This is a genomic window from Embleya sp. NPDC020886, assembly GCF_044333915.1.
Lineage (GTDB): Bacteria > Actinomycetota > Actinomycetes > Streptomycetales > Streptomycetaceae > Embleya.
Window position 1 is genome coordinate 57,672 of sequence record NZ_JBIRRX010000015.1, and the last position, 57,547, is coordinate 115,218.

The 57,547-nt window shown below is 70.2% G+C and carries 52 protein-coding genes (1 of these 52 running past the window's edge); 22 read left to right on the top strand and 30 right to left on the bottom strand.

The features are described 5' to 3' along the window. The 3 genes from ACH4U8_RS36810 to ACH4U8_RS36820 all read left to right on the top strand — a co-directional run. A protein-coding gene (locus ACH4U8_RS36810) for an HSP90 family protein (protein WP_360320973.1) crosses the window boundary here: on the top strand, nt 1–397 show its end. It extends 1,439 nt beyond the left edge of the window; 397 of the gene's 1,836 nt are visible here — the last part of the coding sequence; its start codon lies off the left edge, out of view; it ends in the stop codon at nt 395–397. 9 nt (nt 398–406) lie between these two features. Then, nucleotides 407–3,265, top strand: a complete 2,859-nt coding sequence (locus ACH4U8_RS36815; RefSeq protein WP_395782608.1) for a tetratricopeptide repeat protein — start codon at nt 407–409, stop codon at nt 3,263–3,265. A 71-nt stretch (nt 3,266–3,336) separates the two neighbouring features. After that, nucleotides 3,337–4,809: an FtsW/RodA/SpoVE family cell cycle protein gene (locus tag ACH4U8_RS36820; protein ID WP_395782609.1), complete on the top strand. Its 1,473-nt coding sequence runs from the start codon at nt 3,337–3,339 to the stop codon at nt 4,807–4,809. Nucleotides 4,810–4,880: 71 nt separating this feature from the next. On the opposite strand, the gene ACH4U8_RS36825 is transcribed toward ACH4U8_RS36820, so the two are convergent. Beyond that, the gene (locus ACH4U8_RS36825) at nt 4,881–5,333 is read right to left on the bottom strand and encodes a DUF6299 family protein (protein WP_395782610.1); all 453 of its coding nucleotides are present in this window, start codon (nt 5,331–5,333) and stop codon (nt 4,881–4,883) included. Nucleotides 5,334–5,666: 333 nt separating this feature from the next. On the opposite strand from ACH4U8_RS36825, the gene ACH4U8_RS36830 reads away from it, so the two are divergent. After that, nucleotides 5,667–5,957, top strand: a complete 291-nt coding sequence (locus ACH4U8_RS36830) for a hypothetical protein (protein ID WP_360320985.1) — start codon at nt 5,667–5,669, stop codon at nt 5,955–5,957. Continuing rightward, the gene (locus ACH4U8_RS36835) at nt 5,954–6,199 is read left to right on the top strand and encodes a hypothetical protein (RefSeq protein WP_360320988.1); all 246 of its coding nucleotides are present in this window, start codon (nt 5,954–5,956) and stop codon (nt 6,197–6,199) included. Before ACH4U8_RS36830 ends, ACH4U8_RS36835 begins: the two co-directional genes overlap by 4 nt. 102 nt (nt 6,200–6,301) lie before the next feature. Here ACH4U8_RS36835 and ACH4U8_RS36840 read toward each other — a convergent pair whose 3' ends face one another. After that, the gene (locus ACH4U8_RS36840) at nt 6,302–7,462 is read right to left on the bottom strand and encodes an acyl-CoA dehydrogenase (RefSeq protein WP_360320991.1); all 1,161 of its coding nucleotides are present in this window, start codon (nt 7,460–7,462) and stop codon (nt 6,302–6,304) included. Nucleotides 7,463–7,716: 254 nt separating this feature from the next. Between ACH4U8_RS36840 and ACH4U8_RS36845 the strand changes: the two genes are divergently transcribed. Together ACH4U8_RS36845 and ACH4U8_RS36850 are read left to right on the top strand one after the other, a co-directional pair. Continuing rightward, nucleotides 7,717–9,036: a UDP-glucose/GDP-mannose dehydrogenase family protein gene (locus ACH4U8_RS36845; RefSeq protein ID WP_360320994.1), complete on the top strand. Its 1,320-nt coding sequence runs from the start codon at nt 7,717–7,719 to the stop codon at nt 9,034–9,036. A 106-nt stretch (nt 9,037–9,142) separates the two neighbouring features. Continuing rightward, complete coding sequence (locus ACH4U8_RS36850) at nt 9,143–9,568, top strand: CoA-binding protein (protein ID WP_395782611.1); 426 nt, start codon at nt 9,143–9,145, stop codon at nt 9,566–9,568. A 48-nt stretch (nt 9,569–9,616) separates the two neighbouring features. Here the strand turns inward: ACH4U8_RS36850 and purE are convergent, their stop codons facing one another. After that, nucleotides 9,617–10,120, bottom strand: coding sequence for a 5-(carboxyamino)imidazole ribonucleotide mutase (purE, locus tag ACH4U8_RS36855; protein ID WP_360321000.1), 504 nt, complete (start codon nt 10,118–10,120; stop codon nt 9,617–9,619). Then, nucleotides 10,117–11,256 carry a 5-(carboxyamino)imidazole ribonucleotide synthase gene (locus tag ACH4U8_RS36860; protein WP_360321003.1) on the bottom strand — a complete coding sequence of 380 codons (1,140 nt, stop codon included), beginning with the start codon at nt 11,254–11,256 and terminating at the stop codon, nt 10,117–10,119. Before ACH4U8_RS36860 ends, purE begins: the two co-directional genes overlap by 4 nt. 229 nt (nt 11,257–11,485) lie before the next feature. Here ACH4U8_RS36860 and ACH4U8_RS36865 point away from each other — a divergent pair, with 229 nt between their 5' ends. Next, the gene (locus ACH4U8_RS36865; protein ID WP_360321006.1) at nt 11,486–11,983 is read left to right on the top strand and encodes a GtrA family protein; all 498 of its coding nucleotides are present in this window, start codon (nt 11,486–11,488) and stop codon (nt 11,981–11,983) included. After that, nucleotides 11,980–12,561, top strand: coding sequence for a GtrA family protein (locus ACH4U8_RS36870; protein WP_360321009.1), 582 nt, complete (start codon nt 11,980–11,982; stop codon nt 12,559–12,561). The genes ACH4U8_RS36865 and ACH4U8_RS36870 overlap by 4 nt, the downstream gene beginning before the upstream one ends. Before the next feature lie 17 nt (nt 12,562–12,578). On the opposite strand, the gene ACH4U8_RS36875 is transcribed toward ACH4U8_RS36870, so the two are convergent. The 10 genes from ACH4U8_RS36875 to ACH4U8_RS36920 form a co-directional block, all read right to left on the bottom strand. Beyond that, nucleotides 12,579–13,844, bottom strand: a complete 1,266-nt coding sequence (locus tag ACH4U8_RS36875) for an ATP-binding protein (RefSeq protein WP_360321012.1) — start codon at nt 13,842–13,844, stop codon at nt 12,579–12,581. 80 nt (nt 13,845–13,924) lie between these two features. Then, nucleotides 13,925–14,596: a response regulator transcription factor gene (locus tag ACH4U8_RS36880; protein WP_020556678.1), complete on the bottom strand. Its 672-nt coding sequence runs from the start codon at nt 14,594–14,596 to the stop codon at nt 13,925–13,927. Between the two features lie 133 nt (nt 14,597–14,729). Continuing rightward, on the bottom strand, nt 14,730–15,569 hold the full coding sequence (locus tag ACH4U8_RS36885) for a hypothetical protein (RefSeq protein WP_360321015.1): 840 nt from the start codon (nt 15,567–15,569) through the stop codon (nt 14,730–14,732). Between the two features lie 175 nt (nt 15,570–15,744). Then, complete coding sequence (locus tag ACH4U8_RS36890; RefSeq protein ID WP_395782612.1) at nt 15,745–17,040, bottom strand: hypothetical protein; 1,296 nt, start codon at nt 17,038–17,040, stop codon at nt 15,745–15,747. Nucleotides 17,041–17,089: 49 nt separating this feature from the next. Continuing rightward, complete coding sequence (locus ACH4U8_RS36895) at nt 17,090–17,866, bottom strand: hypothetical protein (RefSeq protein ID WP_395782613.1); 777 nt, start codon at nt 17,864–17,866, stop codon at nt 17,090–17,092. Continuing rightward, entirely contained in the window at nt 17,863–19,035 is a 1,173-nt protein-coding gene (locus ACH4U8_RS36900) for a hypothetical protein (protein WP_395782614.1), read from the bottom strand. The genes ACH4U8_RS36895 and ACH4U8_RS36900 overlap by 4 nt, the downstream gene beginning before the upstream one ends. 32 nt (nt 19,036–19,067) lie before the next feature. Then, on the bottom strand, nt 19,068–20,780 hold the full coding sequence (locus ACH4U8_RS36905; RefSeq protein WP_395782615.1) for a WxL protein peptidoglycan domain-containing protein: 1,713 nt from the start codon (nt 20,778–20,780) through the stop codon (nt 19,068–19,070). 285 nt (nt 20,781–21,065) lie between these two features. Further along, nucleotides 21,066–22,661: a hypothetical protein gene (locus tag ACH4U8_RS36910; protein WP_395782616.1), complete on the bottom strand. Its 1,596-nt coding sequence runs from the start codon at nt 22,659–22,661 to the stop codon at nt 21,066–21,068. Nucleotides 22,662–23,003: 342 nt separating this feature from the next. Beyond that, entirely contained in the window at nt 23,004–23,873 is an 870-nt protein-coding gene (locus ACH4U8_RS36915) for a hypothetical protein (RefSeq protein WP_395782617.1), read from the bottom strand. 556 nt (nt 23,874–24,429) lie between these two features. Beyond that, entirely contained in the window at nt 24,430–24,918 is a 489-nt protein-coding gene (locus ACH4U8_RS36920; RefSeq protein ID WP_395782618.1) for a hypothetical protein, read from the bottom strand. 570 nt (nt 24,919–25,488) lie between these two features. Between ACH4U8_RS36920 and ACH4U8_RS36925 the strand changes: the two genes are divergently transcribed. The 4 genes from ACH4U8_RS36925 to ACH4U8_RS36940 all read left to right on the top strand — a co-directional run bounded on the left by ACH4U8_RS36925 (nt 25,489) and on the right by ACH4U8_RS36940 (nt 32,597). After that, nucleotides 25,489–26,736, top strand: coding sequence for a hypothetical protein (locus tag ACH4U8_RS36925; RefSeq protein WP_395782619.1), 1,248 nt, complete (start codon nt 25,489–25,491; stop codon nt 26,734–26,736). A 311-nt stretch (nt 26,737–27,047) separates the two neighbouring features. Beyond that, nucleotides 27,048–28,370 (top strand): WxL domain-containing protein, encoded by a 1,323-nt coding sequence (locus ACH4U8_RS36930; RefSeq protein WP_379991776.1) that lies wholly within the window; start codon nt 27,048–27,050, stop codon nt 28,368–28,370. 386 nt (nt 28,371–28,756) lie between these two features. Next, on the top strand, nt 28,757–31,126 hold the full coding sequence (locus tag ACH4U8_RS36935) for a hypothetical protein (protein WP_395782620.1): 2,370 nt from the start codon (nt 28,757–28,759) through the stop codon (nt 31,124–31,126). A gap of 343 nt (nt 31,127–31,469) precedes the next feature. Further along, nucleotides 31,470–32,597 (top strand): hypothetical protein, encoded by a 1,128-nt coding sequence (locus ACH4U8_RS36940; RefSeq protein WP_395782621.1) that lies wholly within the window; start codon nt 31,470–31,472, stop codon nt 32,595–32,597. Between the two features lie 88 nt (nt 32,598–32,685). Here ACH4U8_RS36940 and ACH4U8_RS36945 read toward each other — a convergent pair whose 3' ends face one another. The 3 genes from ACH4U8_RS36945 to ACH4U8_RS36955 all read right to left on the bottom strand — a co-directional run bounded on the left by ACH4U8_RS36945 (nt 32,686) and on the right by ACH4U8_RS36955 (nt 34,591). Further along, nucleotides 32,686–33,246, bottom strand: a complete 561-nt coding sequence (locus tag ACH4U8_RS36945) for a hypothetical protein (protein ID WP_395782622.1) — start codon at nt 33,244–33,246, stop codon at nt 32,686–32,688. Nucleotides 33,247–33,417: 171 nt separating this feature from the next. After that, complete coding sequence (locus ACH4U8_RS36950; protein WP_360314689.1) at nt 33,418–33,972, bottom strand: hypothetical protein; 555 nt, start codon at nt 33,970–33,972, stop codon at nt 33,418–33,420. 469 nt (nt 33,973–34,441) lie between these two features. Further along, complete coding sequence (locus tag ACH4U8_RS36955) at nt 34,442–34,591, bottom strand: hypothetical protein (protein WP_395782623.1); 150 nt, start codon at nt 34,589–34,591, stop codon at nt 34,442–34,444. 112 nt (nt 34,592–34,703) lie between these two features. On the opposite strand from ACH4U8_RS36955, the gene ACH4U8_RS36960 reads away from it, so the two are divergent. Beyond that, complete coding sequence (locus ACH4U8_RS36960) at nt 34,704–34,973, top strand: hypothetical protein (RefSeq protein ID WP_395782624.1); 270 nt, start codon at nt 34,704–34,706, stop codon at nt 34,971–34,973. A gap of 389 nt (nt 34,974–35,362) precedes the next feature. On the opposite strand, the gene ACH4U8_RS36965 is transcribed toward ACH4U8_RS36960, so the two are convergent. Then, nucleotides 35,363–35,905 carry a hypothetical protein gene (locus tag ACH4U8_RS36965; RefSeq protein ID WP_395782625.1) on the bottom strand — a complete coding sequence of 181 codons (543 nt, stop codon included), beginning with the start codon at nt 35,903–35,905 and terminating at the stop codon, nt 35,363–35,365. Between the two features lie 623 nt (nt 35,906–36,528). Between ACH4U8_RS36965 and ACH4U8_RS36970 the strand changes: the two genes are divergently transcribed. Continuing rightward, nucleotides 36,529–38,211 carry a hypothetical protein gene (locus tag ACH4U8_RS36970; protein WP_395782626.1) on the top strand — a complete coding sequence of 561 codons (1,683 nt, stop codon included), beginning with the start codon at nt 36,529–36,531 and terminating at the stop codon, nt 38,209–38,211. Nucleotides 38,212–38,595: 384 nt separating this feature from the next. Beyond that, nucleotides 38,596–40,191, top strand: coding sequence for a hypothetical protein (locus ACH4U8_RS36975; protein ID WP_395782627.1), 1,596 nt, complete (start codon nt 38,596–38,598; stop codon nt 40,189–40,191). A 101-nt stretch (nt 40,192–40,292) separates the two neighbouring features. Here the strand turns inward: ACH4U8_RS36975 and gltX are convergent, their stop codons facing one another. From gltX to ACH4U8_RS36990, 3 genes are all read right to left on the bottom strand, one after another. Beyond that, nucleotides 40,293–41,663, bottom strand: a complete 1,371-nt coding sequence (gltX, locus tag ACH4U8_RS36980; RefSeq protein WP_360314707.1) for a glutamate--tRNA ligase — start codon at nt 41,661–41,663, stop codon at nt 40,293–40,295. Nucleotides 41,664–41,816: 153 nt separating this feature from the next. Next, nucleotides 41,817–42,224, bottom strand: a complete 408-nt coding sequence (locus ACH4U8_RS36985) for an ATP-binding protein (protein ID WP_360314679.1) — start codon at nt 42,222–42,224, stop codon at nt 41,817–41,819. 146 nt (nt 42,225–42,370) lie between these two features. After that, nucleotides 42,371–42,739, bottom strand: coding sequence for an STAS domain-containing protein (locus tag ACH4U8_RS36990; RefSeq protein WP_379992715.1), 369 nt, complete (start codon nt 42,737–42,739; stop codon nt 42,371–42,373). Nucleotides 42,740–42,891: 152 nt separating this feature from the next. Between ACH4U8_RS36990 and ACH4U8_RS36995 the strand changes: the two genes are divergently transcribed. Beyond that, entirely contained in the window at nt 42,892–43,794 is a 903-nt protein-coding gene (locus ACH4U8_RS36995) for an RNA polymerase sigma factor SigF (protein ID WP_395782628.1), read from the top strand. A gap of 121 nt (nt 43,795–43,915) precedes the next feature. Here ACH4U8_RS36995 and ACH4U8_RS37000 read toward each other — a convergent pair whose 3' ends face one another. Continuing rightward, nucleotides 43,916–44,884, bottom strand: coding sequence for a CoA ester lyase (locus ACH4U8_RS37000; RefSeq protein WP_360314675.1), 969 nt, complete (start codon nt 44,882–44,884; stop codon nt 43,916–43,918). 115 nt (nt 44,885–44,999) lie between these two features. Between ACH4U8_RS37000 and ACH4U8_RS37005 the strand changes: the two genes are divergently transcribed. Next, entirely contained in the window at nt 45,000–45,560 is a 561-nt protein-coding gene (locus tag ACH4U8_RS37005; protein WP_360314673.1) for a hypothetical protein, read from the top strand. Nucleotides 45,561–45,572: 12 nt separating this feature from the next. Here the strand turns inward: ACH4U8_RS37005 and ACH4U8_RS37010 are convergent, their stop codons facing one another. Beyond that, the gene (locus ACH4U8_RS37010) at nt 45,573–46,505 is read right to left on the bottom strand and encodes a hypothetical protein (protein WP_360314671.1); all 933 of its coding nucleotides are present in this window, start codon (nt 46,503–46,505) and stop codon (nt 45,573–45,575) included. 110 nt (nt 46,506–46,615) lie between these two features. Continuing rightward, on the bottom strand, nt 46,616–47,371 hold the full coding sequence (locus ACH4U8_RS37015; protein ID WP_360314669.1) for a hypothetical protein: 756 nt from the start codon (nt 47,369–47,371) through the stop codon (nt 46,616–46,618). A 142-nt stretch (nt 47,372–47,513) separates the two neighbouring features. Here ACH4U8_RS37015 and ACH4U8_RS37020 point away from each other — a divergent pair, with 142 nt between their 5' ends. From ACH4U8_RS37020 to ACH4U8_RS37030, 3 genes are all read left to right on the top strand, one after another. Further along, complete coding sequence (locus ACH4U8_RS37020) at nt 47,514–48,788, top strand: magnesium transporter MgtE N-terminal domain-containing protein (RefSeq protein WP_395782629.1); 1,275 nt, start codon at nt 47,514–47,516, stop codon at nt 48,786–48,788. Continuing rightward, complete coding sequence (locus ACH4U8_RS37025) at nt 48,778–49,362, top strand: DUF1003 domain-containing protein (RefSeq protein WP_360314665.1); 585 nt, start codon at nt 48,778–48,780, stop codon at nt 49,360–49,362. Before ACH4U8_RS37020 ends, ACH4U8_RS37025 begins: the two co-directional genes overlap by 11 nt. Nucleotides 49,363–49,430: 68 nt before the next feature. Next, a complete protein-coding gene (locus tag ACH4U8_RS37030; protein ID WP_395782630.1) occupies nt 49,431–50,012 on the top strand; it encodes a TetR/AcrR family transcriptional regulator in 582 nt (193 codons plus the stop codon). On the opposite strand, the gene ACH4U8_RS37035 is transcribed toward ACH4U8_RS37030, so the two are convergent. From ACH4U8_RS37035 to ACH4U8_RS37045, 3 genes are all read right to left on the bottom strand, one after another. Then, complete coding sequence (locus ACH4U8_RS37035) at nt 49,987–51,225, bottom strand: benzoate/H(+) symporter BenE family transporter (protein WP_395782631.1); 1,239 nt, start codon at nt 51,223–51,225, stop codon at nt 49,987–49,989. The two genes, ACH4U8_RS37030 and ACH4U8_RS37035, sit on opposite strands and share 26 nt — an antisense overlap. Before the next feature lie 19 nt (nt 51,226–51,244). Further along, nucleotides 51,245–51,721, bottom strand: coding sequence for a macro domain-containing protein (locus ACH4U8_RS37040; RefSeq protein WP_395782632.1), 477 nt, complete (start codon nt 51,719–51,721; stop codon nt 51,245–51,247). Between the two features lie 81 nt (nt 51,722–51,802). Further along, nucleotides 51,803–52,687 (bottom strand): amidohydrolase family protein, encoded by an 885-nt coding sequence (locus ACH4U8_RS37045; protein WP_360314657.1) that lies wholly within the window; start codon nt 52,685–52,687, stop codon nt 51,803–51,805. Between the two features lie 74 nt (nt 52,688–52,761). On the opposite strand from ACH4U8_RS37045, the gene ACH4U8_RS37050 reads away from it, so the two are divergent. After that, nucleotides 52,762–53,910 (top strand): Mrp/NBP35 family ATP-binding protein, encoded by a 1,149-nt coding sequence (locus ACH4U8_RS37050; protein WP_379991139.1) that lies wholly within the window; start codon nt 52,762–52,764, stop codon nt 53,908–53,910. 128 nt (nt 53,911–54,038) lie between these two features. Here the strand turns inward: ACH4U8_RS37050 and ACH4U8_RS37055 are convergent, their stop codons facing one another. From ACH4U8_RS37055 to ACH4U8_RS37065, 3 genes are all read right to left on the bottom strand, one after another. After that, the gene (locus tag ACH4U8_RS37055; protein WP_395782633.1) at nt 54,039–54,683 is read right to left on the bottom strand and encodes a hypothetical protein; all 645 of its coding nucleotides are present in this window, start codon (nt 54,681–54,683) and stop codon (nt 54,039–54,041) included. 287 nt (nt 54,684–54,970) lie between these two features. Next, nucleotides 54,971–55,408: a sec-independent translocase gene (locus tag ACH4U8_RS37060; protein ID WP_360314653.1), complete on the bottom strand. Its 438-nt coding sequence runs from the start codon at nt 55,406–55,408 to the stop codon at nt 54,971–54,973. A gap of 164 nt (nt 55,409–55,572) precedes the next feature. Continuing rightward, on the bottom strand, nt 55,573–57,453 hold the full coding sequence (locus tag ACH4U8_RS37065) for a trypsin-like peptidase domain-containing protein (RefSeq protein ID WP_395782634.1): 1,881 nt from the start codon (nt 57,451–57,453) through the stop codon (nt 55,573–55,575). Between the last annotated feature and the right edge of the window lie 94 nt (nt 57,454–57,547).

The window sequence follows — 57,547 nt, forward strand, 5'->3', positions numbered from 1 at the left end:
GGACCCGCTCTCGTGCGACGTGTCGCTGCGCACGTTCCAGCCGGTCACCGTGCCCGCGTTGCTGCTGGACGGGCGGGACGCGCGCGGCGAGCGGGGGCGGGCCGAGGCCGAGCAGGACGCGGCCGGCCGCGGCGACGACCTGTGGTCGGGCATCCTGGGCTCGCTGCGCGGGCAGGGCCCGCGGGCGCAGCTCGTGCTCAACCACCTCAACCCGCTGGTCCGCCGGATCGCCGGCCTCGACGATCCCGAACTGGCCCGGGCCGCGGTCGAAGGACTGTACGGCCAGGCTCTGTTGCTCAGCCACCGACCGCTCACCTCGGCCGAGACCGGCCTACTCGGCCGATCCTTCCTCGGCCTGCTGGAGCGGGCCGTCCACCAGCCGAACCCCGCCGAATAGGAACCCTTGATGGACATCCGTGACGACGCCGGGTTCTTCGCTGCCCTGGACGCGAACGAGGAACTGCCGTACGGAAAGGCGCGTACCGCCCGCGCCGAGGAACTGGTCGTGGTCGCCGAGCGGATGGGCAGCGACGAGAACCTCGCCTGGGCGCTGCTGCGGCTGATCACCGCGTACAACTACGGCGGCGAGTCGCCGCGCACGCCGGTCCCGCTCTCCCGCCTGCTCAAGTTGTGGGACGAGCACCCCGAGGGCTTCGACGAGCAGTTGACCCATCACCTGTTCTGGGATCTCAAGTGGATCACCAGCTCGCTGCTCGCGGTGCCCGAGGTGCCGCTGCCGGCGATCCGCGGCTACCTGGCCGACATGGAACGCCGCTACCGCACCGCCGGGCACAGCCTGCGGCCGGTTCAGCAGAGCCGGTTCTACCTGGCCCGACACATCGGCGCCGACGCGGAGAGCGGCGAGGCGTTCGAGGCGTGGCTGGCCGCCGATCGTGATCGGCTCGCCGACTGCGACGCGTGCGAACGGCGCGAGCAGGCCCGCTGGTTGATCGCCCGGGGCCGGGACGCGGACGCGCTGGAACTGCTCGCGCCCACCCTGGACGGCGCGTTGACCTGCGCCGAGGAGCCACAGGTCTCGCTGGCCGCGTCGATGTTGCCGCTCGTGCGCGAGGGCGACCCGGATCGGGCCCGGGCGCACCACCTGCGCGGCTACCGGTCGGTGCGCGGCAAGGTGAGCACCTACGCGGCGGTCGCCGAGCACATCGAGTTCTGTGCGCTGACCGGCAACGAGGGCCGCGGGATCGAGATCCTCGCCGAGCATCGGGCCTGGCTGGAGCGTCCGCAGAGCGACCCCTCCGACCACGCCGATTTCCTGGCCGGCGTCGCGGTGTTGCTGCGCCGACTGGTCGCGATCGGCGGGCCGGGGTTGGTGGTCTTCGAGGACACCTCGGCGGGCGCGCTGCGCGACACGGTCGAGCGCGAGCTGTTCGAGATCGCGGCCCGCTTCGACGCGCGCAACGGGAACGACGCGGTGAGTTCGCGGGTGCGGCGCCGGTTGGCGGCGGCGCCGGTGGCGAAGTCGCTGCCGTTGGGCCTGCGTTCGGCGCGGGTGGCCGCGTCGGCGCCGGCCGCGCCGCCCGCAGCGACGGTTTCGGCCACCCACGATGTTTCGGAACTGCTGCTTCGTGCACGGGAGTCGGACACCGCGGGGCATCCACGTTCGGGCGCGGCCTGGCGGGACTACGCGGCGGCGGCGGGTGCTCTGGGGCAGGACGTGGACGCGTTCGCGCTCGCCGCGATCACCGAGGACGAGGGCGTCGACCTGGTCGACGAGGGCGAGTTCGCGGCGGGCATCGCGGCGCTGACCCGGGCCGCGGCCGGCTATCGGGCGGCGGACGCGCCGGGGCGGGCGGTGGGCGCCGAGGTGCGGATCGCGATGGCCCGGTTCCGGGCCGAGGAGGCCGACGCGATCGGACTGTTCGACGCGGCTCGGGCCGAGGCCGAGAAGTTCCTGCCGGACGACGCCGCGCCGCTGGCACTGGTGTTGCACCACCGCGCGATCGTGGCGCTGACCACCGGGTCCGACGACGTGCAGGCGGTCCTGACCGAACTGCACGACCTGGGTCGGGACCACGGACTGGCGCACCGCCGGGCGGCGGCGCTGCATCTGCGTGCGGAGCAGGCGCTCCAGGAGGAGCGCACGATTGACGCCGAAGTCGATCTGAGTGCGGCCATCACACTGTGCCGGGAGGCGGAACGGCCCTGGTCGGCCTGCCGACCGCTGTTCCTGCGCAGCCAGGTGCGGATGCAGGCGGGCGACCCGGCGGCGGCCGAGGCGGACATGCGCGCCGCGCTGGAGACGGCGGCGTTCTACGACGAGCCGCAGTTCCCGGTCGGCCACGCGCTGACCATGCTGGCCAACGCGGTCGGCGCGCAGGAACGGCCGGAGGACGCGCTGCCGTTCGCGTTGGAGGCCGCGCACGTGTTCGACGGCGAGGGCGACGCGGAGATGGCGGCGGCCTGCCGCAGGGGCGCCGTGGGCATGCTGTTCGGCCTGGGTCGGGACGCGGAGGCCGCGGCGATCCTGGAGGAGTTGCTGCCGGACATCGAGGCGCACCACGGCCCCGAACACGCGATGCACGAACGTTGGGCACTGGGCATGTGCCTGCGCCGGCTGGGCGATGCCCGGGACGCGGCCAGGCACCTGTCGATGGCCGCCGAGGCCGCCACGAAGGTCGCCGATCGGGCGACCCAGGCGGAGATCGCGGTGGCGGCGGCACACACGCTGGACGACGCGGGGATGGCCGCGCAGGCACAGGCCGCGTTCGGGCGGGCGATCGAACTCCTGCGCGCGGAGGGCGACGTGCGCGAGACGGTGCGGGCGCTGCGGGCGAAGGCGTGGAGCATCGCGGGCAGCACCGATCGGGAGGACCCGTCGGGGGTGGACCGGGCCCTGGCGCTGTTCGGCGAGGCGCTGCGGGAGCTGGCGGGGGTCGAGCCGGGCGCGGGCGCGGATGTGTCCGCGAATGCGGACGACGACGCGGCGGCGATGGTCGCGATCGAGACGGCCGGCACGCAGCACCAACTCGCCCACCTGCTGGCGCGCGCCGACCGGCTGCACCCGGCGTTGACCGCGGCCGACCGGGCCGCGGCGGCGTATGTGCCGCTGTTGCCGCAGGAGCGCGACGGGTATCTGGACGCGGTGCAACTGGGCGCGCGAATAGAGGCGTTCGGTCTGGAGCAGCGGCCGGCGGCGGTGGCTCGACTGGAGGCGGCGCTGAAGGTGTGCGCGGCGAACGAGGTGGCCGACGTCGGCGAACTCACCGACCTGCGTTACGAGGTGGCGAAGAACCGGAAGGACTGAGCGGAACCGGCGCCGCCAACGCCCTCGTCTTTCCTCGGAACGATCACGGTCGGCCGATGGGAGCACGAGAGATGACGGATCGGCCGGCGGACGCGGGGCCCATACCGAATCGGCGCGGCACCGAGCTGACGATGCTCGGCTTCGCGGTGCTGGTGACCGTACTGGCCTATGCCAACGTCGGGCTGGCGGGCGACGGTTCGTTACCCGCGGGCATGGTGGGCTACAGCCTGGGCATCGGTGCGCCGGCCCTGCTCGGGCACCTGGCGATCCGCCGGTTCGCGCCGTACGCCGACCCGCTCCTGCTGCCGCTGGCCACGTTGTTGAACGGCATCGGCATGGTGCTGATCTACCGCATCGGGCTCGATCCGGTACGCGGCCAGAAGAAGGCGTTGCAGACCGCGTCGACCCAGCTCGTGTGGTCGGCGATGGGCATCGCGCTGTTCCTCGGCATCGTCGTGCTGCTCCGGGATCACCGTGTGCTCCAGCGCTACACCTACACCGCGATGGCCCTGTCGCTGGTGCTGCTCGTGTCGCCGATCCCGTTCCCGGCGGTGAACGGGGCCAAGATCTGGGTCGCGCTCGGCCCGTTCTCGTTGCAGCCCGGCGAGTTCACCAAGATCGTGCTCACCGTCTTCTTCGCGGGTTATCTGATGGCCAAACGCGACGCGCTCGCGCTGGCCGGCCGTACGGTGCTGGGGATGCCGCTGCCGCGGGGTCGCGACCTGGGGCCGATCCTGGCCGCGTGGTTGCTGAGCCTGCTGATTCTGGTGTTCGAGCGGGACCTGGGCACCTCGCTGCTGTTCTTCGGGGTGTTCGTCGTACTCCTCTACATCGCGACCGAGCGCACGAGTTGGCTGGTGTTCGGGCTCGTCCTGTCGGCGACCGGCGCGGTGCTGGTCGGTTCGGTGGAACCGCACGTCAAGAGCCGGGTACACGCCTGGCTCGACCCGATGTACTACTACGACCTGCCCAAGCCCGGCCTCACCGACTCCGACCAGGCCGCCCAGGCGCTCTTCGGGTTCGGCAGCGGCGGCATGCTCGGCACCGGCCTCAACCAGGGCCACCCCGGTGAGATCGGCTTCGCCGCCAACAGCGACTTCATCCTGACCTCGGTCGGCGAGGAACTGGGCCTGGCCGGGATGATGGCGATCTTCATGGTGTACGCGCTGCTGATCGAACGCGGCCTGCGCACCGCGTTGGCGGCGCGCGACCCGTTCGGCAAGCTGCTCGCCGCAGGGCTGGCGGTCGTCATGGCGCTCCAGGTCTTCGTGGTCGCCGGCGGCGTCATCGGCCTGATCCCGCTGACCGGCATGACGATGCCGTTCCTGGCCCAGGGCGGCTCGTCGGTGATCACCAACTGGGGGCTGGTCGCGGTCCTGATCGTGATCAGCCACGCGGCCCGCCGCCCCCTGTCGGCGGTGGCCGCGGGCGAGATCTCCCCGACGCAGAACAGCAGGGGCGGCGGTCGGCACAGCGCCCGGACCGAACCCGCCCCCCGCGCACCCGCGGACGGCCCGGAACGGGACACCTCGGCCGGCACCTAAGCCGTTCGACCCCCTTCGGGCGCCGCGGCGTGAGCGCGGCGAGGAGCCCGAAGGGGGAGCGAACGCGGGTCCTAGGCCCGCTGGATCACCACGTCGTGGTCGTCGACCGCGAGGATGGCGGGCAGCACCGGGACCACGCCCTCGCCGTCCTCGAGTTCGAGCAGCGTGGCATCACCGTGCGCGGCGCCGGGGACGAAGCCGATGGCGGACTTCTCGCTGTTGCGCCAGGCGTGGGCCCGACCGTCGCAGGTGGCGATGCTGCCGCCGACCGCGGTGTGGTGGCCGGCCTGGCCGACACTGCCGCCGACCAGCACGACCCCGGCATGGCCCGCGGAGCACTGGTAGGTACCGGAGAGGGTGATCGTGCCATCGGCCGCCACCCACACGGTCGAATCGAGCAAAACCCGGTCGCCCCCGACGTGTACGCTCTCGGCCGCCCGAGCAGCGACGGGAGCGAGAGCGAGCAGCAGACCGGCAATGCCGGCGGACAGGACAGCGGCCGCACGGCCGACAGTGATCATCATGCCGTCGCCAACGACCCGGGACCCCAAAGGTTGCGCCCGGGCGTACGACCGAGCGAACCGGCGACAGCCGTCGTCGTCAAGGCACCACGAGATCCAGCCCGACTCACGAGCAGGCCCGACTTCCCGGCCCGCGCTCCCGCCCCGGAAGCCGCTCCCCGCGACCGGCGAACCCACCTCCCCGCCCCGGCCGACCGCATCGAATCCGGCCCGGCCCACGACCGAAGGACTCCGCGCATGCACTCGGCCGCCCATCCCTCGGGAACCGACACGACCGACCGCGTCCCCGGGGCACACTGGTGGATGGCAACCGGACCGCGCGGACAAGGAGGCGTCATGGCCCAGCACGTATTCAGGACACACATAGCGGGCCGAGAGGTCGCCCTGCCCGGCACGATCGCCGACATCCGCGAGGCCCTCCCGGAGACGGATCGCGCCGACTTCGTGCGGGAGATCGAGTCCGCCTCGGCGGACGAACTCTTCGGCCTGATGGCCAGTTGGGCATTGCGCACGCCCGAAGCACACGACCCGGACGAGGATGCCTTGGTCGAACGACTGAAGACCGGCGACATGACCGGAATGACGTACGCCGACGAGTTGGACGACGCGTACCGGAGCACCGGATGAGCTACCGCATCGCCTACGCCCCGGACGCCGAAGTCGAACGCACACATCTGTCACCGGAGCGCCGCAAACGCTTCGACTCCGGCATGACCGCCATGGCGTCCGCCCCCTACGCGCACGGCTCGGCCGTGGGCGGCGACCGGGACCGCCGCGAGACGACCGTGTCCGGCGTCGCGTTCATCCGCTACATCGTCAGCGCCACCGTCGTCACGGTGACCGTGGTCAAGCTCGTCCCCGCCCCCTGACCTCGAACACCGGGTCCGACGGCATCGACCCGTGGCCTCCCGCGCGTCACGATCCCCCGGCCGAAACGCCCCGGCCGGGGGATCGCCAGGCGCTCGGCGTCGTTACTTCGGCAGGTTCCTCGCCATCACGATCCGCTGGACTTGATTCGTTCCCTCGTAAATCTGGGTGATCTTGGCGTCGCGCATCATCCGCTCCAGCGGGTAGTCGCGCGTGTAGCCGTAGCCGCCGAGGAGTTGCACCGCGTCGACGGTGATCTCCATCGCCGCGTCGGAGGCGAAGCACTTGGCCGCGGCGCCGTGGAAGGTCAGGTCCGCGTCGCCGCGCTCGGACTTGGCCGCCGCCGCGTAGGTGAGCTGCCGGGCCGCCTCCAGCTTCATCGCCATGTCCGCAAGCATGAACTGGATGCCCTGGAAGTCGGCGATCGGCTTGCCGAACTGCTTGCGCTCCCGCACGTAGCCCTTCGCGTAGTCGAGCGCGCCCTGGGCTATACCCAGCGCCTGCGCCGCGATGGTCACGCGTGTGTGGTCGAGCGTCTTCATCGCCGTGGCGAAGCCGGTGCCCTCCGCGCCGATGATCCGGTCGGCCGGGATCCGTACGTTGTCGAGGTAGACCTCGCGCGTCGGCGAGCCCTTGATGCCGAGCTTCTTCTCCGGCGCACCGAACGAGACGCCCTCGTCCGACATCTCCACCACGAAGGCCGAGATGCCCTTGCTGCGCTTGTCCGGGTCGGTCACGGCCATCACCGTGTAGAACTCGGACACGCCCGCGTTGGTGATCCAGCGCTTGACGCCGTTGAGCACCCACGAGTCGCCGTCGCGCACCGCGCGGGTCTTCATCGCGGCGGCGTCCGAACCGGCCTCGGGCTCGGACAGGCAGTACGAGAACATCCCGTCACCACGCGCGACCGCGCCCAGGTAGCGCCGCTTGAGGTCCTCGGAGCCGGACAGGATCAAGGGCATGGTGCCGAGCTTGTTCACCGCCGGGATCAGCGACGAGGACGCGCACACCCGGGCTATCTCCTCGATCACGATCACGGTGGCCAGCGCGTCGGCGCCCGCGCCGCCGTACTCCTCCGGGATGTGCACCGCATGGAGATCGTTGGCGCCGAGCGCGTCCAGCGCTTCCTGTGGGAAGCGGGACTGCTCGTCGACCTCGGCGGCGAACGGGGCGATCTTCGCCTCCGCGAGGGCGCGAACCGACTCGCGGAGCATGTCGTGCTCCTCGGAGACGCGGAAGAGGTCGAAGTCTTTTCGTCCGGCCACGGGTGCCTGCCTCTCGGCTCAAGAGTTGACGCATGAAGAGTTGACACGTGCAGGGTACGTAGCTGTAAGGCTGACGCATTTTATTACCGCTCAGTAACCAGCACTGGCATCCACCCTAATTCAGCCGGGCCCCGATTCGAGCCCGGGGCGGCACGGTCGCGGTTCCCCGACGGCGCCACAACGGGGCCGGATACGATCCATGAGGCCGTATCCGGCTGTATCCCGCCCCACGACGAAGAAGTCAGGTGACGTACGTGGCACCCCGCATCACGGTCATCGGTACCGGCTACCTGGGCGCCACGCACGCGGCGTGCATGGCCGAGCTGGGCTTCGAGGTCCTCGGGATGGACGTGGATCCCGACAAGGTGGCCACCCTCGCGAGCGGCCGGACGCCGTTCTGGGAGCCCGAACTCGAAGAGCTGATGGCCCCGCACGTGGCATCGGGACGGCTTCGCTTCACCACCGACATCGCCGAGCTGGCCGAGTTCGGCGACGTGCACTTCGTGTGCGTGAACACGCCGCAGCGCAAGGGCGAGTTCGCCGCCGACGTGTCCTACGTGGACGCGGCCGTGGACGCGCTCGCCCCGCTGCTGCGCCGCCCGTGCCTGGTCGTCGGCAAGTCCACCGTCCCGGTCGGCACCGCCGAACGGCTGACCACCCGGATCGCCGAGCTGGCACCGGTGGGCGCCGAGGCCGAGCTGGCCTGGAATCCCGAGTTCCTGCGCGAGGGCTTCGCCGTCCAGGACACCCTGCACCCGGACCGGCTGGTGATCGGCGTGCGCTCGCAGCGGGCCGAGGACGCCCTGCGCGAGGTCTACGCGACCCTGCTCGCCGAGGGTGTCCCGCTCGTGGTGACCGACTTCGCCACCTCCGAGCTGGTCAAGACCGCCGCCAACTCGTTCCTGGCCACCAAGATCTCGTTCATCAACGCGATGGCCGAGGTCTGCGAGGCGGCCGGCGCCGACGTCGAGCAGTTGTCCCAGGCGCTCGCCTTCGACCCGCGGATCAACGGCCGCTTCCTCAAGGCCGGCCTCGGCTTCGGCGGTGGCTGCCTGCCCAAGGACATCCGCGCGTTCATGGCCCGAGCGGGTGAACTGGGCGCCGATCAGGCGCTCACCTTCCTGCGCGAGGTGGACGCGATCAACATGCGCCGCCGGTTCCGGATGGTCGACCTGGCCCGCGAACAGTGCGACGGCAGCTTCCTGGGCCGCCGGGTCGCCGTCTTCGGGGCCGCCTTCAAGCCGAACTCGGACGACATCCGCGACTCGCCCGCGCTCAACGTCGCCGCCCAGGTGCAACTCCAGGGCGGCGAGGTGACCGTGTACGACCCCAAGGCGATGGACAACGCGCGAAAGATGTACCCGGGCCTGACCTACGCGGACACCGCCTTCGACGCGGCCCGCGGCGCACACGTGGTGCTGCACCTGACCGAGTGGCCGGAGTTTCGCGAGATGGACCCGGCCGTACTGGGCGAGATCGTCGCGGAACGGCGCGTACTCGACGGGCGCAACGCCCTCGACCCGGTGCGCTGGCGCGGCGCAGGATGGACGTACCGGGCACTCGGTCGCCCCTGAGTAGCCGGCCCGCCCCGGGGGCACACTCACCCGGCCGACGGGCGTCGCGCCGTCCGTCGCTCGGGGGGCACCGCGAGCAGCGAGACAAGACTGCGAGGTCATCAGCATGCCGTACGGCGACGAGCCCACCATCCGACGGATCCTCGACACGAACACCTGGGCGGTGGTGGGCCTCAGCACCAACTCCCACCGCGCCGCGTATGGAGTAGCCGCGTTCCTCCGCCAGTGGGGAAAGCGCGTCGTGCCCGTGCACCCCAAGGCCGAGACCGTGCACGGCGAGCCGGGCTACGCCACGCTCGCCGAGATCCCGTTCCCGGTGGACGTGGTCGACGTGTTCGTCAACTCGGACCAGGCCGGCGAGATCGCCGACCAGGCGGTGAAGATCGGCGCGAAGGCGGTCTGGTTCCAGTTGGACGTGATCGACGAACGGGCCTACCAGCGGGTCCGGGACGCGGGCCTGGACATGGTGATGGACCGCTGTTCGGCGGTGGAACTCCAGCGCATCACCATGACGGGCGCGGGCCGGGCCTGAGCCCGGCGGCCGGGGCCCGAGCACCCGATCGGGCCCCGCCCGGACACGCTAGGAACCGATTCGCTCGCGCAGCTTGCGCCCCTTCTCGGTCGCCTGCGCCTTCAGCTCGACCTGGAACGCGGTCATGCGTTCGAGCAGCACCGGATCGTGCGCCGCCAGCATCCGCACCGCGAGCAGCCCGGCGTTGCGCGCGCCGCCGATCGAGACGGTGGCCACCGGCACGCCGGCCGGCATCTGCACGATCGACAACAACGAGTCCATGCCGTCCAGGTACTTCAGCGGCACCGGTACGCCGATCACCGGCAGCGGGGTGACCGAGGCCAGCATCCCGGGCAGGTGCGCGGCGCCACCCGCGCCCGCGATGATCGCCTTGAGCCCACGTTCGGCCGCGTTCGTGCCGTACTCGATCATCTCCTGCGGCATCCGGTGCGCGGAGACCACGTCGGCCTCGTAGGCGATCCCGAATTCGTCCATGACCTGCGCGGCGAGTTCCATCACCGGCCAGTCCGAGTCGGATCCCATGACGATGCCGACGACGGGCTGCGTGCTCATTCGGTGATGTCCCCTCGGAGATAGTCGGCGGCGTGCCGGGCGCGCTCGCGCACGTCGTCCAGATCGTCGCCGCACACGGTCACGTGCCCGACCTTGCGACCGGGCTTCACGTCCTTGCCGTACATGTGCACCTTGACCCCGGGGTCGCGGGCCATCACGTGCAGGTACGGACGGTACATGTCGGGATAGTCGCCGCCGAGCACGTTGACCATCACGGTCCACGGCGCCCGCGCGCGCGGGTCGCCCAGCGGCAGGTCGAGCACCGCGCGCAGGTGGTTCTCGAACTGCGAGGTGACCGCGCCGTCGATGCTCCAGTGCCCGCTGTTGTGCGGGCGCATGGCCAGCTCGTTGACCAGGATCCGGCCGTCGGGCGTCTCGAACAGTTCGACCGCGAGGTGCCCGGTGACATCCAGCTCGCCCGCGATCGACAGCGCGATCCGCTGCGCGCGGACCGCGAGCTCCTCGGTCAGGTTCGGCGCGGGTGCGATCACCTCGCGACACACGCCGTCCACCTGGATCGACTCGACCACCGGATAGGCCACCGCCTGCCCGTGCGGCGAGCGCACCACGCAGGCCGCCAGTTCGCGGGTGAAGTCGACCTTCTCCTCGGCGAGCACCGGCACCCCGGCCGCGAACGGCACGGCGGCCTCCGCCTCGCCGCGCACGATCCACACGCCCTTGCCGTCGTAGCCGCCGCGTGTGGTCTTGAGCACCACCGGCCAGCCGCCGACCTCGGCCGCGAACGCCGTCACGTCCGCCGGATCGGTCACGATCCGATTGCGCGGGCACGGGACGCCGATCTCGGCCAGCCTGGCCCGCATCACGCCCTTGTCCTGGGCGTGCACGAGGGCCCGCGGGCTCGGCCGCACGGCGACGCCGTCGGCTTCCAGGGCCTCCAGCAGCGCGGTGGGGACCTGTTCGTGGTCGAAGGTGACCACGTCACAGCCCTGCGCGAAGCGGCGCAGGTCGGCGAGATCGTCCTCGCTGCCGAGCACGACGTCGCCCACGACCTGGGCCGCGGATTCGGACGGGGATGCGGCGAACACGCGAAAGCGGGCGCCGAGCGGGATTGCGGCCTGGTGCGTCATGCGGGCGAGCTGGCCGCCGCCGACCATGCCGACGACTGGGAACGTCACGGGGGAAGGGTACCGACCCGAGACACGCGGTCGTGGCGGCGGGGATCGCGGGCAGGCTTCGGACGAGCCGGGCCCGCCGAAACGACGTGTGCCACACGGGACGGGAGATGTTCCGGTAAAGAGTCTGCAACAGGAGGGAGACCGTGCACCGATGCCGAGCAGCCACGACGGCTACCCTCGTCGGGTGAGTGGTCATGCCCGTAGCCCCCGTGGTGCCCAAGGAGCGTCCGTGCCTTCGCCTGTCGGCGCCCCCACCGACCCGTCCGTCGGACCGCCGCCCGGCCGGATGGCGCGCCTGCGTTCGGAGGTCACCCGGTTCCTGGTCGCGGGCGGACTCGCCTACGCGGTGGACGTGCTCGTCTTCAACCTCGGCCTCTCGCTCGGCATGGGCGGGGTCGCGGCGAAGATCGTCTCCTCGATCCCGGCGACCATCGTGGCCTACATCGGCAACCGGTACTGGACCTACCGGCATCGGGACCGCACCGGCGTCGGTCGCGAGTACACCCTCTTCTTCGTGTTCAGCGCCATCGCCGCGGGCATCCAGGCGTCGAGCGTGTTCGTCTCGCACAACCTGATGGGCTACGAGAGCAAGCTCGCCGACAACATCTCGGCGAACATCGTCGGCATGGCTCTCGGCACGCTGTTCCGCTTCTGGGCATTCCGTACGTGGGTGTTCAAGCACAAACGACCCGGCACCCTCCCGGTCGTCGAAGGTGGCATGTCGTGAAGGCGCTCCGGAATTGGTACGACCGAGTCGGACACCTGCTGCACGAGACGCTGAAGTTCGGCGCCGTCGGCGGATTCGGCGTGGTCGTCAACGTGATCGTGTTCAACATCTGCCGTAACCACCTGGGCCTGGCCTCGGTGCGCTCGTCGGTGATCTCGACCGCGCTCGCGATCATGGTGAACTATCTCGGCAACCGCTACTGGGCCTTCCGACACCGGACGTCCGAGGACAGTCGACGCGAGTTCGTGCTGTTCATGGCGTTCAGCGGGGTCGGGATGGCGATCGAGGCGGGCACCGTGGCCATCTCGCACTACTGGCTCGGCCACCCCTCGCTGCTCGCGGACAACGTCGCCAAGTACGCCGTCGGGCTGCCCCTGGGCACGCTGTTCCGCTTCTGGTCCTACCGCACCTGGGTCTTCACCGGCACCCACGAGGTCGACCGCAAGCCGGTCCGGGTCGTCGCGCCGCCGGTCGGCGAGGACGCCGAACCCGACGAGCCGATAGCCCCCGGCGCAGCCCACCTGGACACCGAGGCCGCCCGCCTGGTCGAGGACGAAAGCGAGACGTCCCGGGCCTGAGCGCCCGCCCCGCCCGCTCAGCCGGGCGGTTCCTCCGGATGTGCCGCCAGGAACACCGCGAACACCGGCGGGCGCTGCTGGAGCAGTTCCAGTCGGCCGCCGTCCGCCTCGGCCAGGTCGCGGGCGACCGCGAGGCCCAGGCCGGTCGAGTTGTGGCCGCTGACCGCCCGCTCGAACACCCGCGCACCCAGCTCGTCGGGCACGCCGGTGCCCTCGTCCTCGACCTCGACCACCACCGACGTGCCGGTCGTCCGGGTACGGATGTTCACCCCGCCGGCACCGTGCATGAGGGTGTTCTCGACCAGCGTGGCAAGCACCTGGGACAGCGCGCCCGGGGTGGCCACGGCGGTCAGCCCGCGCTCCCCCTCGACTCGGATACTGCGTCCGGCCTCGCGGAAGTTGGGTCGCCATTCGTCGATCTGCTGCTGGATCACGTCGTCCACCCGGACGGTGACCGCGGACATGTTGCGCGGATCGCGCCCGCCGCTGCCGCGCCGACTGCTGGTCAACAGCCGCTGCACCACGTCGGTGAGCCGCTCGACCTGGGACAGCGCGATCGCGGCCTCCTCCTTGACGATCTCCGGGTCCTCGGTCGCGATGATCTCCTCCAGCCGCATGGACAGCGCGGTGAGCGGAGTGCGGAGCTGGTGGGAGGCGTCCGCGGCGAGCCGGCGCTCGGCGGTGAGCATCCGCGCGATCCGCTCGGCGCTCTGGTCCAGCACCTCGGCGACCCGATCCAGCTCGGGCACGCCGTACCGGCGGTGTCGGGGGCGCGGGTCGCCCGAGCCGAGGCGTTCGGCGGTCTCGGCCAGGTCGGTCAGCGGGCGGGCGAGCCGGCGGGCCTGCCACACCGCGAGGGCGGCGGCCGCGGCGACGGCGAGCAGCGCGACGCCGAGGATCAGCAGGAGGGATTCGCGGATCTTGCCGGTGACCCGCTCGCGCGGTTCGCCGACGGTGACCGAGTCGCCCATCTCGCCGGGCATCTCCTTCTCGAAGACCCGGCCGCTCGGCTTGTCGCCGATCACCAGTGGGGGCTCCCCCTGCAGCCGCACGATCGCGTAGCGATGCGGTTCGATCTGCCGGTGCAGCAGTTCCGCGTTCGAGCGTTCGCCGGAGGCCAGGCGCAGCTCGACGACCTCCAGGATGCGCGCGGCCTCGGCCTTGAGGCTGTCGCCCGCGCTGTTCTCGATCGCGTGGGTCTCCACGAACGCCAGCGGCACGCCGAGTACGGCCACGACGACCAGGACCACGCCGAGCGTGGTGTTGATGAGCCTGCGACGCAAGGTTGGTCCCGTCAGCTTTCCGAGGTCGGCTCGGAGATCGGCTCCGAGATCGGCTCCCGCGAAGTCGGCCCGGCCCGAGGTCAGCTCTTCTCGAAGCGGAAGCCCACACCGCGCACCGTGGTGATGTAGCGGGGATTGCCCGCGTCGTCACCGAGCTTCTTGCGCAGCCACGAGATGTGCATGTCCAGTGTCTTGGTGGAACTCCACCACGTGGTGTCCCACACTTCGCGCATGAGCTGGTCGCGGGTGACCACCCGGCCGGCGTCGCGCACCAGCACCCGGAGCAGGTCGAACTCCTTGGCGGTGAGCTGAAGCTCCTCCTCGCCGATCCAGGCGCGGTGCGAGTCGACGTCGATCCGCACGCCGTGCACCCCCTGACCGACATCGGCGGCGCCGCGGCGAAGCAGCGCCCGCACGCGCGCGAGCAGTTCGGCGAGCCGGAAGGGCTTGGTGACGTAGTCGTCGGCGCCGGCGTCGAGGCCGACCACCGTGTCCACTTCGTCGGCGCGCGCGGTCAGGACCAGAACCGGAAAGCCGTGCCCCTCGGCACGCAGCCGCCGGCACACCTCCAGGCCGTCCATCCCGGGCAGACCGAGGTCGAGAACGAGCAGGTCCACCCCGCTCTGCGCGGCGCACTCGAGAGCGCTTGGACCGTCCTCGCGCACCTCGACCTCGTAGCCCTCTCGGCGCAACGCACGCGCGAGCGGTTCGGAGATGGATGCGTCGTCCTCGGCGAGCAGTACGCGGGTCATGACCTTGATGTTACTGAGCCATCGGCGCGAGGTTGACGAGCTCCGCCCGACAGAGCTGCGGGGGCCGGGAATCGGCGGGATTTTTTCCCTGATCGAGGGACTGCGAACGACCGGGGCACCGGGACCGGCGCGCTCACCACTCGTCGTCCTCGTGTCGACGCCACGAGTACAACATCGTGGCCGCGGCCATCACCAGGATCAGCGCGCCGATCACGATCAGCGCGATCGTCCCGCCGGAGATGTCCCCGTCGTCCTCGCCCCTGCTCAGCGTCCCGATGTCGACCCCGCTCGGCTTGCCCGCTCCCTCGGCGACCCCGCCCGGGCTCGCGGCCGGGCTCTCCGCGCGCTGTGACGCGGTCTCTGCGGACGTCGCGCCCGATGCCGGGGGTTGTCCGGCGCCGGGACTCGCCGCGGTGCCCTGCGGCCCCTCCGGGGCCTTCCCCGCCGCATCGACCTTGAGCGTCGCGGCGGGCGGCGCGGGAGCGGTCGGGAAACACGTGGTGATCTGGTCGCCGAAGATCGCGGTACTGGTGACCATCTTGCCCGGCGCGATCCTGATGTCGCCCCTGGCGTCGAGCGGCACGGTGATCTCGCCCTCGTAGGGCGGCACCACGATCTGTGCGGGCGTGCCCGGGATGTCGACGCGCATCCTGGGCCCCTGGAGCGTGAGTTCACCGCTCGCGCCGCCGGACAGGACGAGTTGGATCGACGGGGTCAACGGGGTGCCCGGAAACGGCAGTGGACTGGTCGCTGGGCTGCCGCCGAGGGTGACCTTGATCTTCACCTTGTCGCCGGGGCGGACCGGATCGCTCGGTGCCTCCAGCGAGATCTGCTGCGGACCGTCCACGGCGGGCTGATCCAGCGGGATGACGCAGTGCACCTGCACGATCAACGGTTCCGCCGCGCCGGCGGGCGGGGCGAGCGCGAGCGCCGAACCGACCGTGCAACCCAGAGCGAGGGCGGCACTCGCCATGCGTGGAGCCCAGACAACCATCGGAGTCGCGTTCCTTCTCATGGGTGGCGGGATACAGCCGAAGGGTCCCCCGGCCGGGTGAGGACCGGCAAGGGGACCCTTCGTTTTCGGATCAGCTCGGTTCGGCCATCGTGGCCGCTACGGCGCCGAGTTGCCGCCGGGTGTGCGCCGAGGGTCAGACCTGGTTGCGGATCCGCCGACGGTAGGGCACGAACAACATCAGCGCGATCGCACCGAGCACGGCGGTGCCGGCCGCCATCGCGAACGCGGTCATGCCGCCGCCGGAGGCGCCGGTGTGCGCGAGGTCGCCGGTGGCTCCGCCGGTGCTGGTGGTGCTGCCACCGTCGCTGCCCACGTTGCCCGTGGGGGTCTGGGTGACGCCGCCGGTCGTGCCGCCGTCGCCCTTCGCCTTGAGGGTGGCCGAGACGGCGGTCTTGTCGGCCTTGCACTTGAGGTTGACCTTGACCACCTGCTCGCCCGGGATCTCCAGGCCGAGGTTGAACGCGCCCGGGGTGAACCCGTAGTCGCCCGCCGCGCCGACGGTGAACTCGCCCGCGAGGGGACCGGCCGCCTTGATCTGGTCGCCCGGCTTGATGCTGACCTTCTTGGCCGCCAGCGTGACGTCGAACGGCTTCTTGTCACCGCCCGTGGTGTCGATGGTCAGGGTCGGGACAACGGTGGCCTCGACCCCTTCCGGCGGCGTGATCGAGGGCGCCGTGCCGAGGATGTCGTCCTTGAACTTCGCCTGGACCGCGACCTTTTCGTTCGGCTTGGCGACGCTGGGCACGATCACCTTGATGGTCGTCTTCAGCGGCAGCGGATCCCCGAACTTCTCGGCGCCGAGGAAGATGTCACAGGTGTAGTCGACCGAGACGTCCTTGCCGTTCGGGGCGCCGGCCGGCGGGTCGCCGCCGCCGTCCTCGCTGATCTTGAGCGTGCCCAGCTCCGGCGCCGTCCCGGTGGGCTTGCACACCGTGACCTGCGAACCGGCGATCTTTACGGTTGTCGTCCACTCCTTCGGCTTGAGCGTGATGTCGCTCTTGAGGTCGGCCGGAATGGCGATCTTGCCGTCGAACTGCGGGAGGGCGACGTCGCCGTCCTTCTCGGCGACCAGCTTCCCACCGCCTTCGAGCTTCACCTCCTTGGTGGTGCCGCCGCCTCCGCCGACCTCGAAGGTCATCGAGAAGGTGAAGTCGTTGTTGAGCTTGGCCGGTGCCTTCTGCCCGGTCGGGCCCATCTTGACGCCGACCGTCGCGACGTTGCCGGGCTTGATCGCGGTCGTGGGCATCACGAGTTCGATCTTCTGGTCGTTCGTGACGTCCTTGCCGCCGGCGAGGATCGGCAGCTTGCAGGTGTCCGGCACGACCACCTCGGCGGCGACCGCAGTTCCGGAGAGGCCGAGCATGCCGCCGGAGGCGATGGCCAGGGCTGCGGCCCCCGCCATCGCGGTACGCGTGATTTGGCGCTTCATCAGGTTGTGCGCTCCCTTCGTCGGGGCGGGACTCACCCCGTCGTGTTGGTCAGCTCAGCGTGAGCGTCAAGGTCGCCGAGTAGCTCTCGGCGGAGGTGTTCCGGTCGGGCAGCCGCAGGGTCAGCTCTGCGCCGACATCGAATTCACCCCCCGTGACGCTCGGTGACGACGATGTCGAGCACAGGGTCGCCGTACGGCTCGACTCGGCCCGGTTTCCGGGCCTGGCCGAGCTGGGATACGGGCCGCGTCCCGGGTGCGGCGTGCAGTACGGATCCCAGACGAGGTTGTGCGCCTCGATCCGGGTTCCGTCCTCCGCCCGGAAGTCGGACATCGCGCCGGTGAGGGTCCACCCGTTGCGCGACCCGCGAAAGTCCTGGACCAGCATCGGATTCAGCGCACCCTTGGCGGTGCCGCTGGTGCGATCCACGGTCAGCCGGCTCTGTCCGGTGTTCGGGGTACTGACGGCCAGGACACCCGGGTTGATGTTGCCGTCCACCCGGTCCGGGGGCCGAGGTTGGTCGATCCTGGTGTCCCAGTCGAGTTCTCCCGCGCCGGACACCGATCCGTCGCCGGCGCTCCCACCCGATCCGGGCGGGTCCGAAACGGTCGAACCGTCGCTCGGCGCGGCGGAGCCGGGATCACCGGTACCGGTGGTGGGCGCGGGCCGGTAGGTACCGCCGCCGCTCGGGCCGGCCTGGTCGGTGACGTTGGTGTGCGAGGGGCCGAACTCGCCGCCGCCCGGCCCGTAATAGAACGCGAGCACGGTGCCGATCACAGCGGTGCCGGCGATCAGCGCGCCGAGGCCCCGGCGGGGTCGGGTGGTCATCGATCGCCTCCCCCGGACTCGCCGGCACGCGGGTGGTCGTCCTCGCCGGGCTCGGAACCCGCGTACAGCGGACCGCCGATCACCATCGTCTCGACCATCGAACGCACCGGGCGCTTGCTCAGGTCCACCGGTGCGGCCGAGGACTGCGGCGGGCGTCTGTTCGCGGTCCGGGAATCCGACTCGCCGTCATCCGCCTTGTCCTCGGCGGACTTTCGGTTCTTGTCGTCCCTGGTCAACCGGGACGGCGGCTCGGCCAGGCCGACTTCGCGCTCGCGCTCGCCGGCCCGGCGGGCCCGCTGTTCGCCGATGAGTTCGACGATGCGCAGGAACAACCGCCAGGCCGCCACCGGCACCACGATCACCAGGAGCGCTCCGAAGATGTAGACGCCCCACGGACGGCCGACCTCCAGGGCCTGTTCGTCCACGATCTGGTTGTCGTACGTCACGCGCCAACTGAAGGTGCCGTGTTGACGGGGGTTCAGTTCCACCGGGAGCGAGATGGTGGTGCGCTTGCCCGGCGGGATGGTGACGTGCGACTCGTAGTTCTCCCAGGTCGGGGCGTAGACACCTTCGTAGAAGCCGATCCGGAAGGTCGGGTTGACGATGGGCTGTTGGCCCATGTTCCCGACCTCGATCCGGAACCGGCGCTGCACCGGCGAGCCGAACCAGGTGAAGATCGAGTCCTCGCCGACCATGGCGCTGTCGATGAAGACCAGTCGGCCGGGCGTCTTGACGGTCACCGGCAGCGGAGCGTAGGGCGCGCCGTCGATCTCCAGCGGCACGCTCGCGTCCTTCGGCGGGCCGTTCATGATCACCGCGATCCGGACCACACACGGGCACGGGGACGGCGGGATGGCGGCGGTCAGGGTGATCGTGACATTGCCGGCGGCGTCCACGGTCCCGCTCGCGGCACTGGCCGCCGCGCAGTTGACCGTGCCGCGCAGGCCGTTCTCACCGCAGATGCTCGCCTGGACCAGAGAGCCGGGAGTCCAGTCGCCACCGACGACCGAGACCTTGTCCCCGGCCGCGACCTTGCCCGGGTCGATCGACGCGCTCGGTCCGGCCGGCGCCGGGGCCGCCGCACGCGCGGGCGCCGTGCCGCCCAGGGCGACCAGCCCCAGGAGCAGCACGGCGATCAGCGCGAGGGCGGTACCGCGGGCACGGCCCACCCGAACCACGTGACGAACCCGGTCGACCACGATCAACGGCCGACCCCCGCGGAATCGGCGGAGTCCTCGGCGGCCGGCGCGTCGGCGCGCGGGCGGGCCGGGGGCTGCTTGCCCTTCGGGCGCTTGGCGGCCTTCTTGGCGGGAGCGGCGGCCGGGACCGCGGGCTCGGCGTCGGGCTCGGGCTCGGCGTCGGCGGCCGGGACCGCGGCGGCCGGCTGCTCGGCGGCCGGTGTGGCGGATGCGGCTTCGGGCTCGGCCGGTTCGGTTGCCGCCGTCTCCGGTGCGGCGCTCGCGTCGGCGGGTGTCTCCGCAACGGGCTTATCCGCCACGGGAGTCGCCTCGGCGTCAGCCTGCTTGTCGTCGACCTGCTCGTCGTCGCTCGCCGCCACCTCGGCCGGCTTCTCCTCGGTCTCGGCGGACTTGTCGGCCGTCTCGGCCCGCTCGCCCTTGTCCCCCGACTCCGCGTCCTTGGACGTGTCCTCGGCCGGCGTCTCGACCTCGGCCTTCTCGGCCGCCTCGGCATCCGCAACCGCAGCCGCACCGGAAGTCTCCGCCGACACCGCCGCCTTCGCGGGTTCGGCCGGCGCCGGCTCCGCGACGGGCGCGGATTCACCGGCGGCCTGGGCGTGCTCGGCGCCGGCCGGCGCGGGCGCGGCCGGAACCGGCGGCAGCACCGTCGTGTCGTCGGTCGGACCCACCGGGCCGGCGGGCTTGGCCGGGTCGCCGCCCTTGCCCTTGCGTCCGTTGCGCCACACGCCCCAACCGATGCCGGCGACCAGCAGGAGGGCGGCCAGGGTGAGCAGGCTCGGCCACGGCACGGCCGTGTACGAAGCGCTCGCGTCATCCTTGATGTTCTGGTCCGCGACGACACCGTTCACCTTGACGGTGACGTGGTCGAGTCGCGGGGCGTCCTTCCACTCGACGACCTTCTCCACGGCCGAGCCCGGCAGGATCTCGGTGCCCTCGTCGACCTTGCTCATCAGCTTGCGCCCGAACAGGCCCTCGGCCTTGAGCTCGAACTTGGGCCGCAGGATCACGTTGCCCCGGTTGATGATCCGGTAGGTGACCTTCGCCTTGCTCGAACCGAAGAACTCGTGGAAGCCCGCGTCCCGCTTGACCTCGACCTTTTGGATGTCCATCGCGGGCAGCGCGTCGCCCTGCACCCGCAGGTAGACCCGGGCGCCGATCTGCCGCTGGATGTTGACCTTGATCTGGCCCTGCTGCTGAGTGCCCTCGATCGCGGTGTTGAGCGCGACGATGGCGCCGGGGTGGTCACCGGGGGTCGCGTTCGGCGGGATGACGATGTTGAACGGGACCTGGCGCTTCTCCCCCGGTTGCAGGGTCAGCGTCTGGTTCTCCGGCGCCACCTGGATCCAGGTACCGACGTCCTTCTGTTTGTCGGTGACGGTGCGCAGCGCGAAACCGCCGTCGCGCGGCGTGTTGTACGCGTCCGCGCCGAACAGCTTCATGGTCAGCGGCGCCGGGCTCGTGTTGTGCACGGTCACCACGTCGGGAACGGTGGTGCCGGCGGCGCCTTCGAGGAAGAAGTAGCGACGGGCGTTCTGGCTGGTGCCGTCCGGCACGAACGGATCGACCGACCATTCGCCGTTGCCCGCGGCCGACGCGGGGGTCGGTGCGACCAGCGTCAAGGACGCGAACAGCGTGGCCAGCACCGCGAACAGGGTGGCCAGGGATCGGTTGCGTCCGCCTTGCCGGCGGCTCGGGGGGGCCGGGGTACCCGTCATCGGTGTCTCCAGAACTGGTCTGTGTGCTGCGGATCGAAAGGGCCGGTTTCGGGAGCGGATCCGAAGGGCCCGCGCTGTGTGTCTGGGTGGAACGGATGCGGATCACCCGCCTGCGGTGTGGGCGGGACGGGCCGGCTGCCCGCCCCACCCTCCGCTCTGCGTCGATCCGCAGCGGCCCGCTCCGGCGGACCGTGCGCCGCGGCTGGTTTTCCGCGGCGCACGAGCCCCCGGTGTCGAGGCCGTTCGAGGTCTCCGCGCCGAAGGATTCCGGCGCGGAGAATTCGGTCAGGAGATGGAGAGTGTGAGCGTCGCGCTGTAGTTGCCGGGCGCCTGGTACGCCGGGACCGCCAGGGACAGACCCGCGTCGGCCTGGAACGTACCGCCGGTGACATCCGCGTTGGGCGCGGACGCCAGCGTGGCGCCGGTCTTGCCGATCGGACCCGCGCTACCGGCCACCGCCTGGCTCGGCGAACCCTCGCCGGGCGTGAGCTTCGGAGTCCAGGAGAACTTCTCCGCCGGGATGGTGCCGCCCGCGTTGTTGCTGAAGTCGGTCACCGCGCCGGTCAGCGTCCAACCGGTGGCGCCACCGCGGTAGTCCTTGACCGTCACCGTGTTCAGCGCGCCGGTCATGTTCTGCTCGGTGCCGTTCAGGGTCACGTCGGAAAGCTTGATCCCGCCGTTCTCCTGAGAGATCGTCAGGGCGCCGCCGGCGATCGTGCCGGTGAGGTCCTGCTTGAGCGTTCCGGCCGGGGGGTTCCCGTCGACCGTGAACGGCGCACCGGCGGACAGCGTGCCCGCGGTGTCCTCGGACGCCGCGATCAGCGTGGTGTCCGCCTTGTTGACCTTGACCTTGGCGGTGAACTTGCCGTCCGCACCCGCCTTCGCCACCACCAGACCGGGAACGTCCGGCTGCTGCGCGGCATTGGTCGGGACCACATAGACGGAGGCGTCCGGCGTGTAGCCCTCGCCGTTCACCGTGACCTCGGTGCCGACCGGCCCGTGGGTCGGGTTCAGGGTGAGCTTGCGCGGGTTGCTCGGCACGTCGGCCTTGACCGTCACGTTCGACGTCTTGGACTTGCCGCCGACGGTGACCTTGAGCTGGTACGAGCCGTCCGCGACGGCCGCGCCGATCGTCGCGGTACCGGCGAGCGCACCATCCGTGACGGTGAGGGCTCCGGTGACCTTGGTGGCGTCACAGGCGTTGCCGCTCGCGTCGCACAGTTCGACCGTGGGCGTACCCGCCGGCCAGTTCGTCCCGGCGACGGTGAGGGCACCGCCGGGCTTGACCTGTCCGGGAGTGCTGGTCAGGGTCGGTTCCTGCGGGGCGTTGGCGACCGTGTAGGACGCGATGACGCCGTTGCTGCCGGTGACTTCACACGTGGCCGTGGTGGTGGGCGGCGGCAGATCGGGCACGTTGACGTCCAGTGCGAACGTCTTGAGCGTGAGATCGATCTTCGTCCCGGGCGCGGCCTGGGGGATCGCCAGGTCGGCCGTGAACTCCGGCGGGTTGATGCCGGTGTTGGGACCGATGTTCGCGGTGAACTCCGGTGCGACCACCGTGACTTCGCCGCCGGTGCTCAAGGTGAAGGTGTACTTGCCGATGAATCCGATGTTCTCGAAGTCATAGTCGGGACGCAGCGGGTTCTCGCCGGCGTCGATCTTGATCTTCACCGTGCCCGGCGCGCTGCCGGTGTCCGGCGTCAGGGTCGCGTCGAACGTCTGCTTGCCGGTCTTGTTCCAGTTCAGGATCGGCTCGGTGCACACCAGGTCGGGGTTGACCGACCCGGCATATGCGGCCGGCGCTCCCGCGACCAGACCGGCGGTACCCGCGATCATCGCGACGCCGAGCGACGCGACAACCTTTTTTCTGGGTTTGAACATTGTGGTGCTGCTCCCTTCAGGGGGTTACCGCCGGCCGCCGAGGGGCGGGGCGGTCGAACACCACACCGGAGCGAGAGCCGAGGAGCGTCGCACTTCCGTGGGCCCGGCGCTCCGGTGCCGTACCTGAGCGACCGCCTCGCTGAAGATCCGTCGCACACGACCGAGGCGGCCGTCTCGCCGTCCGTCGATTCCCTTGCCGGGCACGGACCCCGTGCTGCGAATTGAAACCTGTTTCAGATTCTGGCGGCCATTCACGCGCGATCCCGTCACATAGTCAATAGCCGCCGGGAGCGGCGCGGTCGGCCTTCCGGGCAGGGAAGACCGACCGTCCCGAGACATCGATCAGGCGCTGCGCGAGGCCCGCACGCGGCGGGTCGCCAGCAGCACGCCGCCGATCCCGAGCAGACCGATGGTGCCGCCGAGCAGGCCCATCGAGAGCGCGTCGTCGAGCGGACCCGTCTTGGGCAGCGTGCCGCCCGCACCGGCGGTGGTGCCGGCGGTCGTACCCGAGGTGGTACCGCTCGTCGTCGTACCCGAGGTGGTACCGCTCGTCGTGCCCGAGGTGGTACCGCTGGTCGTGCCCGACGTCGTACCCGAGGTGGTACCACTCGTCGTACCGCTGGTCGTGCCCGAAGTCGTGGAGGCACCCGGGGTGTTGACCGTGTAGGCGACCGCCGTCGAGGTCATGTTGCACGGCACCGGGAACCTCAGCTCCGGGTCGATGACCTGGAGGTCCAGCGAGAACTTCTTGGGGCTCAGTTCGAGCTTGCCCTTGGCATTGCTCGGCACCTGAATGTTGACGGCGAATTTGGGGACGTCGATCCCCACCTTCTCCTTCACGGTGAGGGTGGCCGCCGCGCCGACCGCGGTCAGCGTCGCGGTGCCGCCGTCGGACTTCGCATCGAAGACCACCGTCGGGATGATCTTGACCTCGGCGGGGACCGGCGACGACGCGGGGCTGACCCCGGGGTCGATGCTGAGCTGGATCGACTTGCCCGGAGTCGCGTCGGTGGGACCGGTGATGGTGAACGGCTGCGGGCCGGAGACCGACGGCCCGCCCATCGCATCCTGGACGACCTTGTCGGCGAATTCACACTTCACCTGGGTGGTGACCGGCGCCGCGCCGGCCTGCGGCGCGAACGCCAGCATGCTGCCTGCCATGACGGCGAACGCCGCCACGCCGCCCGCGGCTCGCTTATTGGGCCTGACCATACGGTGGTTCTCCCTTCGGGGGGATCTCTTGCTCGTCGAGAAGTCCTGATCGAAACGGCCGGAGCGACGCGCGCTCAGCAGGGCCGTTCCGGCGTGTCGGCCTGCACCGACCCGGCACGCGCCCCGACGCATCGGGTACACGCGGTCGCCACACCCGACTTCCCCCTTTCGAGGCGCGGGCCGGGCGGGAAACCGGACCACGCAAGCACCGGTGGGACACGCCTCGCGTTCCCTGGAGGGGGCTTCCCTTGGCGCGTCCGGGAGACATCGAGACTGTTCCAGTACTTGATGTCACGTCAGATCTTCGGGTGACGGTACGACAAGTGGCATGAGCGGACAACAGCGAAAAGCAGAAAATCTGCATCCGTCGGACACGGTTCCATATCGCGCGGACCTGCGAAATCACTGTGTCGACAAGGCGGTCGACAGGTCCCCACAAACTCGACACGTGTCGCGTACAACCGATGCGCGAAAGCCCCCCAAACAGCAAAACTCCGGGCGAGAACGCCCGGAGCCTGGCTGCGCGCCCTGTTCGACGCGAAATCGGGGACCCGCGCTAGGAAACGACCACTGCGGCCGTCACCGCGAGCGGCACCTGCGACTGGAGCACCTGCCCGTTGAACACGCCGAGGATGCCCACGGACACGCGGTACTCCCCAGGCGCGAGCGGCTCGGCGTCCGACCTCAGGACGGCCGTGCCCGCCTGAGCCGCGGTGAGGCAGTCGACGTACTCCCCACCGACGGACACCCAGTCACCGTTGCTCGCGTGCTTGGACAGGCTGTAGAGCACACCGCACTGCGTCCATCCGGACGGCGTCGGGCTGTTGAAGTCGATGTACGTCGACGCCTGGAGCGTGTCGCCGACCTTGGCCAGGCACGCCGTACCGACCGTGGCACCGTCGGGCGCGAACGTCCTGGGCCCGTCGCAGGTCTGCCAGTTGTCGCCGACGCCGGCCGTCCCTGCGGACGCGGGGGCGGCGAAGCCGATGGTGGCGGCGAGCATTCCGGCCGCCACGAGTGCCTTTGCCTGAAGCGAAGCACGCATGCTGTTTCCTCTATCCCGGGGTGAACGTCCCGGCGCGCGAAAGGGCGCGCCGGGTGGAGCGGCACGTACGGATCAGCTGGAGCGCGGCAACCCTGACACGGCGTCAGATCGAAAGCCGGCGCACGGCGCGAGTGACACGTGTGCAACCGAAAGTTGGCGCGGTATCACCGTGTGTCGCGACACTCTGTCCCGCTTCCCGCCGAAAACTTCCCGGGCGGCCGCGGTGAACCGGACGGTTTTCGGCCTCAATCGAGCGGAACGCTCCATTCCGCCCCACCGGCCTTGCCGTGCCGCGTTTCCTGTGGAACGCGGGCGACCGGCCGGACCGGCCCGACCGTGACACTGGGCCATGGCGACGACGACGCTGCGTACCGGCGCTTCTCGAACCCGTCACAGCCGGCCGCGATCCCTTGACACCACGTCAGGGGAGCGGAATCAATGGGCATTTGGCCCATTTATGGAACACGTTTCAGGCCGGCCGCCCCGATCCCGAACGGACGGGGCGGGATCGAGGCCGAGGAACGACGCCGAAGAACGAAGTCGAGAAACAGGGAAGGGAGCGTCCCGCGCATGGTTCCACCCCGCAGGAGGCTGTTCGCGATGTTGGGGGCAGGCGTGCTCGCCGCCGGCGCGGCAGGTCTCACGGCGGTCGCACCCGGGGCCCAGGCGGCGCCCGTGGAGCACGAGGTGAGTTGCCGACCGCCGGCCCTGGGCGGTCCGGACTTCACCTGGAAGCCGAAGGTCGAGTTGTCCGTCTCGGCGCCGAAGCAGGGTACGTACAAGGTCGGCGAGGAGGTGACCGTCACCTGGCACTGGGCCGCCCCGCCGCGCAACCCGTGGACGTGGACGGACGTGATTCCGAACACCGAGACGCCGAGCGCCACGGTCAAGCTCTCCAACGGCCAGGTCGGCGACATCACGCTCACCGGCCCCGCGAAGCACCCGAGCGTCGGCGGCGCCCAGCCGCTCCCGGTCGCGGACATGACCGGCCGATTCACCATCGCGGCCGAGGGCCGGATCGACCTGGCGCCGGGCGCGTACGTGCTCAAGCAGACCGCGATCCAGGAGTCGCCCTGCACCCCGGTGCGCCCGGACCGACTGCCGGTGTCGGCGAGCATCCAGATCGGCACCACCCAGACCCCCGGCCAGAGCGCGGGCGGCGGCACCGCCGCCGGGGGCTCGTCCGGCGGCGGCACCCCCTCCGCCCCACCCTCCGGCGCCACGACCGACCCGACCGCCGGCACCGCGGGCACCGTCGGCGACCCCACCCTCGGCGGAGTCGGCGCCACCCCCGGCCCCTCCGCCGGGGCGACCACCCCGCCGCCGAGCGCCCCGCCCCTCCCGCCGCCGCTCACCGGTCAGGTGCCGCAGACCCCCGCCGACACCGTGGCCGGACCGCTGTTCATGCGCCAGAACTCGGCCGGTGTGACCATGCCGCAGTTCCAACCCAGCGGTGACGCACAACAGTTGGAGGGCCGGCTGAACCCGGTGTCCATCCTGGATCGACGCGGCAGCACGCTCGGCTGGACGCTGACCGCGCAGGCCAGTGACTTCGTCGGCCAGGGCGGCGAGATCGTCCCGGCCCGGCAACTCACCTGGATCCCCGCCTGCACCACCGTCGAGGGCCCGCCCGCCGCGGTGGGTACCGGTGTGCCCGGCACGGTCGGCGGCAGCGCCGAGGTGCTGTGTCGGCAGAACCCGAGCACGGGCGCGGTCACCGGCGGGGCGTTCGAAGCGAACGCCCTGTTGAACCTCTCGCTCCCCGGCGGTTCGCGCTCCGACGCCTACACCGGGAATCTGACGCTCAGTCTGAGCTGAGTCACCGTCGGAGACCGGGACGCCCTCCTCGCATCGTTCGAGGAGGGCGTCCTTTCGTTTCCGCGCGCGAATCCCTTGACTTTGTGATCTTCGTGAAGCGGAATGATCAAGCACGATTTCTGCAACACGTTCCACCGACCCGGCGGGCCGCATCCGTTGCGACGTCCGCCGGTCGCGCACGAGGTATCGAAGCCCGCGCGCCGCGTCCGGTCCCGACGGCGGCGCGCCCCGGCCACTCGATGCGGTGTTTCGGCTGCCCCGCCCTTCCCCGGCGCCGGCAGAGCGGTAACCGAGAAAAAGGAACGCACCATATGTTCAAGGCAAACAGGCAACTCGCCGCGTCGCTCGGCGTCGTGACGATCGCCGGCACCGTCGGCATGGTGGCGCTCGCGCCCTCCGCGAACGCGGCGGACGTCGACTACACCTCGCACTGCGTGAACCAGATCGTCAAGGACCTGGTGATCCCGGACGGCAACCTGAAGATCGACCTGTCGGTCGCGCCGGCCAAGCCGCGCTACGACGTCGGCGAAGAGGTCACCGTCACCTGGACCTGGAAGTCGTACCCGAAGGCGCCGCCGGAGATCCCGGTCGTCGGCAAGGTGGACAAGGACTCGACCCTGCCCAAGGGCAGCGTCACCCTGGGCGGCGCGGCCACCGGCGAGGTCGCCGTCGAGGGTCAGCGGATCAACCCGGAGACCGGCCCGGGCCAGGAGCTGGTACTCACCAACATGACCGGCAAGGTCAAGCTGACCCAGGCCGGCGACGTGACGCTGACCCCCGGTCTGTACTCGACCTTCACCAAGGCGTTCGGCTTCGACGCCGAGACCAAGTGCAACCCGGTCACCGCGGTCGCCCCCTCGGCCACCCTCAAGGTCGGCGCGGCCGACAAGCCGGTCCTGAACGCACCCTCCGCGGCGGTCGAGCCCGGCAGCGAAGTGGCCCTGACCGGCTCCAAGTTCGCGCCCGGCGCGGTGACCGCGACGCTGGACGGCAACGCCGCCGGGATCGCCGCCTCCACCCTCTCCGCGGACGCGGCCGGCAACCTGAGCGGCACCGTCAAGCTGGCCGACAACGTCGCCAACGGCGCGCACACCCTCACGGTGACCGACGCCGACGGCAACAGCGGCCAGGCCCAGTTGCTGGTCCGCAAGAAGGTCGACCCGACCCAGCCCGGCGACCTGACCCAGAAGCTGGACGGCACGATCACCGCGGGCACGCTGGCCATCACCCAGCAGTCCGCCGGCATCCGACTGTCCGAGGTCGGCGTGAGCGCGCAGGACCAGACCATGACCGGCAAGCTCAACACGGTCACCGTGACCGACCTGCGCGGCGGCAACGCCGGGTGGACGCTGACCGGTTCGGTCACCGACTTCGCCACCCAGGCCGGCGAGACCATCCCCGCCGACAACTTCTCCTGGAAGCCGAAGGCCGCCAAGGCCGACGACAAGTCGAAGGGCACCCCGGTCGCGGGCAGCGCGGGCACCATCGGCTCGGGCGCCACCCTGGCCTCGGTCGCCCAGGGCGTCGGCAACACCGGTGGCACCTTCTCCGCCGACGCCGACATCGACCTGAAGGTTCCGGCCTACCAGGGCGCCGGCGACTACAGCGCGACGCTGACCCTGTCGATTTCCTGACAGTAGGCATCGGTTCATCGGCACGGGACGTCCGCCGCATTCCCTCACTGCGTGGCGGGCGTCCCGTCGCCCATTCCCGCCTGCCGAAGCCGCACACAAATCGTTGTCGCCGGATCGCGTTCCGCTGTTGACTTCGCAAACGCCCCCGGGCTCAATGGGAGGCGCTGTTTTCTGGAACAGGTTTCAGGAGTGGCATCAGCAGGAACGACCGGGTGACACCGGCGGGGTCGGGTGTCACCCCGCCGACGTCGAATCGGCGCACGGCACCGAATCGACCGCCCCGCGCCGCGCGGGTCACCGACGGCGACGGACCGGTCCCGGTGTGGTGTTCGACTGCCCGCTCCCCCGGCGGGCCAGGCAGGCATCCCGAGGAGGGACAGCACCACATGCTCAGACCAAGAACCAGGGAAAGCACTGGGTCCAGACTCCGCAACAAGCGCGTGGCCGGCGTGCTCGGTACCGCCCTCGTAGCCGGTGCCCTGGGCGTGGGCGCGGGGGCACAGTCCGCGAACGCGGCTCCTGTGACGTACAACGTGCACTGTGTACCGCCGAGCATCGGGGGCGGCCCATTCGACTTCGACGCCCAGGTCGACCTCACGGTCGATCCGGTCAAGCCGAAGTACAACGTGGGCGACGAGGTCACCGTCACCTGGACCTGGAAGGACGCGGCGAAGAACCCTTCCTCCGTGACCGTCAACGCCGACGCGGTCAAGCCGCGGGGCAAGGTCCTGGTCTCCGGGGCGCAGGGCGGCGAGATCGCCATGGAGGGTCCGCAGAAGAACGCGCAGACCGCCGGCGGCGAGAAGTTGTGGTTGTCCGCCATGACGGGCAAGTTGAAGATCGCCAAGCCGGGCGAGCTGCACCTCTCCCCCGGCGGGTACACGAGCACCGCGAACATGTTCGGCAGTTGGGACACCCCGTGTACGCCCAACGGCACGCCGGGAGTGGGCACCACGCTCAAGGTGGACGGCGCGATCAAGCCGCCGACGGCGACGTTCGACCGCGCCATCGTGCGGCCGGGCTCGGCCATCGACGTAACCGGTGAGAACTGGCCGGTCGGCGCGAGCGGCGTCACCGTGGACCTGTGCGACCAGAGTGGCAACTCCTGTGCACCGGAAGGGGCGTCGGGCTCCACCCTCACCGTCGACGCCTCCGGAAAGCTGACCGGTCAGGTCAAGGTCGGCGCCGATGTGCCGGATGCCATTCGCCAGGTCCGGATCAGCTCGGGCAACGCCTCGGTCCTGGTGACGATCTCGGTCGCCAAGAACGCGCTGCGCCACTCCGAGCCGGTCAAGTACGGCGTGCGCTACACCCCGGCCTGGGGCAACGGCCCGGTCTTCGACTGGCAGCCCGAGGTCGCCCTGTCGGTGTCCCCCGCCAAGCCCTGGTACGAGATCGGCGACGAGGTCACCGTCGACTGGAAGTGGATCGGCTACCCGCGCAACCCCTCCAGTTGGGTGGTGGCACTCAAGGACACGGTGACGCCCAGCGGCACCGTGAAGCTCTCCGGCGCGCAGACCGGCGACGTGTCGGTCGTCGGACCCAAGGGCAACCCGGCCACTCCGGGCGGCGAGGTGCTCAAGGTCGGCGACATGAAGGGCACCTTCAAGATCACCAAGGCAGGCCGCATCGATCTGGCACCCGCCGGATACGGCTTGAAGGTCATCACCATCTCGTCGAGCGGCGTACCCATCGGCACTCCGGTGCCCTCGCACTCGATCGGGGTCGGCCAACCCGCCCAGGCGAACCTGATCGTGGATCAGAACCTGCTCAAGCCGGGTGACGTGGTCAAGCTGTCCGGGGTGAACTGGCCGACCGGCCAGGGCAACCCGCAGGTCCAGCTGTGCGCCGAGGACGGTTCGGGCTGCACCGGGTCCGCGTTCACCGCGGGCACCGGTTCGGTGGCCCAGGGCGGCGCGCTCACCGCGCAGGCCACACTCGGCGGCCAGGTGGCGCCGGGCAACTACCTGGTCAAGGTCACCGTCGGCGTCACCTCGCTGACCGCACCGATCACGATCACCACGGCGGTCGTACTGCCGCGCGCGATCACCGCCACGCCGGATCGGGGTCCTGCGGGCACGAAGGCGCACGTGACGGGGAAGAACTTCACCCCCGGCTCGGCCGTCGTGCTGGAGACCCTGGACGCCGGCCTGGTCGCGACCGGTGACACGGTGGAGGCCACCGCGGCCGCGGACGGCACGTTCGCCGTCGATCTGACGGTGAGCAAGCCCGGTACGACGCAGATCCGGGCGTACGAGAAGAACGACCGCAACAAGATGGCGCTCGCCGCGTTCACCTTCGAGGGTGGCGGCGGTCCCGGCGAGCCGCCGGGGACGTTGTCGATGGCTCAGGCCGGCACCGGCGTCGTACTCGCGGACGTCCCGTTCGCGAGCAGCGACCAGTCGATGACCGGCACGCTCGACGCGGTCACCGTCACCGACGCCCGCAAGGGCACGTTGGGTTGGCAACTCACCGGCTCCGTCTCGGACTTCAAGGCCGAGGGCGGCAACTCGCTGCCCTCCTCAGCGTTGTCCTGGACACCTCGGTGCGTGGCCGAGCCGAACTCGGCGAGCCAGGTCGTGACCGGCTCGGCGGGTACGGTCAACGGCGGGCTGCTGTGCAGCTCGGCGGCGTCCACGGACCCGGCGCACAAGACCGGTGGCGTATTCACCGCGAACGCGGGCCTGTCGCTCGCGATCCCGGCGTACCAGGCGGCCGGCACCTACACGGGAACCCTGACGCTCACCGTCTCCTGACGGCGCATCAGCCCTGCGCGGGGCGCCCATCGACACCTCCCGAGGTGCCGGTGGGCGCCCCGTTTCGCATTCCCGCGACACCCGCCCGCACAGCGTAAGTGGAACTTGTTCCACCGCTTCGAGGCGACACGTGTCAGTGCAGGTCAGCGCACCGGCGAAGGCATACTCGCCGGTCACATAGGCCGTTTGCGCCTCTTGACTTCGCCAGGTGAAAGCGCATCAATGTGACCCGCCCCACTTCTGTAACACGTTCCACTTACCACGCGCGTATCCGTCCCCATGCCGCCGACGCGACGCCAACGCCCGCCGCCGGCACGGAACGCAGGACAGGGAGCAGCACCTCATGAAGCAACGCACCATGCGCCTGGCCGCCGGACTCGGCGTCGGCACACTCGCGGTCACCGGGTTCCTCGCCGGCGCGCCGGCCGCCGTCGCCGGCACCGCGACGCCGACCGTCACGTGTTCGCTGCCGCTGGGTCAGGGCGAGAAGAGCGGGCCGATGTCGGTGACCGTGAACGGGCCGACCACCGCCAAGCCCGGCGAGACGATCGACCTGAAGATCACCCTCGGCGCGAGCCCGGCCACCAGCCCCGCCGCACTCAACGGCATCAAGATGACGCCGTCGATCGACTTCGCGCTGTCCGGCGGAGCCACCGGCCCGGTCACCCTCACCGGCGCCCAGACCACGATCGACATCCCGGCGAACACGCCGATCCAGAGCCCGCCGTTCACGGTCAAGCTGCAGATCCCGGCGACCGCGACCGGCACGGTCGACCTGACCCCGACCAAGACCACGACCGCCACGGTGACGCCGTACGGCAACTTCACCACGCCGTGCGCGGTCACCGGCGGCTCGGGTGTCGCGCAGAGCATCACCGTGCAGAGCACACCGGAGACGGCCACCCTGAGCGCGTCCCCGGGCACCGTGGAGGCCGGCAAGGAGACCGTGCTCTCCGGTACCAACTGGACCAAGGGCGGCACCGCCACGCCGTCCCTGTGCGCCGCGGACGGCACCGCGTGCAACCCGGCGGGCATCTCCGCCAACAGCCTGCGGATCGGCGCCGACGGCGTGCTCTCCGGCGGCGTGACGGTCGCCCCCGGGACCGCGGACGGCACGTACAGCGTGCAGGTGAGCGACGGCAGCCGCACCGCGTCCACGCCGCTGACGGTCAAGAAGGCCGACGTCCCGGTCGTGCAGCGCAAGGTGACGCTGAGCAAGAGCACGGTGCGCCCGTGGACCTTCGTGAAGGTGTCCGGCGAGAACTTCACGCCGAACACGCTGATCGCCCTGGCCGGCGTGCAGGGGGCCGACCCGACCTTCAACTTCGGCCTCGCCTGGACCGACCGCAACGGCAGGTTCAGCTCGTGGATCCTGGTGACCAGCAAGAAGACCACCGGCATCACGGCGGTCGAGATCGACACGAGCTTCAAGTTCGACAAGCTCGGCATGGCCGGCATCACGGTGAAGTAGCCGCCCCCGCGACACCCGCACACGCGTCGGCCCCGACACCCGGATCCGGGTGTCGGGGCCGACGCGTGCCTCTCGGGCAATCGCCGGGTCAGAAACCGAAGTCGAGACTCCCGAAGGTCTGGTAACCGCTGCAGTAGATGTCCCAACCGGGACCGGCCAGCGGGTTCGTAAGGCGAAGCGACCAATTCGTGGCGCTCGGCGGCGCAGCGCTCGTGTCCTTGAGTCGCACATTCGTACCGGCCGGGATCCGGGCGAGCGCCGGGATCGGCCCGATGACCATCGGCCAGGGCCCCCAGGCCGGGTGGGTCGACCCCGCGAAGTCGTGCACCGTCCCGACACCCGATCCACCACTGCTGGTCTGGATCGTCCGGAGCACGATCGCGGCGGAGTTGGCGGGAACCGCCGTGTTCTGGCCGATCGACGTGGACACCTTCATCTTCTGCGGCAGGGTGAGACTGGGAGCGCTGGACGACAGTGTCGCCGTGAACGGCGAGGGTCCGAAGATCGCACCACTGGGGTCGTTGCAGGTGAACGTGACCGACCGCGCCTCCGGCGGAATCGCGTAGGCGGAGGTGGACAGTGCGGTGACGGCGACCAACGCACCGGCGGCGCAGGTGATGCCGGCGGTGACGAGCCTGGTGGGTTTCACGAAGGTTCCTTTCATCGGACCGGCCGAGGCTGGGGTTCGGCCGATCGCCGGAATGCCTGCGGAACAGCACCGCAAAAAGCGCCCGTTGCGACGACCGACGGTCGCCACAACGGGCCGGCACGTGAGAGATGAATCCGAGCGCTCCGCCTCCCTGGTCGAAAACCGGATCGATCAGAAAGTGAAGGGGGTCGGGGTGGTGTTGGGCGGAACGATGTCTTGGCCACCGACGCAGCGAATGTCGGCGGGCGCCGGGATGTTCGCCTGGATGCGCACCGAGTAGTTCGTGGCGCTCGGCGTACCACTGGTGCCGAGCAAGGTCACCGAGGTACCGCTGGGCAGACGCGAAGCCGCCGGGACCCCGCCGAGCGTGATCGGGTCGCCCACGTTCATCGGCAGATTGATGGTCCCGCTGAAGTCCCATGCCACGGACGCACTGGTGACCGTGCGGATGGTGGTCGTCAGCGAGTTCGCCGCGATCTTGACCGGCGCCTTGATGGACGAGGTGAGCTTCATCTTCTGCGGGTTCGGCGAGCCCGGGTCGCTGGAGGCCAGAGTGCCCGCCCCGTTGGTGGAGTACGTGATGTTGGTGAGGATGTCGACACACGTGAGAGTCACGCCGCGCTGCTCCGGCGGAATCGCGTTGGCGGTGCCGGACATGGCCATCACGGCCGCGAAGGCACCCGCCGTACAGGCGATGCCGACCGTTGCGACTTTGGAACGAGACATGAGGGGTGGTGCTCCTTTCACGGCTTTCCGAATGGGCACGCACTCGCCCGAGTTCCTGAAGCAGGCAAGGCGCTGGTACTGCCGGCCGGTATCTCGACATCGACAGGGGGCGCCGACGCAAGCCATACCGCGAAGGGCCCGCATTGCTTCGGCCTCGGGCCTTCCGGCACAGGGAGAGTGAAGCGGCAGCCCGAAAAGAAGTCAATGCCTAATGTCCACTTTTGCAAACCCAAGTGATCTTCGAGAAGCTTCCAACCATATCGACCGAGAGACCACCTTCAATCCCCCAAGATCATTAAATACATATCTTTGATCATGGTGACACGCGTCACTATACAGGCGTGATTACTTAACGTGAGTATCGTCGGGAATTCCCGGTAAAACAAACGTCTCCAGAGACGCGAAGGCATCCGGGGAGACGTTTGGAAACCAATCCTCGACCAAAAGCGAAGTCAATGGTTCCGGTGGTTTATTTCCGGTGCGGGCGATCGAAGGTGGAGTCGTCCGTCCCGGGGTCCCGACCACCCGCGCAGTACGTGAAGACGGTGCCCTCGGCCGGATGCGATTCGATCTTGGCCGACCGGTTCGCCGCGCCGGGCGCCGCACCGGAGGTGTCCACGAGACGCACCTCGGCACCGGCGGCCGGCGGCGATGGGGCGGGAACGTGACCCGGCCGAACAGGGTTTCCGGCGTTCATCGGCGCGTCGAGCGTCCCGGAGAAGTCCCACGCCGTGCCCACCGCCATGCCGCTGGTCTGCACCGTGCGCATCGTCGTGGTCAGCGCATTCGGCGGAATCCGAACGGGCGAGGTCGTCGGCGCGGTCGACTTCATCTCCTGGGCCGTCGTGCCGCCCGAGTCGTTGGAGGCAAGAATGCCCGGGCCGTTCGTGGCCCAAGTGGTCCCGCCGCCGTCCACGCATGCGAGCGTCACCACCCTGGACTCCGGGACCACCGCGTGGGCCGCGCCGGACAATGCCGCGGATCCGGGTCGACACCGATGACAAGGCCACTCCACCCCACGCTTCGGGGCCTTTCGGCGGGCTCGATTCAAACCGTACGGTCGGCAAAAGTCAACGCGGTTTCGATTCCGGGAAACCCGGGAAAGAAACGAAATGGAGAATGCGGAGCCAAGTTTATCGAATTTCGATCTTGGTGACACGTGACACCGGATTCGGGTGACATCCGGACAATCAACGAATCACCGAAAGTGATTTCCGAGCCGTCATCGGGACACTCGACAGGCCCCGATGTTCGCCCACACCGTCCCGCGCCACCGTTATCCGGACATACGTACGCCTGCCCGGGCGGCACGAGGCCACCCGGGCAGGCGCGAGACGTCATGAACGTTCCGGACCGGATCCCCGAAAAGCGGGACCCGGTCCGGGATCGATCAGAACGAGAAGTCGGCCGAGGCCGCGTCCTGCTTGCCGGCACACCAGATGCTGATCGGGGTGCCGGAGATGCTCGTGGTGATCAGCACGGACCAGTTCGACGCGCTGGGCGCGGCGGCCGAAGTGTCCTGCAGCCGCACGTTGGTGCCCGCCGCCAGTCGCGAAGTACCCGCGACCGGGCCCAGGTTGATCGGGTTGTTGATGTTCATCGGCAGGTTGACCGTGCCGGTGAAGTCGCGAACCGTGCCCGTACCGGTCTGGATGGTGCGGATGGTCGTGGTCAGCGAGTTGGCCGGGATGTTCTGCGGCGCGAGCAGCGGCGAGATGAGCTTCATCTTCTGCGCCGCGGTGCCGCCCGGGTCACTGGAGGTGAGGGTGCCGGTGCCGCCGGTGACCCACGTGGTACCCGTGCTGTCCTTGCAGGTGAGGTTCACGCTGCGCGAATCGGGGACCGCGTTCGCGGTGCCGGACAGCGCCATGACGGCGGCGAAGGCAGCGGCCGAACAGGCGATACCGGCACTGGCGAGCTTGGTGCGAGACATGGTGGAGCTCCTTTTCATCGCTTCCGAGTACCTGGTGGTGGCGCACGTTCTCCCCGGCCTGCACGCCGCAGGCGAAAACGGTGGAGCAACCGGCGGGCATCCCGAACGAGCCGATCGACACTGCACACGGCCGACCGACACGAGCTGACTATCGAGATCCGAGGCGGGCCCGCTTCTTCCCCACGCTTGGGGCCCTCCGGCACAGCCAAGAGTGAAACTGTGCAAGCGGAAGAAGTCAATACGGTTTTGTAGATGAAGTCACCGGGCAGCGATCGTGAATCGATCGCCGTTCCTATTGACTCGGTCAAGCTCGGAAAGAGGAGGTCGGAGCAGGTTTATCAAAGTTGATCATGGTGACACGTGACACCAAGATCACCGCGTTTTACGCATTGCTTCCTGGGCCTTTATTCGCTAGATGTTCGGGCGGACCAGCAACGTTCGGAGTTCGCCATCCCGGCCATTTCACCCAGCACTCGGCCAACGCTCCAGACAACCGTCGCCGACGGGCAACGGGCGCAGTGGGCGACGAAATGTCGTCCTCCGGGCGTACGCGGGGGAAGCGGACTCTCCTGCACCAAGAGCCACCAGGCACCTCCCACCCGGCTAGGAGAAACGTGTCCCGAATGCGAAGAATCGCTCCGCGCAGACTGATCGCGGTCGCAGCCGTCGGCGCCGTCGCAAGCACCGGCGCCCTCGTCCTGGCCCCCTCGGCCCAGGCCGACACCGTCGACTACGCGACGCACTGCACCAACCCGTACTCGACGCCGCCGGACGGCAACGTCAAGATCGACCTGGTCGTCACCCCCGCCAAGAGCACCTACCAGGTGGGCGACGTCGTCTCGGTCGAGTGGCAGTGGAAGCTCTACCCCAAGGCCCCGACCTCGATCCCGGTGGTCGGCAAGGTGCCGAAGGACTCCACCTACCCGGTCGGCACGGTGAAGTTGACGGGCGCGCAGACCGGCAACTTCGCCATCCAGGGACCGAAGATCAACCCCGAGGCGCTGCCCGGTCAGGATCTGATCCTGAGCAACCCGGTCGGCAACGTCACGCTGACCCAGGCCGGTCAGGTCAACCTGACCCCGGACATCTACTCGACCTGGACCACGGCGGTCGGGCAGACGGTCGAGACCAAGTGCTCGCCGATCAACCCCATCTCGGTCTCGCGCACCCTCACCGTGGACGGCCCCTCGCAGGGGGCGCCCACCGTCAGTGCGAACCCGGGTGAGTTCAACGCCGGTGCGCAGGTCGCCCTGTCCGGCACCAACTGGGCCGCCGGCACCCCGTCGGTGCAGCTGTGCGACGCCAACGGCGCCGCCTGCGACGCGACCAAGATCGCGGCGAACAGCCTGGTGGTGGCCAACGGCGCACTGTCCGGCAACATCAACACCGTCGCGACCGTGCCGACCGGCAACTACAAGATCAAGGTCAAGGTCGGCGCCGGCGAGGCGCTCACCCCGGTCAAGATCAACGCCGTCGCCCGGCAGGCCACGCTCAGCCCGAACCGCGGCCCCGTGGGCACCACGGTCACGGTGAGCGGCAAGAACTTCAACCCGAACCTCACGGTCATCGCCCGCGGCCAGACCGCGACCGGTTACGTACTGGACGAGACCGCCGCATACGCCGACTCGGCGGCCGACGGCACGGTCACCATCCCGGACTTCGTGGTGAGCGACCCGAGCATCACCTCGGTCTGGATCACCGAGGGCGTGGACGAGGCGACCGGCTTCGCCCTGCCGTTCACCATCGGCGCGGCCCTACCGGCCACGCTGTCCGCGTCGCCCGCCGCCACCCACGCCGGTGGTTCGGTCGCGGTGTCCGGCAACAACTGGACCCCGAACGGCTCCGCCACCGCGTCGCTGTGCGCGGCCGACGGCTCGGCGTGCAGCACCGCCCGGGTCACCTCCGGCCCGATCGCCATCGCCGCCGACGGCTCGCTCGCCGGCAACGTGACGATCGCCGGCAACGTCGGCGAGGGCACCTACAAGCTCAAGCTGAGCGACGGCAGCAACAGTGCGCTGGCCTCGGTCACCGTGCAGCGCCGCTGGCTGGAGCTGAACAAGACGTCCGGCGACCCGTGCACCTTCGTCCTGGTCACCGGACACGGCTACGGATCGCTCGCGTGGGTCAACGTCAACGGTCTGGCGGGCAACTCCAAGACCAGTGACTGGGCCGGCGCCTGGGCGAACGCCAATGGCGACTTCAGCATCTGGATCCTGATCACGAAGTCGAACACCACCGGCATCATCGCGTCGGAGACCTTCCACTCCGACCGCAACGCGTCGACCCCGTTCACCGTGACGGGCTGACACACCTCCGCACGGCTCGATCGAAGGCCGCCGTCCCTGTGGACGGCGGCCTTCGCCGTGCCGAGCGGCGAGCCGAGAAGCGGAAGGATCAATTCCGTTTCCCTGTTCTTCCCGCGCCTCTTCCCTTGCCGCGCGGCAAGTCGATCATGTTGACACGTGACACCTGGATCGCCACGAAATAGTCATTGACTTCGTCAGCAATTAGCGGATGAATACGGTGTCGGACCATCTATTGCCGACTGCCATCGCATCCGTCGCATTCCGACCGGCGGCCCGCCCCGCTCCGAGAGGGCGGAGACCGCAGTGCAATTCCCGGATCGCGCGGTGCCGCTCCATCGTGGCAGGAGGCATATTCCCATCCCCGCGAGGAGAATAGTGTCCCGAATGCGAAGAATCGCTCCACGCAGGCTGCTCGCCTCGACAGCCGTCGTCGCCGTCGCGACCGCCGGCGGTCTCGTGGTCCTCGCACCGTCCGCCCAGGCGGCCCCGGTCGACTACACGACGCACTGTGTCAACAAGTTCTCGCCGAACCTGCCCAATGGTCAGGTTCAGATGGACCTTCAGGTCACCCCGGAGAAGCCGACCTACGCCGTGGGCGAAGAGGTCACCGTCAAGTGGCACTGGACGGTGTTCCCGAAGGCCCCGCCGACCATCCCGGTGATCGGCAAGGTGCCCGCGAACTCGACCTACCTCGACGGCACGGTCAAGCTCTCCGGCGCCCAGACCGGCTCCTTCAAGACCATCGGGCCGCAGGACAACCCCGAGGCCCTGCCCGGTCAGGACCTCAAGGTCAGTGACGGCACCGGCAAGTTCACCCTGACCACGCCCGGCGACGTCAACCTGACCCCGGACGTCTACTCGACCTTCACCACGGCCCTGGGCCAGAAGGTGCCGACCGACTGCTCGCCGGTGACCCCGGTCTCGGTCTCGCGCACCATCAAGGTCGAAGGCACCTCGCAGGAGCCGGCCACCCTGGTCGCCCCCGCCGAGGCCAACGCCGGCGCCTCGATCGCACTGACCGGTGCACACTGGCCGGCCGGCAGCCCCTCGGTCGAGCTGTGCGACGCCGCCGGTGCGGCCTGCGACGCGGCCAAGATCGCCCCCGGCAACACCCTCGCGGTGGCCGCCGGAGCGCTCACCGGCAACGTCTCCACGATCGCCACCGTGCCCGCCGGCGACTACAAGATCAAGGTCAAGGTCGGCGCCGCCGAGGCACTCGCCCCGATCAAGATCAACGCCACGGCGCGGCAGGTCAGCTTCGATCCGGCCAGTGGTCCCCTCGGTACCACGGTCAAGATCACCGGGAAGAACTTCGCCCCGAACATCACGGTCATCGCGCGCGGCCAGACCGCGACGGGCTACGTGCTGGACGAGGTCATGGCCTACGCGGACTCGGGTGCCGACGGAACGGTCGTCATCCCCGACTTCATCGTGAGCGACGCGTCGATCGCGGCGATCTACGTGACCGAGGGCACCGACGAGTCGACCGCGGTCGCCGCTCCGTTCCGCATCACCGTCCCCGGCAGCGGCCTGGACCAGACGGTGACCGGCAGCGTGGTGGCGGGTGGCCTGACCATCTCCCAGTCCGCCGGCGCGATCAAGCTGTCCGACATCACGATCAACGGCCAGGCGCAGAACATGACCGGCGCGCTGAACACCGTGACCGTGAAGGACTTCCGCAGCGGCAACACCGGGTGGACCCTCACCGGCTCGGTGACCGACTTCACCAACGGCACCGGCGGCAAGATCGGCGCCGACAAGTTCACCTGGACCCCCAAGGTCGCCGCCGGCCCGGGTTCGCCCAGCGTCGCGGTGCCCGGTAGCACCGGCCCGATCGGCACCGGCGCCACGCTGGCGTCCGCGCCGGCCGCCGCCACCACGGGCGGCACCTTCGCCGCCGACGCCGACCTCTCGCTCGCCGTTCCGGCGTACCAGTCGATCGGCACCTACAGCGCCACGCTGACCCTCTCGATCAGCTAACGCGCGGCACCTCGCAACACGGCGGGCCCGCACACCGGCAACCGGTGTGCGGGCCCGCCTCGTTCGTGCCGATCGGCTTCCGGGCCGAAGGCCGCGCCGAACTACTGCGCCGCCGCCAAGCGCTCCAGCGCCGCGTCGACGCGGGCCAGCACCCGGTCGCGACCGAGCACCTGGAGCGACTCGAACAGGGGCAGGCCGATCGTCCGGCCGGTCACCGCAACTCGCACCGGGGCCTGCGACTTGGACAACTTGAGGCCGTGCGCGGCCCCTGCGGCCTCGACCGCGGCCTTGAGCGCGTCCACGTTCCACTCGGCACTCGCCAACTCGGTACGCGCACTGGCCAGCACGTCCGCGGCGCCGGGCTTCATCGCCTTGGCCCAGGCCGCCTCGTCCTCGGCGGGCGCGTCCAGGAACAGGAAGTCCACGTACATCGGGACCTCGTCGAGCACCGTGATCCTGGTCTGCACGAGCGGCGCGACCTCGGCGAACACGGCCGGGTCGTACGCCTCCTTCGCCCACGGCGCCTTCGCCCCGAGCAGCCACGGCTCGCAGGCCCGCACGAACGCGTCCGCGTCGAGCGCGCGGATGTAGTCGGCGTTGAACGAGGAAAGCTTCTTCACGTCGAAGAACGCCGACGACTTGTTCACGTCCCGCAGGTCGAAGAGCTGCTCCAGCTCCGCGTAGGGCCGGATCTCGATGTCGTCCTTGGGCCCCCACCCGAGCAGGAAGAGGTAGTTCACCAACGCCTCGGGCAGGTAACCCTCGTCCAGGTAGGACTCCAGGGCCACCTTGTCCCGGCGCTTGGACAACTTCTGCCGCTTCTCGTTCACGATCACCGGCAGGTGCGCCCACTGCGGCGGGGTCGCGCCGAGCGCCTCCCACAACAACTGCTGCTTGGCCGCGTTGGACAGGTGCTCCTCACCGCGGATCACGATGGTGATCCGCTGGTCGACGTCGTCGACCACGTTCGCCAGCAGGAACACCGCCGAGCCGTTGCCCCGGGCCACCACGAAGTCCTCCAGCGAGGCGTTCGGGAACTCGGTGTCGCCGCGGACCAGGTCGGCCACGACCGTCACGCCCTCGTCCGGCGTACGAAAGCGCAGCGCGCGCCCCTCGCCCGCGGCCAGGCCGCGGTCTCGGCAGAAGCCGTCGTAGCCAAGGTGCTTGGAGCCGGTACGGGCCTCCAGGTCCTCACGGGTGCAGTCGCAGTAGTACGCGCGACCCGCCTCGAACAGGCGGACCGCCGACTCGCGGTGCAGCGCCGCGTTCTGCGACTGGAAGTACGGACCCTCGAAGGCCGGGTCGGACGCGTTGATGCCGATCGCCGCGAGCGCGCCGATGATGCCCTCGGTCCACTCCGGCCGGTTCCGCGCCTCGTCGGTGTCCTCGACCCGCAACACGAACGTGCCGCCGGCCTTGTGCGCCACGGCCCAGTTGTACAGCGCGGAACGAGCGCCACCGACGTGGAACATGCCGGTGGGAGAGGGAGCGAAGCGAACACGAACCGAAGAGGCAGACATGTGCTCCAGGGTATCCGCCGAACGACCCGGGTTCGGGCCGGCACCCGGCTCCGCTCACCACCCCGAGCACCCGACCCGCGACGCACCACCCCCGAGGCACCCGACTCAGCGCATGGCCTCCGGAACCGGCATGTCCACCCACACGGTCTTACCGTCGCCCTGGTGCACGACCACCCCCCAGTCCAGCGTCAACCGGCGGATGATGTGCAGCCCGTGTCCGCCCGGTCGTGTTCCCGAGTGCGGCGCCCGCGCCTGCGGCGGTTCCTCGCTGCGGTCGTCCACCTCGATCCGGAGCAGATCACTGGTCCGCACGACGCGCAGCTCGACCGGACCGCCCGCGTGCAGGCACGCGTTGGTGACCAGTTCGACCGCGACGAGCAGGACGTCGTCGGACGTCAACATCACCTGTTCGTCGTCGGAACCCGACCATCCGTACGCGTGGAGCGTGTTGCGGATGAACGTCCTGGACCGCGCCACCGCCCCCGTCGCGCCCTCGAATGGCAATCTCCGCACCTGACGAAGCGGTGGGGTGGAGAAACAGGCACCCCCGTCGCCGGGCGCCTGCGATCGCATGGCGCACATCTACTGGCTCACCTCGCTCACGCTGCTACGCGGTGATAGTTGCCCGCATCCCGCTGGAGGACACCAGAAGTCACGGGCTACTCTCCGACCGCCTCTGCCAGGGTCTCGTGGAAAGTGAACCCCTGTACCGCACCGGTGATCTCGAATACCCGCGCAACGGCAGGTTGAACGCCCACGAGGTGGACCGCTCCTCCTGCGGCCTGCGCGCGAAGCCGGGCACCGAGGAACGCGTTCAGTCCGGTCGAATCGCAGAAATCGAGTCCGGAACAGTCGATCACCAGGCGCGTACTGCCCTGCTCGACACACTCGAACAGGCGGTCCCGCACCGCGGCGGCACTGTCCACATCGATCTCACCGGCGACCGTAACGATCGCAGAGGTGCCATTGGTGCTCACCGACACCGTCAAGCCGCCCTGCATGCCAGCCTCCTGCTGCCCTTTGCCCACCGAGTAATCCGGCCCGGGCACACGATAGACGACGGCCCGTCGATGATGGGCGTCACCCGGCGCACACAAGTTTTTCGAGTGCATGGTGTTTGGCATCGCTCATCCGGGTTAGGCGCAGGGGAAACCTCAAAAACGCGTCACGAGGGGGAGGCATGGCAGTACAGCTCGAAGCCGAGATGCAGGTCCGGGGGTCGCAGCGGCCACCGGCAATGGACACCGGGGCAGAAGAGCTGGATCTGTACGAACTCCACCACGAGTTCGACGAGGCCCACATCGGGTCGATGGGCGCCGCGGACGCGCGCGCCCTGTCCAGGACCCTGTTTCGGCGACTGAATCGGCTCGAGGAAGGCACGCACGAGTACCAGTACGTGCGCAACACCCTCATCGAACTCAATCTGCCCCTGGTGCGTTTCGCCGCAGGCCGTTTTCGTACCCGCAGCGAACCGCTGGAGGACATCGTCCAGGTCGGCACCATCGGGCTGATCAAGGCGATCGATCGTTTCGACACCCAGCGCGAGGTCGAGTTCCCGACCTTCGCGATGCCGACCATCCTCGGTGAGATCAAGCGTTTCTTCCGGGACACCACGTGGTCGGTCCGGGTGCCCCGGCGGCTCCAGGAACTGCGACTGCGGCTGGCCAAGGCGAGCGAGGAGTTGGGGCAGCGGCTGGACCGGGCGCCCACCGTCGCCGAACTCGCGGCCTTCCTGGAGGTTTCGCGCGAGGAGGTCGTCGAGGGCATGATCGCCTCGAACGGCTACAGCGCGTCCTCCCTGGACACACCCGGTGGTGGTGCCGGCGGCGACGACGCCGCGATCCCGATCGACCGGCTCGGCACGGACGACTCCGCACTCGAACTGGTCGACAACCGCGAGTCGCTCAAGCCGCTGATCGCCGCGCTCCCGCCGCGCGAGAAGCACATCCTGCTGTTGCGCTTCTTCGGCGGCAGGACCCAGGCCGAGATCGGCGAGCAACTGGGCATTTCCCAGATGCACGTCTCCCGGCTGCTCTCCCGCACGCTCGGCACACTGCGCGCGGGGCTGCTCGCGGAGAACTGAGCCGGGCGGACCACCGCCGGGCTCACAGTCGTGTGCACGGACGCCGAGAGGGGCGGGAGGCGGTCGCCTCCCGCCCCTCTCGGCGCGTCCCGGTCCGGGCCCCGGGCCCGCCGGTGTGGCGTCAGCCCTTGGGGGCCTCGAACTTCTGCGTCCGCTGCATGCCCGCGGCACGGCCCTTGGCCGACATCACCAGGGCCATCTTGCGCGACGCCTCGTCGATCATCTCGTCGCCGAGCATCGCGGCGCCCTTCATGCCGCCCTCGGCCGAGGTGCACCAGTCGTACGCGTCGAGGATCATCTCGGCGTGGTCGTAGTCGGCCTGGGTCGGCGAGTACAGCTCGTTCGCGGCGTCGATCTGGCCGGGGTGCAGCACCCACTTGCCGTCGAAGCCCAACGCCGCCGAGCGGCCGGCCACCCGACGGAACCCGTCCACCTCCTTGATCTGGAGGTAGGGGCCGTCGATCGCCTGGAGGTCGTTGGCCCGGGCGGCCATCAGGATGCGCATGAGGATGTAGTGGTAGGCGTCGCCGGTGTCGTAGCCCGGGGGCTGCTCGCCGACCACGAGCGACTTCATGTTGATCGACGCCATGAAGTCGGCCGGCCCGAAGATGATCGTCTCCACCCGCGGCGACGCGGCGGCGATCTCGTCCACGTTCACCAGGCCGCGGGCGTTCTCGATCTGCGCCTCGATGCCGATCCGACCGACCTCCAGGCCGACCGTCTTCTCGATCTGGGTGAGCAGCAGGTCCAGCGCCTTGATCTGGCCGGCGTCCTGGACCTTGGGCAGCATGATGGCGTCGAGGTTGGCCCCCGCGCCCTCCACGACGGTGACCACGTCGCGGTAGGTCCAGTGCGTGGTCCAGTCGTTGACCCGCACGACGCGGATCCGATTCCCCCAGTCGCCGTTGTTCAGCGCGTCGACGATGGTGTGTCGCGCGCCCTCCTTGGCGAGCGGGGCGCAGGCGTCCTCGAGGTCGAGGAACACCTGGTCGACCGGGAGCCCCTGCGCCTTCTCGATGAAGCGCGGGTTGCTGCCGGGCACAGCCATACAGGAACGGCGGGAACGCAAGCTACGCGATGTGGCGGCCATGTGTCTGGTCCTCCCAGTGCTGCGGATCGTGCGGTCAGGTTACCGACGGGTCACCCGACTCGGACTATGAGGTGGCGCACGTTCCGCGCCTGCGCGTTGTGGGACGCTGTGGCGCATGACGGACACCGACGCACCGCGCGATGAAGCGGCGCCGCTCGACGAGGCCGCACTGCGCGAGGAAGCGGCACTGCTGGAGGAAGCGGCGCGCAAGTCCGGCCTGCTCTGGCTCACCGTCGACGACGCCCCGCCGCGCCCGGTCTGGCACGTGTGGCTGGACGGCTCCTCGTGGCTGGTGACCGCCCGCGAGGACGGCGCCGTCGAGCAGTTCGTACCCGGCCTGGCCGAGGCCGGGCGGGCGCTGGTGGACGTCCGCAGCAAGGACAAGGGCGGACGGCTGCCCGGATGGAGCGCCGAGGTCCGGGTGGTCACCCCGGACGATCCGGCCTACGAGCCGGCCGTACTGGCCCTGCACGCGGCCCGGTTGAACGCGCCGGACGGCGAGGAGCAGCCGGCCCGCTGGGCACGCGAGTGCGACCTGATCCGGCTCACCCCCACCGGCTCGGCCCGATCCGCGCCCCGGGACGCGGGCCGCACCGTGCCGATCGGCTCGCCCGCGGTGACCCGCGGGGCCTCGCCGTTCAACCTGTCGATCGGCCGCCTGCGCCGACGCGGCTGAGCGCGGGTCGGCTCAGGAGAACAGCAGCGAGTCGCCCCGGAGGCCGCCGGGCACCGGCGGCTTGCTCGTCCGGCCGATGTCCGAGCGGCGCGTACTCCCGGTGGAGGGCGTGCCGTTCGGGGGGCGCGTCGAGGTGCCGTTGTTGCCGCTGCCGTTGGTCGGGCGGCCCTGGGTGGTCAGGCCCTTGTCCACCACGTCCTTGGGGTCCGGCGCGTGCACGTCCACCCGCTCGCCGTAGCCGAGGAAATCGAACGCGCCGGCCTGCCGGACCTCCGGGGCCGACTCCATCCGCAGCAGGTACGGAGCGCCCTCGGTGGCCACCCAGATGGTGCCGCCCGCGCCCGGCGTGCGGCTCTCCAGCGCGATCGCCTTGTGCCCGTTGACCTGCTTGACCGGGCCCTTCTCCAGTTTGCCCGGCTTGCCCATCAGCTTGTTGGTGAGCCGCTCGACGTAGGTGTTCTCCACGATGCCGTCGTACTTCTTGTCCCCGGAGGGGACCTGTACGTACTTCTCGTGGTTGGCCACGTCCGAGTTGGCGCCGTCGACCTTGGACCAGAACTTCGTGTCGCCCCGGAACCAGACCTGGTTCTGCACCCGGGTGACGTAGGCCGTCGTGCTGTCCTCGACGATCTGGCCCTCGCTGCCGGTGCTGGTGAAGCGCATGTCCACGCTGAACGGTTTGGCCGGTTTGCCGGCCGCGCCCGGGACCGTCAACTCGCCCTTGACGTGCACCGATTTCGCCCCGGCCGTCGCGGCCTGGGCCCGCTGCAGGATCGCCGCCGGGTCCAGGTTGTCCACCTGGTTGCCCAGTGGCGCACCGGCCAAGGGTTCGTCCACCGGTGCCTGCCACGAGCGGTGTGCGGGTCGTCCCGCACTGCACCCGGCGGCCAGCACCGTGACCGATACAGCCGTCGCCACCACGAAGCCGCGCCGCACGTGATCCACCGTTGGGTTCCCTCGTTGTTCGATGTCTCGTTGGTTCGCTGACCCGAATCGACGCTCGCCCGCGTCGCCGTCCTACCGGAAACGGTATCCCGGAGGGGGAATCGCCCGCCTCAGTCGGTGCCCGGCTTCGGCTCGTCGGGCTTGCCCGACGGTTGCTTGCCGTCGGTCAACGAGCCGTAGTCGACCACATCCTCGGCCTTGGGCAGCACCAGCGGGAAGTCCTGGTCGTATTCGAAGAGTTCGAGCGCTCCGCCGGTCGGCGACGGGATGTACTTGAGCGGGAACGGCGTCCCCCGCAGGGCCACTCGCAGTTCGCCGCCGCGGCCCCGGTCCGCCACCAGCTTGAGCGACTCGGCACCGCGCACGTTCTCCCGGCCGTCCTTCTTGAGCTTGCCGTTGAGCCGGATCAGATCGGTGATCATGTCCTGCATCCGGGTGAAGCCGGACAGTCGGGCGTAACTGGGATCGGCGGGCGAGACCTTGACGAACTTGTCCCGCAGCGCCTGGGCCGACTGTTCCACCTCGGCCCCGCCACGCCCGTCCCGACCCTGGTAGAGCCGGGCGTCGCCACGCACGAACAGGTCCTGGCCGACTCGCAGCAGTTCGATGGTGCTGTCCGCGGTGACCACGGTGCCCACCCCGCCGTCACGCTTGAGCCGCAGGTCGATCCGGAACTGCTGGCTCTGGATCTTCCACACGCCCTGCACGTGGACGGCGCCGGCCGCCGCGGCCGCCGCCTTGGACTTGCCGGCTATGGAGTCCGCGGACTCCGCACCGAGCCCGGTCTCCTCCTTCGAACACGCCGTGCCGGTGAGGACACAGGCGGCCAGGAGGGCGATCGTGGTCTTCATCCGAGGCAAGCGCACGGGCGGCACTGTACTGAGCCGGGCGCCGGGTGTCGTGATCATGCCCACCTTCACCGGTAACCTGACCGTTCGGGACACCCGCGGCACGAGCGCGCGGATCGGCCAACGCGGACGTACACATCGGCGACGGAGGGACCACGGCATGGGTGCGTCATCCGGGCGGGTGTTCATCTCGCACCTTGCCGGCGTGGCCGTGTTCGACCCCAACGGCGACCACGTCGGCCGGCTGCGCGACGTGGTGGTGATGTTGCGCACCGCCCAGCTTCCCCCACGCGTGCTCGGCCTGGTCGTCGAGGTGGCCACCCGGCGGCGGATCTTCGTCCCGATGACCCGGGTGACCAGTGTGGAGACCGGCGAGGTGATCACCACCGGGCTGGTCAACATGCGCCGCTTCGAGCAGCGGCCGAGCGAGACGCTGGTGCTCGCCGAGATGCTGGACCGCCGGGTGGCCCTGGCCGAGACCGACGAGCCGGTGACCGTGCTGGACGTCGCGATGGCGCTCGGGCGCGGTCGCGACTGGCTGCTCGCCAAGTTGTTCGTGCAAAAGGGCGCCACCTCCGGGCTGCGCCGGCGGCGCGGCGAGACGATCACCGTCGACTGGAACGCGGTGGTCGGCTTCGAGCGCCCGGAGGACCAGCAGGGCGCGGCCAACCTGCTCGCCACGTTCGAGCAGTTGCGGCCCGCCGACCTGGCGAACGTGCTGCACAACCTGTCCGCCAAGCGCCGTGCCGAGGTGGCCGCGGCGCTGGACGACGACCGGCTCGCGGACGTGCTGGAGGAGTTGCCCGAGGACGACCAGGTCGAGATCCTGGGCCAGCTCCAGGAGGAGCGGGCGGCCGACGTCCTGGAGGCGATGGACCCGGACGACGCGGCCGACCTGATCTCCGAGTTGCCCGAGGACACCGCGGAACGCCTGCTCGGCCTGATGGAGCCGGAGGAGGCCGAGGACGTCCGCCGACTGCTGACCTACGTCGAGGACACCGCCGGCGGCATGATGACCACCGAGCCGATCGTGCTGGAGCCGGGCGCCACGATCGCCGAGGCCCTCGCGCACGTGCGCAACTCCGACCTCTCGCCGGCCCTGGCCAGCCAGGTCTACGTCTGCCGGCCGCCGACCGAGACGCCGACCGGCAAGTACCTGGGCACGGTGCACTTCCAGCGGCTGTTGCGCGATCCACCGTTCACCCTGGTCGGCGCGGTCCTGGACACCGACCTGATGCCGCTGCGGCCGGACACCCCGCTCGCCGAGGTGACCAGCTTCCTGGCCGCGTACAACATGGTCGCCGCTCCCGTGGTGGACGAGGACGACCACCTGCTCGGCGCGGTCACCGTCGACGACGTGCTCGACCACCTGCTGCCCGAGGACTGGCGCGAGGGCGCCATACACGGAGACGGGGGAGTGCGCCGTGGCCCGTGAGAGCACGAGCACCGACAAGCGCCGCCGGCCGCGCCTGGATCAACCGCGCGCCCCGGGGCGGCGCCCGCTGCTGCCCGCGTACGATCCGGAGGCGTTCGGTCGGTTCTCCGAGCGGATCGCCCGCTTCCTGGGCACCGGCCGGTTCCTGGTCTACATGACCGCCACGGTGATCGTGTGGATCGGCTGGAACATCTTCGTGCCGCCGGCGCTGCGCTTCGACGAGTACCCGTTCATCTTCCTGACCCTGGCGTTGTCCCTGCAGGCGTCCTACGCGGCGCCGCTGATCCTGCTCGCGCAGAACCGGCAGGACGACCGGGACCGGGTCAACCTGGAGCAGGACCGGGCCCGCAACGAGCGCAACATCGCGGACACCGAGTATCTGACCCGCGAGGTCGCGGCGCTGCGGATCGCCCTCGGCGAGGTCGCCACCCGGGACTTCCTGCGCTCGGAACTCCAGTCCATGCTCAAGGAGTTGGACGAGCGTCGGGAGACCGACGGCTGGCTGATGGGGCGCGACGTGAGCGACACGCACCCGCCCCACCGGCAACACCCGCCGGAGCCGGAGCGTCCCTGAGCTGTTTTATACAATCGTATGAGTCATCCGTATAAGACATTTGTCTACGGCAGGGTTACGATCGGTGCATGGGACACCGCGAAGACCTGCTGGCCGGAGCCAAACGTTGTCTGTACGAGAAGGGCTACATGCGCACCACCGCGCGCGACATCGTCGCCGCGTCGGGGACCAACCTCGGATCGATCGGCTATCACTACGGGTCCAAGGACGCGCTGATGCAGCAGGCGCTGCTGGAGTCGATCGAGGGCTGGGGTGACGAACTGGCCGGCGCGCTGGCCGAGGCGGTCGGCGGCGAGACCGCGCCGCTGGAGCGCTTCGAGGCGATCTGGACACGGGTGATCGACCTGATGGAGTCGCACCGGATGATGTGGGCGGCCAACTTCGAGGTCCTGGCCCATCTCGACGAGTTGCCGGAGATCCACAAGGTGCTCGGCGCGGCACAGGAGGCCGGCCGCTCCGGACTGGCCTCGATCTTCCTGGGCGTGCCCGAGGAGGGCAACGAGCACCTCACCGGCACGGTCGGCGCGCTGTGTCAGGCGCTGCTGGTGGGCGTGGTCAGCCAGTGGATGTTCGCCCCGGAGAATGCCCCCACCGGCCGGGATCTCGCCGAGGGCATGCGGGTGCTCATGGGCGCCGGCGGGGCAGGCTGAACCGGCCGCCGGACAGCACCACGTGGGCCAGGACACCGGCGATCAGTCCCCAGAACGCGGATCCGATCCCGCCGATGGTGACCCCGGACGCGGTGGCCAGGAAGGTGATCAGCGCCGCCTCGCGGTGCTCGTCGTCGGCCATCGCGCCGGTGAGCCCGCTCGCCAGCGCGCCGAACAGCGCCACGCCCGCGACCGCCGCGACCAGTTCCTTGGGCAGGCCCGCGAACAGCGCCACCAGGGTAGACCCGAACATGCCCACGATCAGGTAGAAGACCCCGCACGAGACCCCCGCGACGTAGCGCCTGCGGGGGTCGTGGTGCGCCTCGGGCCCGGTGCAGATCGCGGCGGTGATCGCGGCCAGGTTGATCGCGTGCGACCCGAACGGCGCGAGCAGCGTGGACACCGCCCCGGTCGAGCCGATCAGCACCCGGTCGTTCGGCGCGTAGCCGGACGCGGCCAACACCCCCATCCCGGGCGCGTTCTGCGACGCGAGGGTGGCCACCAGGAGCGGCACCGCGATCCCGATCAGGGCGGGCACCGACAGGTGCGGTGTGGTCCACTGCGGCCGGGCGATCTCGAACGTGTCGATGTGCACGTGCAGCCGGGACGTCGCCGCCGCGCAGGCCACCCCGACCACGAGCGCGGCCGGTACCGCGTAGCGCGGGAGGAAGCGCTTCCCGAGCAGGTAGGCGAGCAGCACGCCGCCGGCGATCCAGGGCGCGGTCCGGACCGAGGTGAACACCCCGGTGCCGAACGAGAACAGGATTCCGGCCAGCATCGCGGACACCACCGCGGCGGGCACCCGGCGGATCAGCCGGCCGAACACGCCGGTCACCCCGATCACGGTGATCAGCACGCCGGTCACCACGAACGCGCCGATCGCCTCGGGATACGGGTACGAACCCAGGCTGGTCACCAGCAGCGCGGCGCCCGGGGTGGACCACGCGGTGACGATCGGCATCCTGGTGTACAGGCTCAGGCCCAGGCAGGTCAGCCCGCTGCCGATGGACAACGCCCAGACCCACGAGCCGGTCTGCTCCCGGGTCAGCCCGCCGGCCGAGGCCGCGGTCAGCACGATCACCAGCGGCCCCGAGTAGGAGACCAGCACCGCGATCAGACCGGCGAGCACGGCCGAGAAGGACGCGTCCCGCCACCACCTCGGCTCGGCCGAGGGCGGCGCCGGTTCGGTGTTCGTCGTGGTCCCCGTACGCACCCGGCGCCTCGCCTCGTGGTCAATCGTGGTCGTAGACGGTGACCTGGACACCGCACGCGCTCAACCGTTCGAGGACGAGCGGCTCCACCCTGCCCCAGCTACCCCCCGCCAGACCACAGCCAATTCGCGGCATGTGGACCGCGGCCCCGAGTTCGAGCGCCCGGCGGCCGACTTCGCCCAGGGCCCGGTCGATCGCCTCGTAGCGCACCGGCGGCCCTTTGCTGCCGGTGCGCATGCCGTGTTGGCCGATCATGTTGGCCACCCACAGGTGGGTGGCCACCCGGACCAGGCGTACCGCGCCGAGCCCGAAGTCGTTGCCCGCCCGCTCGCGATGCCAACGTCGATAGTCGGCCTCGGGCTCGGGCCAACGCCGAGATACCGCGAGCACGAAGCCCTTGCCCCAGCCGCCCTGGTCGTTGCAGACGTGCGCGATCACCTTGACGCCCTTGCCCAGCGGCGTGGTGGCGTCTCCTCGGACGTACGTGACGGTCGCCATGCGCGGCACCGTAGCCAACCGCACCGACGCGTCGGCACCGACTGCCCGGGCTCGCCGCCGTACCGCCGGGCGGCGGCACCGTCACGGTCGGCCGAACAGGCGGGCCGCGTTGTCGTGGCAGACCGCCCGCAGCCAGTCGTCGCCCAGCTCCAGCCGGGTCAGCGCGTCGAGCCCGTGCACGTAGCCGTACGGGATGTTCGGGAAGTCGCTGCCCCACAGGATGCGATCCGCCGCGTCCCGCAGCCGGACCCGGTCGGCGGGCGGGAACGGGGTGAACTCCTCGACGAAGTCGGTGAAGGCCATCGTGGTGTCCAGATACACGCCCTCGTGCCGGTCCGCGAGATCCAGGAACTCGCCGTATTCCGGCATCCCCATGTGCGCGACGATCAGCCGCAGTCGCGGGTGCCGGGCGAGCACCCGGGTGATCGGCTCGGGCCCGGTGTGCGCCCCGGGCACCGGCCCCGAACCGCAGTGCGCGACCACCGGCACCCCCGCGTCCGCGAGCGTGCCCCACACGTCCTCCAGCAGCGGATCGCCCGGGTCGTACCCACCGACCTGGACGTGCGCCTTGAACACGACCGCCCCCGACTCGATCGCCTCGCGCACGTACTTGCCCGCGCCCGGCTCGGCGAAGAAGGTCGCCGTGTGCAGGCAGTCCGGGGTACGCGCGGCGAACTCGCGCGCCCACGCGTTCAGCCACACGGCCATCCCGGGTTTGTGCGGATACAACATCGAGGTGAACGCCGAGACGCCGAACGCGCGCAGCTTGGCCACCCGTTCGTCCTCGTCGAGTCGGTAGGTGATCGGCCACGGCCGGCCGATCAGCGGACCGGCCGCGTCGAAGTAGGCCCACACCTTGTCCAGCACTCGCTTGGGCATGAAGTGCGTGTGCACGTCGATCAACGACGCCAGTCCCAGTTCCCGGCGAAACCGGGCCACGCGCGTCTCCTCGGTCACCGTCGTCACACGGCCACCTCCCCATTCGGCTCGCAGGTCGATGCTCTCGAAGGGATTTTCCGAGGGCGTCGTAAGCTCACGGTATGGCTTCTGCAACCCTGCCCTCGGCGGACGACGTCCAGGATGCGCTGGCGACCGTCCAGGACCCCGAGATCCACCGGCCCATCACCGAATTGGGCATGGTCAAATCCGTCGAGATCCATCCCGACGGGCGGGTCGAGGTCGGGGTCTTCCTGACCGTCAGCGGCTGCCCGATGCGCGAGACGATCATCACCCGGGTCGAGACGGCCGTCGCCGCGCTGCCCGGCGTGACCTCGGTCGACGTCGAACTCGACGTGATGAGCGACGCACAGCGCAAGGAACTCGCGAGCAACCTGCGCGGCGGCCAGGCCGAGCGCGAGGTGCCGTTCGCCAAGCCCGGCTCGCTCACCCGGGTCTACGCGGTGGCGTCCGGCAAGGGCGGCGTCGGCAAGTCGTCGGTGACGGTGAACCTGGCCGCCTCGATGGCCGCCCAGGGGCTCAAGGTCGGCATCGTGGACGCGGACATCTACGGCCACTCGGTGCCGCGCATGCTCGGCGCGGAGGGCAAGCCCACCCAGGTCGAGAACATGATCATGCCGCCGTCGGCGCAGGGCGTGAAGGTGATCTCGATCGGCATGTTCACCCCGGGCAACGCCCCGGTGGTGTGGCGCGGTCCGATGTTGCACCGCGCGCTCCAGCAGTTCCTCGCCGACGTCTACTGGGGCGACCTGGACGTGCTGCTGCTCGACCTCCCGCCGGGCACCGGCGACATCGCCATCTCGGTCGCCCAGTTGGTCCCCAACGCGGAGATCCTGGTGGTGACCACACCGCAGCAGGCCGCCGCCGAGGTCGCCGAGCGGGCGGGCACCATCGCGGTGGAGACCCGGCAGACCATCGCCGGCGTGATCGAGAACATGGCCGGGCTGCCCTGCCCGCACTGCGGCGAGATGGTCGACGTGTTCGGCTCCGGCGGCGGTCAGCGGGTCGCCGACGGTCTGTCCGCGGCCACCGGCACCAAGGTCCCGCTGCTCGGTTCGATCCCGATCGACACCCGGCTGCGCGAGGGCGGCGACACCGGCAAGCCGGTCGTGCTGGACGCCCCGGAATCGCCCGCGGCCATCGCGCTGGGCACGATCGCGGCCAAGCTCGGCGGACGCGAGCGCGGGCTCTCCGGCCTCCAGCTCGGACTGACCCCGCTGCGCAACTTCTAGCCGCGGTCGGGAAGATCCCGATGGAGGTCGGCGGCACCCCGCCCGACGGCGCTCCACCGCGATGATCCCGAGGGCACGCGCGCCCGTTCGACGGTCGCGCCCGTGCCCCCGGGGTCATCGCGCCGCGGTCACGAGTCCGGTTTCGCGTACTTGTGCAGGTCCACCTCGCGGGACAGGCCCAGGCCGTACGCGCTCGCGCCGCGGCCGTACACCCCGAGGTAGACACCCGCGCTCTCGCCCGCGAGCACCCAGCCGTAGGCCGACTCCCGATAGCGGAACCGCGCGGGCACCCCGTCCACCGGGATGGCCAGGTCCGTCCAACCGGGTCCGGTCAGATTGTCGGACAGATCCCACGCGATGTTGGTCTGCTGATCCAGCCACTCCGCCCGGGTCGTGCGGTCCAACTGCCACGGCCAACTGTCCGCGAGCAATGCCACCCCTGCGAGTGACGCCGCGCTCGCCTTGGAGGTGGCCTCCATCTGTCCCGTGCCGTCCCCGGCCGGCCGCTTGGGCCGCCGCGGGACGGTCACCACGGACACGAACCGGCGCGGTGTCGGATCACCGGGCCGCCGGCTCGGCAGGTCTCCGTGGCCGAGCGTGCCGTACTCGATCGTGCGCCGGCCCTTGCATACCGACGACAACCAACGCCGCCCGTTCCAGCCCTCGTCCAGGCCGTACCAGGGGAAGTCCGCGCCCAGGTATTCCGCCAGCAGGTCGGGCTTGCCCGCCTCGTCGGCGGGCAACGCCTCGCCCGCGTGGCTGATTGTGTCCATGCTCCGCCTCAGGTCCTCTCGCGCGGCGCGGCGGCGCCGCCGGCTGCCTCGGTATGCCATGGCCGGGGCCCACCTCCCCCCGCGCCTCTCGGGTGGACCGACCCTTCGATACATGTATCCGCCGAGTCACCGACCACACACCGCCCGTGTACTCCGGCTACATAGTGCCCGAATGCGCGGACGACCCCGCACCGCGCACGACCGTCGACGGCCGGGAATCGGCGACACCGGGCAGCGGTCCTCGAACCCGCGTCGGAAAGGACCCTCGACGCGGCGACCGCCGACGCTCAGGTCGCGTCGGCGTCGTACGGCGGGCGCTCGCCGGGCTCCACCCGGGGAGCGGCGGTCTTCTTCTGCAACGACGGCGGGCTGTACGAGGTGTCCGGCACGTCCGAGTCGTAGGGGCTGCCACTGGCCAGGCCCTTGATCTCCTCGAAGTCCTTGCCGAGCGAGTCGCGCAGCTCGCGGATGCCCAGGTCGTCGTCGCCGTCGCCCATCAGGTTCTTGCGCACGAACGTCTTGGGGTTGAGGTCCTCCAGGTGCATGTCCTGGAACTCCGGACCGAGTTCCTTCTTCAGATCGGCCCGGGCCCCGGAGGAGAACTCGCGAAACTTGCGAATGGTGCGGGCCACGTCGCCGATCATCTTCGGCAACTTCTCCGGACCGAAGATCACGATCGCGAGGATGACGAGCGCGACCATCTCGGGTGCACCGACGTCGAACACCTGGACTCCACGAGATTGCGCGAGGGGGTTCGATCGGGCGACCGAACCCCCTCAGAGTAGTCGTCGACACCTGGAGCGGAAGGCCGCAGCCGGCATCGAACCTTCCGTTTGGTGCCTATCGTCGGAAGATGTGACCGTCCGGACATGTGTACGTCATGTCCGAGTCATCCGGCTTCGAGGGTCATGTCGACCGTGCGCTCGCCGCCGTCCCGTTCGATGGTCAGCTTGACCACCGCACCGGGAGCCTTGGACCGGATCGCCACGATCAACTCGTTGGCGTCGTGCACCTTGCGGCCGTCGATCGCCTTGATCACGTCGCCCGGCTTGAGCCCGGCCCGCTCGGCCGGTCCCCCGGCCCGGATCGGCGGCGTGCCCTTGACGTCCGAGGACGCGATCCGCGCGCCGTCGCCCTGGTACGCGACGTCCAACGAGACGCCGATCACCGGATGCGACGCCTTGCCGGTGTCGATCAACTGCTGCGCGACGCGACGCGCCTGGTTGATCGGGATGGCGAAGCCGAGGCCGATGCTGCCCGCCTCCTGCTGCGTGCCGAACGGATTGCCCTGCCCGCCACCGCCGGCCGAGCGGATCGCCGAGTTGATCCCGATCACCGAGCCCGCCGCGTCGATCAGCGGGCCACCGGAGTTGCCGGGGTTGATCGGCGCGTCGGTCTGCAACGCGCTGATGTAGGACACGTCGCTGCCCGAACCGCCCGCGCTCACCGCACGGTCCTTGGCGCTGATGATCCCGGAGGTGACGGTGCCCTCCAGGTTGAACGGCGCGCCGATGGCGATCACCGGGTCGCCGACCTGGACGCCGTCGGAGTTGCCCAGCGGCAGCGGGTGCAGCCCCTGCACGCCCGACACCCGGATCACCGCGAGGTCGTAGCCGGTGTCCCGGCCGACCAGGGTCGCCTGGGTCTGCTGGCCGTCGTTGAAGGTGACCGTGATCGTGCCGCCGGACGAGGCCGCGTCGACCACGTGGTTGTTGGTCAGGATGTCGCCGGCGGTGTCCAGCACGAAGCCGGTGCCGGTGGCCTCGCCTCGGCCGGTCTTGGTGTGGATGTACACCACCCCCGGCAGCGTGCTGCCCGCGAGCCCGGCGATGGTGTCCTTGCCGCGGGCCGGACCGGTGGGCGGCGCGGCGCCGAGCCGAACCTTGGTGTCGTGCCGGTCGGCGATCCAGGCACCGATGCCGCCGCCGATCAGACCGGCCACCAGCGCGAGGGCCGCGGCCCACACCACGAGTCGGCGACCGTAGCGCCTGCCGAGGTCCTCGGTGGGCCCGCCGGCGCCGGTCATGTCTCCCGGTACCGAATATCCGTACGGCACCGCCTGATAGGGCGCGTAGGCCGTCTGCGGGGCGTACGAGGGGTACGGCCCGTAGGGCCCGTAGCCGGTTTGCCCCACGCCGGGGTGGGTGCCGTAGCCGCCGACCTGCCCCGGCCACGGCTGCTGCTGCGGCGGCGGACCGGCGGGCGGGGGCGGCTGCGGGGGCGGCGCGAAGGGATCGTAGGCGGGGTCGTCCGCGCTCGGCAGCTCGGCGGTGCCGTGTACCACCGGCACCTCGGTGGTGACCGCGTCCCGCACGTCCGGGACCGGGGGGCCGAACGCGGCCGGCTCGGTCGCGGGATCGGCCGGCGCGGCCTCGTCGGCGGGCCCGACCGGGGTGGCGTCCTCGCCCGCCACCGGGCGATCGGCCTTGGCCGACGACGGCCGGTCCGGGAACGCGGCGGGTTCGGCGTCGGGACCGGCCTGGGACGCGTGCTCCGACGGTGCCCCGGTCGACGCGCCGCCCGGTGCCCGGTCCGGTGTCTCGTCCGGCGTCCGAGCCGACGGCCCGGGGCGGACCCCGCCGGCCGGCTCCGCCTCGGCCGGTTCGGCGGACCGACCCGGCTCGGGCTCGTCCGCCCGGGCACCCGCCGCCGAGGGCGGTGCCCCGGGCGGGAAGGCCGCCGGTTCCGCGTCGTGATCGGGTCCCGGCCCGGCCGGCGCGTCGTCGCCTCGCGGCGGCTCCGCTCCCCCGCGGCCGTATGCGTCGCTCATCGTGTGCCTTCCTACCGCTCCCGGTGTGCCGAGCACCTGCTGCTTCCCCGACACGGCCACAGTCTTGCGCGTGGCGATCGGTGCCGTCCCGGCG

Coding starts and splice junctions, on each gene's coding strand:
- ACH4U8_RS36885 (WP_360321015.1), bottom strand. CDS start 15,569: ATGGCGAGTGCCGCCCTCGCTCTGGGTTGCACGGTCGGTTCGGCGCTC.
- ACH4U8_RS36895 (WP_395782613.1), bottom strand. CDS start 17,866: ATGACCACCCGACCCCGCCGGGGCCTCGGCGCGCTGATCGCCGGCACC.
- ACH4U8_RS37065 (WP_395782634.1), bottom strand. CDS start 57,453: ATGAGCGACGCATACGGCCGCGGGGGAGCGGAGCCGCCGCGAGGCGAC.
- ACH4U8_RS36890 (WP_395782612.1), bottom strand. CDS start 17,040: ATGAAGCGCCAAATCACGCGTACCGCGATGGCGGGGGCCGCAGCCCTG.
- ACH4U8_RS36925 (WP_395782619.1), top strand. CDS start 25,489: ATGGTTCCACCCCGCAGGAGGCTGTTCGCGATGTTGGGGGCAGGCGTG.
- ACH4U8_RS36950 (WP_360314689.1), bottom strand. CDS start 33,972: ATGTCTCGTTCCAAAGTCGCAACGGTCGGCATCGCCTGTACGGCGGGT.
- ACH4U8_RS36930 (WP_379991776.1), top strand. CDS start 27,048: ATGTTCAAGGCAAACAGGCAACTCGCCGCGTCGCTCGGCGTCGTGACG.
- ACH4U8_RS36835 (WP_360320988.1), top strand. CDS start 5,954: ATGAGCTACCGCATCGCCTACGCCCCGGACGCCGAAGTCGAACGCACA.
- ACH4U8_RS36920 (WP_395782618.1), bottom strand. CDS start 24,918: ATGCGTGCTTCGCTTCAGGCAAAGGCACTCGTGGCGGCCGGAATGCTC.
- ACH4U8_RS36995 (WP_395782628.1), top strand. CDS start 42,892: ATGGCAGTACAGCTCGAAGCCGAGATGCAGGTCCGGGGGTCGCAGCGG.
- ACH4U8_RS36820 (WP_395782609.1), top strand. CDS start 3,337: ATGACGGATCGGCCGGCGGACGCGGGGCCCATACCGAATCGGCGCGGC.
- ACH4U8_RS37020 (WP_395782629.1), top strand. CDS start 47,514: ATGGGTGCGTCATCCGGGCGGGTGTTCATCTCGCACCTTGCCGGCGTG.
- ACH4U8_RS36850 (WP_395782611.1), top strand. CDS start 9,143: ATGCCGTACGGCGACGAGCCCACCATCCGACGGATCCTCGACACGAAC.
- ACH4U8_RS36880 (WP_020556678.1), bottom strand. CDS start 14,596: ATGACCCGCGTACTGCTCGCCGAGGACGACGCATCCATCTCCGAACCG.
- ACH4U8_RS37030 (WP_395782630.1), top strand. CDS start 49,431: ATGGGACACCGCGAAGACCTGCTGGCCGGAGCCAAACGTTGTCTGTAC.
- ACH4U8_RS36970 (WP_395782626.1), top strand. CDS start 36,529: ATGCGAAGAATCGCTCCGCGCAGACTGATCGCGGTCGCAGCCGTCGGC.
- ACH4U8_RS37000 (WP_360314675.1), bottom strand. CDS start 44,884: ATGGCCGCCACATCGCGTAGCTTGCGTTCCCGCCGTTCCTGTATGGCT.
- ACH4U8_RS37005 (WP_360314673.1), top strand. CDS start 45,000: ATGACGGACACCGACGCACCGCGCGATGAAGCGGCGCCGCTCGACGAG.
- ACH4U8_RS36935 (WP_395782620.1), top strand. CDS start 28,757: ATGCTCAGACCAAGAACCAGGGAAAGCACTGGGTCCAGACTCCGCAAC.
- gltX (WP_360314707.1), bottom strand. CDS start 41,663: ATGTTCCACGTCGGTGGCGCTCGTTCCGCGCTGTACAACTGGGCCGTG.
- ACH4U8_RS37055 (WP_395782633.1), bottom strand. CDS start 54,683: ATGGACACAATCAGCCACGCGGGCGAGGCGTTGCCCGCCGACGAGGCG.
- ACH4U8_RS36975 (WP_395782627.1), top strand. CDS start 38,596: ATGCGAAGAATCGCTCCACGCAGGCTGCTCGCCTCGACAGCCGTCGTC.
- ACH4U8_RS36940 (WP_395782621.1), top strand. CDS start 31,470: ATGAAGCAACGCACCATGCGCCTGGCCGCCGGACTCGGCGTCGGCACA.
- ACH4U8_RS36905 (WP_395782615.1), bottom strand. CDS start 20,780: ATGACGGGTACCCCGGCCCCCCCGAGCCGCCGGCAAGGCGGACGCAAC.
- ACH4U8_RS36965 (WP_395782625.1), bottom strand. CDS start 35,905: ATGTCTCGCACCAAGCTCGCCAGTGCCGGTATCGCCTGTTCGGCCGCT.
- ACH4U8_RS36825 (WP_395782610.1), bottom strand. CDS start 5,333: ATGATGATCACTGTCGGCCGTGCGGCCGCTGTCCTGTCCGCCGGCATT.
- ACH4U8_RS36815 (WP_395782608.1), top strand. CDS start 407: ATGGACATCCGTGACGACGCCGGGTTCTTCGCTGCCCTGGACGCGAAC.
- ACH4U8_RS37040 (WP_395782632.1), bottom strand. CDS start 51,721: ATGGCGACCGTCACGTACGTCCGAGGAGACGCCACCACGCCGCTGGGC.
- ACH4U8_RS36915 (WP_395782617.1), bottom strand. CDS start 23,873: ATGGTCAGGCCCAATAAGCGAGCCGCGGGCGGCGTGGCGGCGTTCGCC.
- ACH4U8_RS36910 (WP_395782616.1), bottom strand. CDS start 22,661: ATGTTCAAACCCAGAAAAAAGGTTGTCGCGTCGCTCGGCGTCGCGATG.
- ACH4U8_RS36830 (WP_360320985.1), top strand. CDS start 5,667: ATGGCCCAGCACGTATTCAGGACACACATAGCGGGCCGAGAGGTCGCC.
- purE (WP_360321000.1), bottom strand. CDS start 10,120: ATGAGCACGCAGCCCGTCGTCGGCATCGTCATGGGATCCGACTCGGAC.
- ACH4U8_RS37050 (WP_379991139.1), top strand. CDS start 52,762: ATGGCTTCTGCAACCCTGCCCTCGGCGGACGACGTCCAGGATGCGCTG.